This window comes from Exiguobacterium sp. s5 (genome assembly GCF_018618075.1).
GTDB classification, from domain to species: Bacteria; Bacillota; Bacilli; order Exiguobacteriales; family Exiguobacteriaceae; genus Exiguobacterium; species Exiguobacterium mexicanum_A.
Map to the genome: position 1 here is coordinate 1 of NZ_JACSLK010000003.1, position 57,249 is coordinate 57,249.

Genomic DNA, 57,249 nt, shown 5'->3' on the forward strand with positions numbered 1-57,249 from the left:
CTTCGTCTGCAGTTCAATCTTACGCGTGAAGCGTGACATTCAATTCTTCGGCGACCGCCTTGAAGGCAGCGAGCGCACGTTCGAGGTCGTCACGGGTATGTTCCGCCGTCACGATCGTCCGAATCCGGGCCTTACCTTTCTCGACCGTCGGGAAGGCGATGCTCTGTGCGAACACGCCGTGGTCTTTCAGCTTGTCCGAGAACGTGTGTGCGAGTGTCTCTTCACCGAGCATGACCGGCGTGATCGGTGTCGTCGCATGCCCGATATCGAAGCCGAGATCGCGAAGTCCTGTCTTAAAGAACTCGGTGTTCGCCCATAACTTATCGAACAGTTCCTCTTCTTCCTTCATGACACGAATCGCTTCACGGTTCGCCGCAACGACCGCTGGCGGGTGTGACGTCGAGAACAAGAACGGGCGTCCTTTTTGAATCAAGAAGTCACGCACGTCGTTCGAGCAGGCGACGTATCCGCCGAGGACGCCGATCGCTTTCGATAGCGTCCCGACTTGGAGCGCGACCCGTCCGTCGAGACCGAAGTGGTTGACCGTACCGCGACCATTCTTCCCGAGCACGCCCGAAGCGTGGGCGTCGTCGACCATGACCGCCGCGTCATACTTCTCGGCGAGCTCGACGATTTCCGGGAGAGGCGCGATATTGCCGTCCATCGAGAAGACGCCGTCCGTAACGATGAGACGTGTCCGGTAATCTTGAGTCTCTTTCAAGGCCGCTTCTAAGTCCTCGAGATCGACGTGTTTATAGATGCGGCGGGCCGCTTTCGTCAACCGGATGCCGTCGATGATCGAAGCGTGGTTGAGCGCGTCGCTGATGACGACGTCCTCTGGGCCGAGTAGCGCCGACAAGACGCCGAGGTTCGTCGCGAAGCCCGACTGGAACACGAGCGCCGCTTCCGTATGCTTGAACTCGGCGAGCTCGCGTTCGAACGCCTCATGCATCTCGAACGTCCCGGCGATCGTCCGCACCGACCCAGTGCCGGCACCGAACTGTTCGACCGCTTCGATTGCCGCTTGCTTCAAGCGCGGATGGTTGGCGAGACCGAGATAGTTGTTCGACGATAGCTGGACGAGCGACTTGCCACCGATCGTGACCTCGTTCCCTTGTGCTGATTCGAGCGGCACGAGCGAACGGAACGTGCCCGCTTGTTTCATTTCATTGACTGCTTCTGTAATATGTTCAAATGCCATATTGATTCCCCCTGTTTATGGTAATAAGACGACCTTTCCACATTTCCCGGCCCGCATGAGCTCGAAACCTTGCTCGAACTCCTCGAGCTTGAACACGTGCGTGATAATCGGTTCGACGTTCAGCTGACCCGTCGCGAGAAGCGTCGACACTTGGCCCCACGTCTCATACATCTTGCGTCCGGTGATGCCTTGGACACGTACCCCTTTAAAGACGACGTCACGCGTCAGGTCGATCGCGACCGGTTTTGCCGGGAGTGACAACACGTTGACATCGCCGCCGGCCGTGACCATCTTGAACGCCTGGTCGATGGCGACCGGATGCCCGCTCATCTCACAGACGACATCGATGCCGTCCCCCTCCGTCTGATCCATGATCAGCTCGAGCGGATTTTGCTCAAGGCTATTGATGACGACGTCCGCCCCCATGTCTTCGGCGAGCTTCAACCGATACGGGTTGACATCGATTGCATAGACCCGGCTCGCGCCCGCTGCTTTGGCGACACCGACGGCCATGAGCCCGATCGGTCCACAACCGACGATGGCGACCGACTTGGCCGACACGTCACTGGCGAGCACCGTATGGACAGCGTTACCGAGCGGTTCTTGAATCGAGGCGAGCTTCGACGGCATCGACTCGGGATTGACCCACAAGTTCTCTTCCGGCATGACGACGTACTCGGCGAAACAGCCTTGCGTGTCGACACCGATGATTTTCGTGTTCTTACAGATGTGATATTGCCCGCGCAAACATTGTTTGCATTGATGACAAACGATATGCGTCTCGGCCGATACGGTCTGTCCGATTTGGATGCGTTTCGTACCTTCCCCGAGCGCCACGACTTCCCCCGCGAACTCGTGACCGAACACGTATGGCGGTTTGACTCGGCTCTTCGCCCAGTCGTCCCACTCATAGATGTGGACATCGGTCCCGCAAATCGATGTCGCCTTCACTTTGATCAACACTTGCCCGGCTCCTGGTGTCGGGATTGGCACTTCGACCAACTTCGCCCCGAATCCGGCCGTATGTTTTTGAATCGCTTTCATCACAGGTGTCGTTGCTTCCTTCTCTGTCATAGACACGAGCTGTTCCATTGAAAACGTCCCCCTCTTCATCTCTTGATCGAACTTCACGTTCCCTTTCATCTTGTCATAAAATGACGAACCTGAGAAGATAGAACGTCATATTTTCAGACAAAAAAGAGAAGCCATCCGCGCCGATGGCTTCTCTTACAAGAATAGGACCTATGTCCCGACCGCAAGCTCATCGTGGTTCGATGATGAGCTTGATTGCCGTTCGTTCTTCTCCGTCAATCATAATATCGGTGAACGCAGGGATGCAAATCAAATCCAATCCGCTCGGCGCGACGAAACCACGCGCGATCGCGACCGCTTTAATGGATTGATTGAGCGCCCCGGCGCCGATTGCTTGAATCTCACACGTTCCTTTTTCACGAAGTACGCCAGCGAGTGCACCCGCCACGGAGTTAGGATTCGATTTTGCCGAAACTTTGAGTACGTCCATTCTTGTTTCCCCCTCGGGTAGGTTGTTCAATCAAACCAAACGGTCTGATCATCTAGGTGTATGCGTTCGATTTTTGTGGCTCGTTTCGATTGGTCATCGATAGTGATTAAAACTCCATTAAGTTGTTCCCGTCCCTCGGCAACTTCAAACCGGACCGGGAGTTGTGTCATGAATTTTCTCAAGACGACCTCGGCATCCATGCCGAGCACCCCATCGAGCGGTCCCGTCATCCCGACGTCGGTGATGTATGCCGTGCCGTTGTTCAATACGCGGTTGTCAGCGGTCTGGACGTGCGTATGGGTCCCGACGACGGCTTGAACGCGTCCATCGAGATGATAGCCCATCGCAATCTTCTCACTCGTCGCTTCAGCGTGCATATCGACGAAGATGGCATCGACCTCACCACGGATTTCTTCGACGAGGGCATCGACCGTGCGGAACGGACAGTCGAGCGATGGCAGGAACACCGTCCCCATCGCATTGATGACGGCGAGCTTCTTCCCACCTTGTTTCAACACCATCATGCCGACACCAGGTGTGCCTTCCGGATAGTTGGCCGGACGGACGATACGGTCGGCATCATCGATCCAGTCGAAGATGTCACGGTTGTCCCAAGTATGATTCCCCATCGTCACGCCATGGAACCCAAGCTCAAGGAACTGTTGGTAGATTTTTTTTGTGATACCGCGTCCGTTGGCTGCGTTTTCACCGTTGACGAGCATGAACGTCGGGCTATACTTGCTTTTCAAGCGTCCGATTTGGGCACTCAGGATGTCGCGACCCGGTTTTCCGACCACGTCGCCGATAAATAAGATTTTCATAGTTTTGTCCTCCTCCAATAGAAAAAGCGGAGAATGTCTCCGCTCTTGTTACTTCGCATAATCGACGGCACGCGTTTCGCGAATGACCGTCACTTTGATTTGGCCTGGATAATCAAGCTCATCTTCGATCCGTTTACAGATGTCGCGGGCCATCTTGTTCGCCACGACGTCGTCGACGACGTCTGGGCGGACGATGATCCGGACTTCACGTCCCGCTTGGATGGCATATGATTTCTCGACTCCTTCGAACGACTCACAAATCGCTTCGAGGCGCTCAAGGCGTCGGATATAGCTTTCGAGCGTCTCTTGACGGGCTCCTGGACGCGCCGCTGACAAGGCGTCAGCCGCTGCGACGAGAACCGCGATCGTCGAGGTCGCTTCGACGTCCCCGTGGTGCGAGGCGATCGAGTTGATGACGACCGGATGCTCTTTGTACTTCGTGGCGAGCTCGACACCGATCTCGACGTGGCTGCCTTCGACTTCATGGTCGATGGCTTTCCCGATATCGTGGAGGAGACCCGCTCGTTTGGCGAGCGTGACGTCTTCCCCGAGCTCGGCGGCCATCATGCCGGCGAGATGGGCCACTTCGACCGAGTGAGCGAGCACGTTTTGACCGTAACTCGTCCGGTAACGCATTCGACCGAGCGTCTTGACGAGGTCCGGGTGGACACCGTGGATGCCGGCTGAGAATGTCGCTTCTTCTCCGTATTCACGGATGCGCTCATCGACTTCTCGACGCGACTTCTCGACCATCTCTTCGATGCGGGCCGGGTGAATCCGACCGTCTTGAACGAGTTTCTCGAGCGTCATCTTGGCGATTTCACGACGGACCGGGTCGAATCCAGACAGGATGACCGCTTCCGGCGTGTCATCGATGATGAGGTCGATGCCGGTGAGCGTCTCGAGCGTGCGGATGTTACGTCCTTCACGTCCGATGATGCGTCCTTTCATCTCATCACTCGGCAAGTTGACGACTGATACGGTCGTCTCGGCGACGTGTTCGGCCGCGTAACGTTGCATCGTGAGAGACAAGAGGTGTTTCGCTTTTTTATCAGCTTCTAATTTTGCTTTTTGCTCGATTTCTTTTTGAAGGAGAGCAGCATCGTGAAGCGCTTCCTGCTTCGCTTCGTCCATGATGATGGTCCGTGCTTCTTCTTTCGACAAGGCTGCCACGCGTACTAGTTCTTGGCGTGCCTCCTCATATAATTCCTCCACTTTGCTCTCGAGCGTTTCCGCTTCACGCTTCCGTTTCGCGAGTGCAGCCTCACGTTCATCCAAGGCGTCTTCTTTCCGTTCAAGCATGTCTGCTTTCCGGTCGAGAAGCTCTTCCTTTTGGACGAAACGATTTTCTTTCACTTTCTGCTCTTCACGTCGTTCGCGCAATTCTTGTTCGGTTTCATTGCGAAGTTGAATCATCTCTTCTTTTACTTCAAGCCGTGCTTCTTTTTGCATCGCTTCCGATTGTTGGCGCGCTTGCTCCACAATCTTGGTCGCTTCCGTCTCGGCACCTTGAATCTTCGCTTCGGCGATCGATTTACGCACAAAAAAACCTGCAACAAAAGCTATCGGCAAAAGGAGGATCAGAATAAGCTCTAATAGCCATTCCATCATGTTCACCTCCCTTTCGCAAGGTTATTTTATTTTTTCATGAATGAAAACGCGAGCGAGCCCGCGTATAGCTTTATTGTACTTATTTACCTGTTAGAATGCAATGCACGGACAGGATAGAACTACCAATTCATCAAAAAAATTATACTAAAAAAATCTCGCCTGAACCGTGTCAGGCGAGAAACGTTGCTTATTCTTCGTCTAGAAGCGAGAGGACGTCATCGTTGTCAGCTTCGACTGTGACCGTCTTTTCACCGTTGAGACCGTAGTGGTCGCGGATTCGTTCTTCGACCGATGCGGCCACCGACGGGTTCTCTTTCATATACTGCTTCGCGTTCTCACGGCCTTGACCGAGACGCTCTTCGTTGTACGAGTACCACGCGCCGCTCTTTTGAACGATATCGAGGTCGGCCCCGATGTCGATGAGCTCTCCTTCACGCGAGATGCCTTCGCCGTACATGATATCGACTTCCGCCGTCTTGAACGGAGGCGCAATCTTGTTTTTGACGACTTTGATTTTCGTCCGGTTCCCGACCATGTCTTGGCCTTGTTTGAGCGTTTCAGCACGACGGACTTCGAGACGGACCGACGAGTAGAACTTGAGGGCACGACCACCAGGTGTCGTTTCCGGGTTACCGAACATGATTCCGATTTTCTCACGGATTTGGTTGATGAAGATGACGATCGTCTTCGACTTGTTCGTCGCACCAGACAATTTACGGAGCGCTTGGCTCATGAGACGGGCTTGAAGACCGACGTGTGAGTCTCCCATCTCCCCTTCAATCTCGGCTTTCGGAACGAGTGCCGCAACCGAGTCGACGACGAGGATATCGACCGCACCAGAGCGGACGAGGGCTTCCGCGATCTCAAGGGCTTGTTCCCCTGTATCCGGTTGTGACAAGAGCAACTCATCGATGTTGACGCCAAGGTTTTGGGCGTATTTCGGGTCGAGCGCGTGCTCGGCGTCGACGAAGGCTGCTTGCCCGCCGCGCTTTTGAACTTCAGCGATGGCATGAAGCGCCACCGTCGTCTTACCTGACGATTCAGGTCCGTACACTTCGATGACACGACCACGTGGGTAGCCACCGGCACCGAGGGCGATGTCAAGGGCGATTGAGCCTGATGGGGTAACGGAAACTTGCTGATCTGTATTTTCACCAAGGCGCATGATTGAGCCTTTACCGAATTGTTTCTCAATTTGGCGTAATGCCATTTCTAACGCTTGTTTACGATCACTCATAGATTAATGAGCCTCCTTTGATTGATACTTTCATTATAAGCGAACCGAGAACGATACACAAGTTTTTTGCGAACGTTTATTCGCCTTTTTTCATTTGTTGAAGGAGCGCCCATATTCCGTCTTTTGTCGCTCGGGCTTGAATGACGTGCCGCTCTTGATGTGGATAGTTGCGTTCAATCACGTCAATCCCGGCCGGTGACCGGATACCGATAAACACTTTGCCGACCGGTTGACCCGAACTTGACGTGGGTCCGGCTTCTCCAGTGAACGCCAGTCCATAATCCGTCTCGGTCTGACGAATCAAACCGAGGATCATTTCAAAGGCGACTTCTGTTGAGACGACCGAGTGTGACTCAATTGTATCAAGGGACACCCCTAAAAACCTATTTTTTAGCTCGTCCGAATACGTGACGACTCCACCTTTGAACACCGAGGATGCCCCCGGCACGGCCGTGAGCATTGCTTGGGCCTGACCGCCGGTGAGCGACTCGGCAATCGACAGTGTGGCATTGCGCGCTTGCAACTCTCGAATCAAATGGGTAGCGAGCGTCTCCTCATCGGAACCAAAGTAATACCGGCCGACCCGATTTAAAATGTCCCGTTTGACCCGGTCGACCATTTGCCGCGCCTCGGATTCCGTTTCGGCCCGAGCACTGATTCGAAGCCGTGACTCGCCCGACTCGGCATATGGGGCGACCGTCGGATTGGCACTGGTCGTTAAATCGACGACCGCCTCATCTAACGCGGACTCGCCGATTTCATAAAACCGAAGCGACTCGGAATGAATCGTCGCACCCGTGAACTTGTTCGGGAACGTAGACTCGACAATCGCTTTCATTTCCCACGGTACGCCAGGCAGTAAGAGCCATGTCGTCTCCCCTTCAATCCACATGCCGGGCGCAAGACCGACCGGGTTGTCAAGTACTTCGGACCCGGATAAGACGTCGGCCTGACGAGCGTCTCCTTCATTCATCGTCCGTCCGCGCGAGGCGACAAAACGACGAATCGTCTCGAGCGAGGCCTCGTCGCGGACGAGTGGACGGTCGAGCACGTCGGCAAGCATCGTCTTCGTGATATCATCGGCCGTCGGGCCAAGTCCGCCAGTGACGATAACGAGTTCGCTCCGGGCTTTCGCTTCTTCGAGCGTTGCTTTCAGGCGCTCCCGGTTATCCCCGACGACTACATGATACAGGACGGACAGTCCGTATTTCGACAGCTGTTCTGACAAGTAACGGGCGTTCGTGTTGGTAATTTCCCCTAAGAGCAGTTCAGAGCCTACCGCAATGATTTCGGTCCGTTTCATCCGAATTCCTCCCCCCAAATAAAAAAACGAGCTGTTCGGCCAAGCTGAACAACTCGTCTGTGCCGACGGTTACATCGACTTTACAATGATCTTGTAATTTTGTGCAAAATATTCGGCCCCTGAGTAAATCGTCAAGACGAGCGCGAGCCACATCGCCCATTCACCGAACGGAATGCCGACATAGCTGAAAATCGGGTTGCCGAACAGTAGGAAGATGATGGCAAAGAGTTGGACCCATGTCTTCGCTTTGCCCGACTTTCCGGCCGCGACGACGATGCCTTCATCGGCAGCCACGAGACGCAGCCCCGTCACCGCGAATTCACGCGAGAGGATGACGACGACGACCCAAGCCGCGACGAGGTCCATCTCGACGAGCAGGACGAGTGCCGCCGTGACGAGTAGTTTGTCAGCGAGCGGATCCATGAACTTCCCGAAGTTGGTGACCAAGTTGTGCTTGCGGGCGAGATGTCCGTCAAGCCAGTCAGTGATAGCGGCAATCGTAAAGATGACCGCGGCGATGAATTGATGGAGCGGTACGTCCGCCCCGAGGAAAGCGATGTCTCCCCAATCAAAATCTACGGCGAGTAAGACGACGAACACGGGGATGAGCAACACCCGTAACATCGTCAAACGGTTAGGTAGGTTCATCGAGAACTCCTCCTCTAGAAGGAGAGTCAACTTATTCTGCGTCGACTCTCTTTACAAATATATTTTGTGTGACCGGCGAGTCGGCTAATTCAAGCTCCCGGCCATTGACAACAATTTTCTCGACCCCACCGATCAAGCCGATTCGGATGCGAAGCGTATCCGTCTCCGCGTCCTCGATGACAATCGGGTTTTGTTTCGATTGGTTCGGATATTCCGGAGCGAGGAACGGTCCTTCGAGTGATGTGTCTCGGACGCCGACATACGTCGCCGGCGATTCTTTCACATGGATCTCCGTCGTCAACTTATCGGCTGTCGCAATCTCGTACGTGAGATCAGCTCCGCTCGTCGACGCGACCGCAATCGGCCCCGTCTCTTCAGCAGGCTCTTCTTCGACCGGCTCTTCCTCGACCGGTTCTTCTTCAACCGGTTCCTCTTTCGGGACATCCTTATTTTGGTCAATCGTCACACCCGAGTTCGACGGCTCGGCCGGTGACGCGTTTTGATCACCAAAATCAAGGTTTCGGACGACGTAATAGACGGCCGTCATCAAGAGGAAGGCGACGAGCACGAGCATGACTTTCGGTACCCAACGCGACACACGGCTCGACGTTTCCGAGGCTTTCGAGTAGGTTTGTTTTCGCGACAATTGAACGGTCGGCTGCGGCTCGATTTTCGGCAAGTCTTTCGCATACGTCTCGTACAGTTCATCGACATCAAGCCCTAACGATTCCGCGTACGTTTTGATGAACGCCCGTGCATAGAACGAGCCAGGGAGATTTTTGTAATCACCTTCCTCGATCGCGATGATATAGCGTTTTTGAATCTTCGTCGTCTGCTGGATTTGGTCGAGCGTCAAACCGCTCGCCTCACGCCTTTGTTTCAAAAAAGTCCCTAGTTCTGTCACAGGGGTCCACACCTTCCATTCAAGTAGTTATTCAAACCATTCTGCCTCACGATGTGTCTCTTGAGGAATAATGATCTCCTCATCTTGTGAGTTCCGTAGTTCGATGATGTAATCAAAGTCCTCGAACACACAGTCGGTGTTGCGCACATAAAGATCTGGGTGCTCGATGACTTTGACAGACGGAAGTCGCATGACTTCGCGAATCAATTGCCGATGGCGTTCATCCATCGTCCGCGTCGAGACGGCACCGTCGATGATGTAGACGTGGTCTCCTTCGCGTTCTTCCTCGAACAGCGAAGTCCGCACCGTCTGCTTCATGAGCGTCGAGGACAGGAATAGCCAGCGCTTGTTCGCACAGACGCTCGCTGCCACAATCGACTCGGTCTTTCCGACACGCGGGTTGCCGCGCACGCCGATCAACAAATGCCGCTCTTCTTTCATCAGTTCGGCGACGAAATCGACGAGGACACCCAGGTCCTCACGCACGAAACGAAACGTCTTCTTGTCATCGTTATCGTGCTCGATGTAACGTCCGTGTCGAATTGCGATCCGGTCCCGGAGTTTCGGGCGCCGGAGCTTGATGACGACGATGGCTTCCATCTTGCGCAAAATATGTTCCAGACGATGGACGTGATCGGCCGCCGGTGCCTTTAACAGCATGCCGCGGCGCTGTAGATCGACGCCGTTGATCGTCACGATTGAGATTTGAAGCATCCCCATCAGTGAGGCGATATCCCCGAGGATACCGGGTCGATTTTGGCAAAGTTCATATTCGAGATACCATTCTTCGAACTTATGATCCATCTCGTCCACCCTTTCTGATGTGTGCTCGCTACCTTGTTCATTCTAAATTATTTTAGAAGAATTGAAAAGAACTCGTTTCAACCGAGCCAACAAAGTTTCACACCCAACCGCCGTCGATCCGAAGCACGGTGCCGGTCATGTATGCGGCTGCCGGCGAGCAGAGGAAGCGGATTGTCTCCGCTACTTCTCCTGGGCCTCCTAACCGGCCGAGCGGAATCTCATCCCGAACGTCTTGTTTCGTCTCTTCTACCGTATCATTCATCGGGGTGTCAATCCACCCCGGCGTGACCGCGTTGATGCGGACGTGAAACGGTCCGGCCTCACGTGCGAACGCCTTGACGAATCCAAGCTGGGCGGCCTTGACCGTTGAATAGAGGACTTCTCCGGCCGCACCGACCTCGCCCCAGACACTCGAGACGACGACGATGTCGAGCGGGCGGTCATACGGTTTCTGCCCGACGACGTGCTGGACGAGACGGACCATCGAGCGGACATGGATGCGATACAGCCGGTCGAGCTCGAAGAGTGACTGATCGACGAGCAGACCGTAGGCATGATTACCGGCGACATGGATGATGCGGTCGACCGGTCCGAGCGTCTCGAGCCAAGCTTCGAGTCCGGCTTCATCGTCGAGATCACACGTGACGACGTCGGCCGTCAACTGTTCGTGTGAAGCGAACGCACGAAGCGACTCCGTTTGCGAATGCGCCTGCAAAATGAGTGCATCGTCTCGAAACGCTAGCGCGACGGCACGGCCAATCGCTCCGCTCGCTCCCGTGATGAGCGTCGTCACGGTTTCTTGACGACACAGACCGTCCGATGATCGGCTTGGAACAGACGGTCGTACGCCGCATACAGGTCGTCAAGCGTGATCGCATCGAGCAAGTCGGGGATGTCGAACATGTTGCCGTCGCTGAGCGCGTAGCGTGAGAACTGGTTGGCGATAAACTCTGGTGAATTGAGCGCCTTCAAAAACTGTCCTTTCATCATGCGCTTCTTGCGATCGAGTGTCTCGCCGCCGAGTTCGAGCGGACGCTCGAGAGCGGACGTGATCCGGTCGACGAACGTCTCGACGTGTGGCGTCTCCATTGACAGGACGGCGAAGGCGAACGTCTCTTCTGACGTATAGTCGAACGAGAACGCGTCATCAATCAATCCTTCGGCGTACAGTTCCGCATAGAGCGGTGCCGTCGTGTCGAACAAGGCGTGCATGAGGAGCTCGACGATGAGCTCTTGCTTCATGCCCTCTTTGCCGGGGCGTGGCGTATCTTTATAGCCGATCATCACTTTCGGGACCGAGACGTCCATCTCGATGACCCGTTCCGTCATATGGACCTTCTCGGGCTCCTCGACCACCTCACGCGCCGTCAATAGCGGCGCATCAAACGTCTTCGCCGCCTGATTGGCGGTAATCTCGGCAAGGACAGCGTCAGGGTCGATATTGCCGACGACGAACAGCACCATATTGCTCGGATGGTAAAACGCCTCGTGACAGCGATATAAATCGTCGGCCGTGATGGCGCTAATCGATTCGATCGTGCCGGCGATATCGATTTTGACCGGATGTTCGGCATACATCGCCTCAATCAAACCGAAGTAGAGGCGCCAGCCCGGATTGTCCTGATACATTTGAATCTCTTGGCCGATGATCCCTTTCTCTTTCTCGACCGAGGCCTCCGTGAAGTACGGCGCTTGGACAAAGTCGATCAACGTCTTCAAGTTCTCACTGACGTTCGACGTCGCACCGAACAAGTATGCCGTCCGGGTGAACGACGTGAACGCGTTCGCCGACGCGCCGAGGCGTCCGAACTGTTGGAACACGTCGCCGTCTTCTTTCTCGAACATCTTATGCTCAAGGAAATGGGCGATCCCGTCCGGCACGTCGACCCAATCTTCCGTTTTAAAGCGACGGTCGATCGAACCATATTTCGTCGTGAACGTGGCATACGTCTTCTCATAACCGGTCTTCTTCAATAAATAGACCGTCAATCCGTTCTCGAGGACGGTGTGATGGAGCGTTTCTCCGACGTTTGGAAAATCGAGTTTCATACAGTTCCCCCCTTTAAACAATAGACAGCCTGTAAATCCAGGCCCTTGGCGAGCGCGGCCACATCATCCCGCGAGGTCCGCTCGATGATGGCCATCTCTTCCTCGAGCGAGAACGGACGGATGTCCGAGCCGCTCATCCAAGCGATCAATTGGCGCGGGTTATCCCCGAGTTGACGACGTTGATGGTACAGCATCGCTTTCGTCTGTTCGAGTGTCTCGTCCTCGAACGTCCCGGCCTGGAGGTCGGCGAGTTGGTCGGCGATGATCGCCTCGGTCTTCGCCTGGTTCGAGGCATCGATCCCGGCATAGACGAATAACATCCGGCTGAGTGAGCTGTACTGCGAGGCGGCATAGTAGGCCAAACTCTCTTTCTCCCGGACGTTCATGAACAGTTTCGAGTGCGGGAAGCCGCCGAACAGTCCATTGACGACTTGCATCCGGACAGCGTCTTCACTGCGCGGGTCGACGTCGACTTGATAGGCGAGGTGCAATTTGCTCTGATTGATCGTTTGATGTTCCTCGAGACGCTGAAACTCACGGTCGACCGGCTGTGGATACTCACGGACGAGTCGTTCCCCGAGCCCTTCGAGCGGCGCGAACGCGGCAGTCACTTGCTCACGACTCACGTCGCCGACGACGTAGACGTCGACACGATCGTGACGGATCATCGAGGTATAGGCATCAAAGAGCGTCTTAGGCGTCACGTGCTCCAACTGTTCGAGTGTACCGAGCGACTGGATGGCGAGTTCGCCGCCGAGCAGTTCTTGAAGACGTTGCTGGGCGAAGCGCATCTTGTCATCGTATACCGATTCGATGCGCTGACGCTGGAGACGGGCCTCCTGTTCGACGATGAGCGGTTGGAACGCCCCGTCATAGGCGTTCGGACGTAGGAGTACTTCTTCGAGCAGCTTGATCGCCTCACTGAGCACCGGTTCGCCGACGAGCGCATCGCTCACGACTTCGAGCTGGAACTGGATGACATGTTCTTTGCCGACTTTCGACGCTCCGGCGTAAAGGCTCGCGTCATATAATTGTTCGAGCGGCGTATGAAACAATTCGATCGACGGATAGGCTTCTGTCGCTTTCTCCATCACATACGGCAGTAAAGCCCGGTCGGCAATCGTCTCAGCCGACAGTGGGGCCGCAAATGAGACGAGGCATGTCGTCGTTTTAAATTTTTGGGTCGGGTAGACCGAATAATGCAGTCGTTGTTGGAATTGTTCGATTCCTTTCATAAGTTGATCTACTCCTTTTTCTTTTTCGTTTTGAACACGTCCGCACCGCGGGCGTATTCTTGATCGGGAACTCCGGCCACGACATTGGCGTAACGGGCCGCGGTGAACAAATAGTCGCTCAGCCGGTTATAGTACGGGAGCTGACGAGCGGCGGCGTCGACGTTGACGAGCTCTCGTTCGACACGGCGACAGACGGTACGTGCCACGTGCAGGCTCGCCGCACCGACACTGCCACCCGGCAAGATGAAGCGGACGAGCTCCGGACATTTCGGTTCAAGTTCGTCAATCCACGTCTCGAGCTCGGTGACGATTGTCAAATCGACTTGTTGTGGCGGCGTCTCAGTATACATGAGCTCGGAACCGAGATCGAATAGATCATGTTGAATCTTCGTCAGCTGGGACCGGAGCGTCTCGTCTGTCTGATGGGCGAGCGCGAGACCGATCTGACTGTTCAATTCATCTAACAGCCCCATCGCCTGGATGTGCGGATGAATCTTTAAGACACGTCCGCCGATGAGTGATGTTTCCCCTTTGTCCCCGCCTCGTGTGTACAGTTTCATGTCATTTCCTCCTTGATGCCACAAATGGTGACCCATAGGAGTCACCATTGTCGTTATGCGTGCGGTTGTGTGTACGGAAGATGAATCGTGAACGTTGTCCCTTCCCCGTGCGTGCTCGAGACGTCGACCGTGCCTTGATGGGCATCGATGACGTTTTTGACGATGGCGAGACCGATGCCGGTACCCGTCTTGCCGCCGCTCGTCCGCGCTTTATCCGCTTTGTAGAACCGTTCGAACACGAACGGCAAATCTTCTTTCGGGATGCCGCTGCCCGTATCCGACAAACGGATCACGAAGCCGGCCTCCTCTTCACTCGCCTCGAGCCGGATTGATCCCGACTCGGTATGGGCGATGGCATTGCCGATCAAGTTCGTGAACACTTGTTCCAATCGGTCCCCGTCCGCCTCGATGGCATGACGCGGGGCCTCCGTTGACAGCGTGATGCCTTTTTCGTTCGCCATTTGGTTGAATTTGCGCATGACGCGCGGAAGAAATTCACCGAGGTCGAACGTCGTGAACTGCATCGTCTCTTTGCCTGACTCGATTCGTGCCAGGTCGAGCAAATCGTTGACGAGACGGGCCAATCGAAGCGATTCATCGTAGATGATGGAAGCGAACTCTTTCGTCGCGTCATCACTTTCGGTCATGCCGTCGATAATCGCCTCGGAATACCCTTGAAGCGTCACGAGCGGTGTCCGTAGCTCGTGGCTGACGTTGGCAACAAAATCGGTTCGCATCTTGTCAAGACGATGGCTCTCGGTCGTGTCACGGATGACGACGACCGCGCCTTCAAAATCATCCTCGCCGAGAAGCGGTGTCACCGTCAACGTATAATAATGTTCGTCTTGTTTCACTTCGATCGTCTTCTCCGGTGCCCCGGCAACGACGTCCTCATAGAGAGACAGGACGACTTCATGCGGCTGTTCGTCGATGAGGAGCGGTTGGGCTTGCGGGTTCGTGACAATGACGTTCGCATGACGATCGAGCGTGATGACCCCATCGGCCATCGACCGTAAAATCGAGGCGAGTTGGAGCCGTTCTCGATCGAGCGCATTCACGTATGTCGACAGTTGGCTACTCATCGCATTGAACGACCCGGCCAACTCCCCGATCTCATCGTTCGACTTCTGGACGAGACGGAGGTCGAATTGCCCTTCTCCCGTCTTATTGACCGCGTCACGCATCTCGCGGAGCGGTGCCGTGATCCGGGTCGATAAAAAGAAGGCAAATACGGTCGTGACGATGATCGCCGACGCGACCGTCCAAAAGATGATCGTCCGAGCCCCTTCGTTCGCACTCGAGATCGCGTCGAGCGGTTCGATCAAATAGAGCGTATATTCGCCTGTCTCGAGTGAGAATGTCGTCCGATACGCGAGTGCCGCCTGATCGTCAAATGACGAAAAGTTTCCAATCGCCGTCTCCCCGACCGCCTGATACGTTTCCCAATCCTGACGGCCGAGCTCCGTCATGAGACCGTCGACTTCCGTTCCAAAGTTCGAACGGACCGTCCCGTTCTCTAATATATAGTTCGCACCGTACACTTCAATGATTTGGTCGACCGTCCGTGACGCGTCCCCTTCTTGAAGCAACACCGACTGGACCTGCCCGCCGAGCTTGGCCAAGTGGCCGCGTTCCTGGTCGATATGGAACGAGTTGAAAAACTCGAGCATCAACACAGAGACGATGAACAAGATGAGACTGACCAATACGAGAATCGTCAACCATAGTTTTGTGACGATGCTATTCCGGCGAATCATCACTCACTGATGACTTCGAACTTGTACCCGACACCCCATACCGTCGTGATCATTTGCGCGGCTTCTGGAGAGACACGGTTCAACTTCTCCCGGAGTCGTTTCACGTGTGTGTCGACCGTTCGAAGGTCTCCAAAGAATTCATAGTTCCAAACTTCTTTCAAGAGCTGCTCTCGTGAAAACACTTTGTCGACTTGTTTGGCCAAGAAGAACAAGAGCTCATACTCTTTCGGCGTGAGCGCGATTTCTTCTCCGTCGACCGTGACGCGGTGCGCATCGTTGTCGATCGTCAAATGCGCGAAGACGATCAAGTCTTTTGATTTTTCGGCCGTACGCAAATATTTCGTCGAGCCCGAGCGGCGAAGGAGTGCCTTGACGCGCAAGACGACCTCACGCGGACTGAACGGTTTGACGATATAATCGTCCGCTCCGACTTCGAAACCTTGGACACGATCGACTTCTTCGCCTTTCGCCGTCAGCATGATGACCGGTGTCGCCTTCGATTTCCGAAGCTCGGTACATACTTCGACCCCGTCCATTTTCGGCATCATCAAATCAAGCAGGATGACATCAAAATTGTGCTCAAGGGCGAGCTGAAGCGCCTCTTCCCCGTTCGTCGCTTCGACGATCACATATTGTTCCCGTTCCAAATACATTTTTAATAGGCGGCGAATTCTTTCCTCGTCGTCGACCACTAAAATTTTAGTTTTATTAGCCATCCACTAAACCTCCTAAAGAACCATTACAAGATGTAGCGAATGTTGCACAATTGTGAACATTTCGCTCTCTTTCATAACTATACCACTCTATTATTTGGCTTCACAACGGTCAGTTGACAGCGGCGTAAAAAAAGAAGCCACCGAAGTGACTTCTTTTTTTACGCATATGAGTGCAAACCTGCGATGACGAGGTTGACGAACACCAAGTTGAACATGATGACGGCGAAGCCGCCGACACATAACCAAGCGGCTTTTGTTCCCGTCCAACCACGTTGGATGCGCATATGCAAATAGTAGATATAGATGAGCATCGTGATGAGCGCCCACACTTCTTTCGGGTCCCAGCCCCAGAAACGGTTCCAGGCGATTTGTGCCCAAATCATCGCGAAGATGAGTCCACCGAGGATGAACACCGGCAAGCCGATGGCGATCGACCGGTAACTGATCTCGTCGGCGAGATCGAGATCGACTTTTTTCGCGAGCGGTTGAAGCGCCTCGGCAATCCGTTTTCGCAAGATGACGAAACGAAGCAGTACATAAATCACGACGCCGGCGATGACCGACCAAATGAGCGTGTTCAACTTCAATGTATTGATGAACGTCGGTAACTCAAGTGACAGTCCGCCCGAACCAGAGAGAAGCTGAGCCCCTTCCGGCACGAACAACATCGGCATGAAGTATTCATACGACTCTTGTGTCCCGCGGTCGTTCGTGAACTCGACCACGCCACCGGCACCGATCGCCTTGAAGAGCATCGAGACGAGAATGAAGCCGAGCGTGCACATGAGGACGAACATCGTAATCTCAAGCCACGTTCGTGACTTCGACTGTTCCCGCATCGACGTCTCATTCAATAAGAAAATGAGACCTGAGGCGAAGCTGATGGCGAGAATTCCTTGGCCGAGCGCGGCCGTCGTGACGTGAATTTTCAACCAGACACTGTTCAAGGCCGGGATAAGCGGTGCCACTTCGCTCGAGAACATCGAAGCGAAAGCGATGACGAGAAGCGCCACCGGCATGGCGAACAAGCCAAGCACGTCATTTTTATAAATCCCGTACACGACGAGGAACCCGAACACCATCATCATGCCGAAGAACGTCGTGTATTCGTACAGGTTCGATACCGGTGCATAACCGACCCCGACCCAACGTAAAATAAAATATGTCATTTGAGCGATGAAGCCGATGACGGCCAAAATGAACGCATATTTGCCGTAGGCGATACGGTTGACGTTTCGGCCTTTGCGCATCCCGCTGACCGCGATCGTGAATAACACGGTCGCGACAGCGTAAAGGATGAACGCGATAAAGAGCAAACGACTGCTCCACTGAATCCACTCCATTATGATTCCCCTCTTTCATTGGTTGAGTTGTCGTCCGTCTTTTTTTCAAACCGTGCCTGATCTTCCCAGATCGGCAGGCCATTTTTCTCTAGGAGCGGTGTGATTTCGCGATTGAGCGAGGACGGGTTCTTGTTGGTGAAACCAGCGACGAGCACGTCCGTCTCATTGTGTCGGCGAATCCAGATACGACGGTGCGGCCAATACATCCCCATGACAATTCCAATCATGAAGATGACTCCACCGACAATCAAAATCGGATACGTCGAGTCACTCTTGACGCGTAGACCACTCGTACTTGCCATCTCCGTACCAGCGAACTGGAACACATAGCGATTATCTTCATCGGCCACGTTTAAACGAATTCCAATCAAATTCGATTCCGTCGTGCCGTCTGGTGTGTCAATCGCCATGAAGAAGGCCGGGTTGAGTGCCCGTGGCGATTTCGTGTTCGGTTGGCCGTCCTTGACCTCAAAGTCAGGATACAGGTCGTTCAGTTTGACCGTGACGTCTCCGAGGTCATACGTCGTCTCCGGGTTCGTCAAATCGACCGTGAACGGTCCATACACATCACCTGTCTCTTTATCGGCAACGTTAAAGGACATCGACAAGAATTCCAGGCGACTCGAATACTGTTCTTGATACACTTCGTACTTTTCAAACTTGAACGGGTGGTTCACTTTCGTCGAACCGGTATCGACTTCCTCGAGTTGCGGCGATCCGTCCTCGTTCGTCCCGGTCTTCTTGAACAGCGTCAATTCCGTCTCATAGTTTTTCGGGACTGCGCCCGCTTTCTCGATCGCCTTGGCAAATTTCGCATCTTCCGCGTTATTTTCCGGATCATACATCTCTAAGATGAACTGATCGTTGCGAAGATAATATTCATCATCCGTCGCTTCGAGCGGAACCGTATCGCCTTCGCGCACCCATTCGAGCGTATCCGTATGGAATGCCGGGAAAACGCGAAGCATCGCCCCGATGAAGAAGATGACGAGCCCAATGTGATTGACGTATGGACCCCAGCGACCGAATCGATATTTCTCGGCGAGTAAGGCATCCCCATCACGCTTCACTTGATAACGCTTGGCTTTTAAAGCCTCTCCGAACGCATCGATTTGCTCGTCCGTCCCTTTTCCCTCACCAATCAAACGTTGTCCGCGCATGAAGCGATCGGTACGTCGGACCGGTTGAAATTTCAACGCTTTATACAGCGGGAAAAATCGATCAATCGATACAACGATGAGCGATAACGTCAGCATCACGATCAACGTGATGTACCACCACGATGTATAGAGGTTGTGGAATCCTAGCGTGTAGTAAATCGTACCCGGTGTCCCGTACTCGTCCGTGTAATACTGGTTCGCCGGCAACTGTTGCGGAATATACATCTCTTGCGGGAAAATCGTTCCGATCGCCGACCCGACGATGATAAGCCCGATGAGCCATAGACCGACCTTGACCGATGCAAAAAAGCTCCACACCCGGTCAATCCATGACCGTGGACGACGCTTCGATCGTAAATCGGCGCCGTCGTATTTCATATCTAGCATTTGTGCGCCCCCCGTTCGCTTACAATGACTTCTCGGCCAACTCCATCAGTTTCTCTTTCGTGAGTTCACCTTCGTACTTTTCAATCACTTTGCCGTCGGCATCGATGACGAACGTGACCGGCAAGTTATAAATCCCGTACGCCTTCTCGACTTCGCTGCGCGTGTCCATCAAAATCGGATAGTCGAGCTTGACGCCGAGGCCGTTCACGAAATTATCGACCCGAAGCGGTGTCTCGCCGACGTTGACCGCCCAAAAATCGACGCCCATGTCTTGGAGTGCGGCATAGTTATCCTGGACGACCGGCATCTCTTTCTCACACGGTTCACAGAATGTGCCCCAGAAGTTCAAGAGCAACCCTTTACCGTCGTATGTGTCACGCTCGACCATCGTCGTCCCGTCAAGACTGACGAGCTTGAAGTTCGGCGCATCGTCACCGGCCTCGATACGTCCGTCGTTGCCGGCTTGTTCAAACAATTGCATGATAACGACCGCTCCTGCGAACAGGACCATCGTCATAATCATGAGCCGCCAAAATGACCGTTTTTTCTTATGGGCCATCGCCTGGTTCATGCGATCACCCGACTTTGTTTCTTTCGTCATGAGTTCACACCATCCTTTAGTTGTTATTGTACTGAAAAAACACCAAAAACGCACATTAACAGACTTTTTTCATCTTTTTGTCACACAATCTCCACAAAATAAAAAATCATCCTATCTCAGGACGATTTTTTAGTTGTTATTTTTTCTTTTTCTTGCCCCGTTGTACGGGTGGTACGGTCGGGTTGGCAAGCTCACGTAGCTTCGATACTTCCTTGCGTGACAGTTCACGCCATTCGCCCGTCGTGAGACCGTCGAGCGTCAAGAAACCGAACTGTTCGCGTTTCAGTTTGATGACTTCTGAACCGACTGCTTCGAGCATGCGACGGATTTGACGGTTATGGCCTTCCGAGATGACGATTTCTAAGATGGCCGAGTTTTTCTTATGGTCGACCGTCTTCATCTTCACTTGGGCGCTACCCGTCTTGTAGCCGTCATCGAGTTCGACACCCGACTCGAGTTGTTTAATCGCGATATACGAAGGAATGTTCTTCACTTTCGCGACATAACGTTTTGGGATCTTGAACTTCGGATGGGTCATCATGTTCGAGAACTCACCGTCATTCGTTAAAATGATGAGTCCCGTCGTGTTATAGTCGAGACGTCCGACCGGGAAGACACGCGATCCAGGTGGTACGAGATCGGTGATGACTTTCCGTCCTTTATCATCTTCGACCGTCGAGACGTAACCGCTCGGCTTATAGAGCACATAATAAACATGCTCTTCTTGTTCGATTTTCACACCGTCGACCTCGACTTCAGACTTTGGACCGACTTTCGTACCGAGTTCGCGCACGACTTTCCCGTTGACGCGCACCCGTCCATCTAAAATCATTTCTTCGGCTTTACGCCGTGAGGCGACACCTGCTTGGGCAATCACTTTTTGTAAACGTTCCATTTATTCATTCTCCAATCTATCTTGCGTAATCGCAGACGGCTGGCCGAAGAACAAATCGCCTTCGTCCGAGAGCTCGTCTTCAAACGTTAATGGGGGCAATTCATCGAGTGAATTGAATCCAAAATGGTCCAGGAAATGTTCGGTCGTCCGGTATAACTTGGCCCGGCCAATCGTCTTGGCCCGGCCGGCCGCTTCAATCAATCCTTTAGACAACAGCGTATGGATGACACGCTCGACTTTGACGCCCCGGACTTCCTCGATATCGGCCCGGGTGACCGGTTGCTTGTACGCGATGATGACGAGCGTCTCCATCGCGGCACGTGATAACGCCTGTTCGGCCATCGTGCCGACGTAACGTTGAATGTACTCCGACACTTCAGGAATCGTCACGAGCTTATACACGCCCGCGGATTCAATCAGTTGGAACGGACGACCCGAATCTTTGAACGATGCTTCTAGTTTGCTCAACTGTTCGCGTGCAGCGGCTTCCGAAATGTCGAGCGTGTCCGCGAGGGCCCGCACTTCCATTCCTTCTTCGCCGACGACGAACAATAGACTCTCAATAATCGTTTCATAAGACAGCAACGGCTTCATCCCTTTCCTTTGACGATTCGACGAACGAGATTTGAATGTCTCGCTCTTCCTGTTTGGTCGTAACGACGCGCAACTTGATCAATTCGAGTAGCGCCATGAACGTGACGACAAGGTCCGACACATCGGGACGTTCCTCAAAAAACGAGAAGAACGATGTTGTCCGCTTTGCCGAGACGTGATCGTGCAACCGTGTCATCTGTTCTTCAAGCGTCCGTTCTTCACGTTTGATCGTCTTTTTGCGACGCTCTTTCCACCGCTTGCGTTCGACCATTTTCGAATAGGCGTGTAATAAGTCCGCAAAGTTGAGTGGACCGTCATACGGCTGGACGAGGTCGGACATGTAGCGCGTCAAATCCTCACCGGGACGGCTATACAGTTCGAGGCGAGACTCTTCTTGCTCGCGCATGAATACGACCGCTTCTTTATACGCCTTATATTCAATCAACTGTCGAATCAACCCTTCTCGGGTCGGTTCTTCCCCAAAGTCGGGAATGTCATCTTCTTCAACTGGAACCGGTGGCAACAGTTGCTTGCTCTTCAATTGGAGCAACGTCGCCGCCATGACCAAATATTCACTGGCCACATCGAGTTCAAATTTTTGCATCGTCCGGATATAGGCGACATACTGATCCGTGACCTCGGAGACAGAGATGTCTGCGATGTCGAGCTCCATTTTTCCAATCAAGTGGAGCAACAGGTCAAGCGGGCCTTCGAACGTATCGATTTTGACGTTGTACGCTTCCATAGAGACACCTGCCATTTACATTTTTGCGCTTTAGTATAACATGTTTTGTAGTACCGTGACCACGAAAGGAGAAATTTGATGTCGACGCCTTTTATCCAGTATACGCTCTTATTTGAATGTCATGCCGATTATTTCGAGTGCCACGAAGTGCTTGAAGAAGCATGGCAGGACGGGGGGCGAGAGGATCTCGGTTACGCTGCCTTGATTCAATACGCCGTTGCCCACTACCATGCCCGTCGCGGTAACACGCCCGGTGCAAAAAAGAGTATCGCAGCGTTACAGCAGAAGCTCACGTTGGCCGTGACCGAACTCGAAGCCCTCGGAATCGATACCGCGACGTTTGCCCGTGACTTGGAGCGTTGGCCGCTCCCGGAGGCGCTTCCGCTCAATGAAGCGACACGACAACGCATCGAGCGTTTGAAGCCCGCCTTCGAACCGACCACTTTGACGTTTGACGAGCTCGTCCATAAACATATGTATCGAGACCGGACACCCGTCGTCACCGAACGGCTCCGGGCGCTTGAGGCACGTAAAAAAGCTAGGCGCTGAGCCTAGCTTTTTTTAAATGACGACTTGGTTCCATTTATCGAGCAAGTCACCGGTTTTGCCTTGACCGACAAGCGTCAAGTCGAGCGGCAATAAGTTCCGGGTCTCATCGAGCAATTCGTAAGAACGCTTCTCGCCGCGGAACGACGGAGACAGCGCGATATGATGGATGAACATCGTCGTCTCTTGTTGCTCCATCCCGATGATCCCGACGAAGTCTTCCCCGACTCTCCACAGATAGAGGAATTTGGCAGGGTCTTCTTCGTAGGACCGGACGAGTTCGAGCAAGGCGAGCGGAGATTTGTCGCTACATGAGAACGCGAGCAAGCCCATCGCCGTCTTTTCGTACGATTGTTTGTATTTCACCAGCATTGCTGGTTTCACCACCTTTAGTCATTCATGTTTCACTAAGTGAACACGTGAGAGACATGGCTCATTGTGCCATAACGTTCAGGCAGAAATCAATTCTCGTCCCAAACTTTAACTTCGGCCATCTTCGTGCCTTGACGAAGTTTGACCGCGTGCTCAAGGCCAGACGTCACTTTTCCGAAGACCGTGTGGACACCGTCGAGATGTGGTTGTGGCTCATGGACGATGAAGAACTGTGACGAGCCCGTGTTGCGTCCGGCGTGTGCCATTGAAAGCGAACCCGCTTCATGTTTGTATGGGAACGATGTCGATGTCTCACATGGGATCGTCTTGCCTGAACCACCCATGCCTGTCCCGTCTGGGCAGCCGCCTTGGCTGACGAAACCTGGGATGACCCGGTGGAACGTCAAACCGTTATAGAAGCCGCTGTTCGCGAGCTCCTCGAAGTTGTCGACCGTGATCGGTGCCGCATCGTGGAACAAGTCGAATTCGATCATTTCGCCGTTTTCTAATTTCATAGATCCTTTTTTCATGAAAAGTTACCCCTTTATGTTCATATTGTCATTCTCACTCACACATTGCCCATTCTATCAAAAAAAACCGTCTGTCTCCACTATTTTGTGGAAACAGACGTTCTGACTTACCGCTTACTGGATGACGGCGTGGACGAGTGGACGCGCCGTCGGCTCTGTCGCACCGATCGTGTACGCGTGGTCCATCCGCTCGAGCGCAGATGTCATGTCTTCTTTGTTCGAACGGAGCACGGCGATCACGTCACCGGCCTCGACCTTGTCACCGACTTTCTTCTCGAGCGTGATACCGGCCGCGAAGTCGAGCTGATCATCTTTTGTCGCCCGACCTGCGCCGAGGAGCATCGCTGCCACACCGACTTCGTCAGCGATAATCGACTCGACGTAACCCGCTTGTTTCGCGACGAACGTTGTCTCATACTTCGCTTGCGGAAGTTTCGACAAGTCATCGACGAGCGACGCGTCGCCACCTTGTGCCGCTACGAACTGACGGAACACTTCGAGGGCATGACCGTCGGCCATCCGTTTCTCAAGGTCAGCATACGCTTCCTCGAACGTCTGATAGAACTCGCCGAGTACTGCCATATGGCCGGCAATCGTGAGGGCAATCGTCTTCAAGTCGGTCACGTCTTTGCCCGAGAGGACTTCAATCGCTTCTTTCACTTCATTGGCGTTCCCGATTTCGAAACCGAGCGGCTGGTCCATATCCGTGATGACGGCGACCGTCTTACGGCCGACGTTCTTACCGATGGCGACCATCTCTTCAGCGAGCGCTTTCGCGTCGTCGAACGACTTCATGAACGCGCCTGAACCCGTCTTGACGTCAAGGACGATGCTGTCGGCACCGGCCGCGATCTTCTTCGACATGATTGAGCTCGCGATGAGCGGGATTGAATCGACCGTCGCCGTCACGTCACGGAGTGCGTAAAGACGTTTGTCGGCAGGCGTCAAGTTGCCCGTCTGACCGATGATTGACATCTTGATATCGTTTACTTGCTTCGTGAACTGTTCTTCCGTCAACTCGACGTTGAAGCCAGGGAACGATTCGAGCTTATCGATCGTCCCGCCCGTGTGGCCGAGACCACGACCACTCATCTTCGCGACCGGAATACCGATTGACGCGACGAGCGGAGCGACGATTAAGCTGATTTTGTCACCGACGCCGCCAGTCGAGTGTTTATCGACTTTTTTACCTTGGATGTTCGACAAATCGATGACGTCACCAGACTTGACCATCTCCATCGTTAAGGCCGCCGTCTCTTTCTCTGTCATGCCGTTAAAGTAAATCGCCATCGAAAGGGCCGACATCTGATAATCAGGAATCGTCTCGTTCGTGAAGCCTTCGATGATGAAGCGAATCTCCTCTTCGTTCAATTCGCCACCGTTACGTTTTTTCAAAATCAAATCGACCATGCGCATAAGTTTCGTCCTCCTAGTTGGGTAGTGGTTACATGCTTTGAATCGTGCCGCGTACGAGTGAAAGGAAGTCTTGGCGGACGCGTTCTGTCGTCTCGATGACTTCTTCATGGTTGAGCGGTTGATCTAAAATCCCGGCTGCCATGTTCGACACGCACGAGATGCCGAGCACTCGCATATCTGAGTGACGGGCCACGATGACTTCAGGCACCGTCGACATGCCGACAACGTCGCCTCCGAGCAGGCGAGCCATCTTCACTTCGGCCGGTGTCTCATACGTCGGACCCGTGTTCCCGAAGTAGACGCCTTTTTGAACAGAAAGTCCAAGTTTTGTGGCGACGCCTTCCGTCAATGTGACGAGCTCCTTATCGTACGCTTCTGACATGTCCGGGAAACGTGTTCCGAAGTCGCTCGCGTTCTTGCCGATGAGCGGGCTCGTGCCGAAGAAGTTGATGTGATCCGTGATGATCATCAAGTCACCCGGGTTGAACGACTCGTTGCAAGCACCGGCCGCGTTCGTGACGATGAGTGTCTCGACACCGATCAATTTGAGGACGCGGACCGGGAACGTGACTTGTTCCATCGAGTAGCCTTCATAGAAATGGAATCGTCCTTGCATCGCGACGACGCGCTTCCCTTCGAGGTCACCGAAGACGAGTTGGCCGGCGTGTCCTTCGACGGTCGATACCGGGAAGTGCGGGATGTCTTCGTAAGGGATTTTGACCGCGTTCTCAATCTCATCGGCGAGGACGCCGAGTCCTGAGCCGAGGATGAGTCCGATTTCTGGTGTTCCGTTCATGCGTTCCTGTAAAAATGCCTTTGTTTCGTTCCAATTTACCATGAGTGGTGCCTCCTCAAATTTCGTTTAAGAAACTCTTTCCGTGTGCTGGTGCATCGACATCGAAGTTATCCGCGACCGTGGCGCCGATGTCGGCAAACGTTCCCCGAATCCCGAGGTCGACTGCTGTCGCGCCGTGATGATGGACGATGAGCGGTACGTACTCACGCGTGTGGTCCGTACCTGGTGCCGTCGGGTCGTTCCCGTGATCGGCCGTGATGATGAGCAAGTCGTCTTCACGCAACTTCTCCATCACTTCTGGTAGACGGGCGTCATACTCTTCGAGCGCGATTGCATAGCCTTCCGGGTCACGGCGGTGACCGAAGAGCGCGTCAAAGTCGACGAGGTTCAAGAAGCAGAGTCCTTCGAAGTCTTCATCGAGCGATGCGACAAGTTTGTCCATCCCGTCCATGTTCGACTTCGTCCGAATCGCTTTCGTGACGCCTTCGCCATCGTAAATGTCGCTGATTTTCCCGAGGGCGATCACGTCTTTGCCGGCCGTCTCGAGCGTGTTCATGACCGTCTTGCCGAACGGTTTGAGCGCGTAGTCGTGACGGTTTGACGTCCGGACCCAAGCACCAGGCGTTCCGAGGAACGGACGGGCGATGATGCGACCGAGCATGTACGGGTCTTCACGTGTGATATCACGGGCGTATTCGCAGATGCGATACAACTCGTCGAGCGGGACGACTTCTTCGTGCGCCGCGATTTGAAGCACCGAGTCAGCCGACGTGTAGACGATCAACGCGCCGGTGTTGACGTGCTCTTCACCGAGCTCATCCAAAATCTCTGTCCCTGAAGCCGGCTTGTTGCCGATGATGTCGCGTCCGCTGAACTCTTTGAGACGATTGATCAAGTCATCCGGGAACTTTTCGAAGACGCGGAACGGCGTATCGATATGAAGACCCATGATCTCCCAATGGCCGGTCATCGTGTCTTTCCCCGCTGAAATCTCTTCCATGCGTCCGTAGGCGCTAGGCGTCTCCGACGGTTCGATTCCTTCGATCGGTTTAATGTTCGACAAGCCGAGACGGCCCATGTGCGGCATGTTCAAGCCGCCATGTTCACGGGCGATATGTCCAAGCGTGTCTGAACCGACGTCACCGAACTGATCGGCATCTGGGGACTCCCCGATTCCGACCGAGTCCATGACGACCAAGAAAATACGTTTAAATTTCTTCACAAAAAGTTCCTCCTTTAGTGTCGTTACGCACGCGGGTGATGTTTTCGATAGACATCATGGAGTCGTGCCTTATTGACATGTGTGTAAATTTGAGTCGTGGAGAGGTCTGCATGCCCGAGCATCTGTTGGATGGCCCGAAGGTCGGCGCCGTTCTCGAGCAAGTGCGTCGCGAACGAGTGCCTGAGCACGTGCGGCGTGATCTCTTTTTGGATGCCGGCCTCTTTGGCCCGTCGTTTAATCATCTTCCAGAATCCTTGACGACTGAGCCGGCCGCCACGTCCGTTCAAGAACAACGCCTCGGTCTCCCGACCACCGAGCCCGTTACGAGCCTGCTGGATATAGCGTTCGACAAAGTTTTGGGCGACCGATGACACCGGGATGATTCGGGCGCTCTCGCCTTTGCCTTCACACTGTAGATACCCCAATTCGAACTGTAAATCATCCAAATCGAGCCCAAGAAGTTCGCTGACGCGCATACCCGTGCCGTAGAGCAGTTCGAGCATGGCCCGATCGCGCAGCGCAAGCGGGTCTGACGTCGGTACGCTGTCGAGCAACCGCTCGACTTCGTCTTGCGACCACGTGTCCGGTAGATGGCGCTCTGCTTTCGGCGTCTCTAAATAGAGCGCCGGATCAGTCGTCGTCCCACCCGTCATCTTTAAATGATGATGGAACGTCCGAATCGAGCTGACGGCCCGCCGTAATGATGAGGCGGCCCGACCGGCTTGCGACAACTCTTCCATATGCTTGACGATATGTGCCCGCGTGACTTCATTCCATTCGGTCACCCCGAGCTGGGTCAGTGTCGATAAGTACTGGGTCAAATCGCTCGCATAGGCTTGTCTCGTATTCGTCGACATTCGTTTTTCTACCGTCATGTACTGCAAAAATGACTCGACTTGCGAACGCATGACATCCCCCTCCTTCCTCGTTACACCTGAATACGCTTACATCATATCACTTATGTAAACCGTTGTGAAGACGTCTGACCTCATTTTTTCAAAAGCTTTTTTGTGACAAATTTCAGTGAGGTTTTCACGCCATCTTTTCGATTGGGGCTTACGAATCCTGTCACGATTTGGTACACTCAAGACGACTTATTAAACTGATTTAAAAAGTTAGGAAGGAGTCGTCCATGGACCAGAACACTACCAATCTGACAGTCGCCGTCCGGCGGCAGCTCGTCTTATCCGGTCACTCGACCATCGCCGCCATCTCGGAAGCGACCCGGCTCAGCTTCCCGACCGTCAAGAAGCAGTTGGAGCAATTGATCGCGGCCGGTGAGGTGTTCGAACACGGTTTTGAAGATTCACGTGGCGGACGCCCGGCCAAACGGTACGTCTATAACGAGCGGTTCACCCATGGGTTGACGCTCTACGTCGAGAAGTCGGTCGTCCGCTATCGACGCATCGATTGCATGGGTGTGTCGCTCGATGACGGGACACAAGCGATTCGAGACGGGGACCACCTCGGTGCGCTCGGTGCGGTGCTCGATCGACAGCTGGACCAGACCCCCGACGTGAGCGCGATTTCCATCGGTGTCGCGGCGGCCGTCGCGGACGGGACGGTCATCTTCGCGCCGGACTATCCGACGTTCGCACATCTTGACTTGAAACGTTGGGTCGAGTCACGCACCGCTCGTCCTGCCGTCATCGAGAACGATATGAACGCGGCCGTCTATGGATACGGACACACGCACGAACTCGCCGGCGACCAGTCGATCGTATACGTTTATTTAGGAAAGAACGGACCGGGTGCCGGGATTCTCATCAACGGACAGCTCATCCGGGGCAAGACCGGATTCAGCGGGGAAATCTCGTTTTTACCGCTCTATGACGACGCGACGTTTCATGACCGGATGGCGAGTGAGCGGTCGACCCCGGCCCCGTTATCGGACACGGCGCTCGATGCGCTCGGCCGGCTCGTCGCGACGTTCACCGCGACGCTCAATCCGCACGCCATCATTTTTTCGGACGTCGATCTCGTCGATACCGAGTTGGAGGGGATTCGGAACGCCTGCCAGCGTCATATTCCGGCGGCTCACACCCCAGATTTATTGATCGGCATATGGGAGGAAGATTATTTCGCAGGCTTAGCTCGACGTTGCGTCGGGTTGATCCTTGAATCGATTTGAAGAGGTGAATTATGACAGGATTTTTATTATTGACCGTGATTTACATTGCCTTTATCAGTCTTGGCCTGCCCGACGCCTTGCTCGGGGTCGCTTGGCCGTTGATGCACACCGAGTTCAACGCCCCGATCTCGATGGCCGGTTGGATTTTTATGACCATCGCCGCGGGTACGATTTTATCGAGTCTGCTCAGCGGGAGATTGCTCGAACGGTTCGATACGAAGCAAGTCACGTTCGGCTCCGGGCTCGTGACGGCCTTCTGTCTGCTCGGCTTTTACGCGGCCCCGTCCTTGATTTGGCTGTTCGTCCTAGCGATTCCGCTCGGGCTTGGCGCCGGGGCGGTCGATGCCGCCCTCAACCATTACGTGGCGGACAACTATAAGGCGCACCATATGAACTGGCTCCATTGTTTCTGGGGCGTCGGGGCGACGGGCGGACCGCTCGTCATGGCCGGTGTCTTGACGGAGAACGGATGGCGCGACGGCTATTTGATCGTCGCATTGATCCAGTTCGCACTCGCCTTCATCCTGCTCCTGTCGTTCCCGCTCTGGAAGCGCGAAGTCAACGTGGGACCGACTGCACTCGAACGACAAGAGACGGCCGTGACCGCGCTCGAACGAAAACTGCCGAAAGGCATCTCCTATGCGTTGGCCACGTTCCTACTCTATTGCGGGATCGAGGCGCTCATCGGGCTGTGGGCGAGCAGCTATCTCGTCCAGATGAAACAGTTCTCCGTCGCGACGGCCGCGACGTGTGTGTCGATTTATTACGGCAGCATCACGCTCGGGCGTTTCCTAAGCGGGTTCCTGTCGTTCCGCTTCACGAACCGACAGATGATTCGGCTCGGGCAAACACTCGCCCTCATCGGCAGCCTCGTGTTTCTCATTCCGGCGACCGAAGCGATGGTGGTCGGCTTGATCTGCATCGGGCTCGGCTTGGCCCCGATTTACCCGAGCATGCTCCATGAGACGCCGCAACGGTTCGGACCAGCGCGGGCGAAACGGTTGATGGGCTTCCAGATGGCGTTCGCCTACACGGGCAGCACGTTCCTGCCACCGCTATTCGGTCTCGTCGTGTCCAAGACATCGCTCGGTCTATTCCCGCTCGTGACCGTCTTGATCATGGTCGGGATGCTCTTGAACACGGAACGCTTGAATGTCATCATGCAGCAACAATCAAAGGAGGAACCCACATGAAGATCGAACACGTCGCCCTCTGGGTGAACGAGCTTGAACAGATGCGCCGTTTTTATGAGACGTATCTCGGGGCAACGGCGAACGACAAGTATACGAACGAACAGAAACAGTTCGAATCGTATTTCCTGACGTTCCCTGATTCGACGTGCCGACTCGAGTTGATGCGCCGCCCGGACATCCAAGGCACACCTCGTGAAACGGTTGGCTACGCACATATCGCGTTCGCGCTTGGCAGCAAAGCAGCGGTCGACACATTGACGCGACGGCTCGAGGCCGACGGCTATCCGCTTGTCGATGGTCCGCGGACGACCGGGGACGGCTATTACGAGAGCGTCTTCCTCGATCCGGAACAAAACAAACTCGAATTGACCATATAAGGAGACGACACCATGATCAAAGCCATCTTATTAGATCTCGACGGAACGCTATTGAACGATCAAAAACTCATCTCACCCCAAACGAAACAGACGCTCCTCGATTTGCAGGCCGAGGGTGTCAAAGTCGTCCTCGCCTCGGGCCGACCGAAACGGGGCATCGAACCGTTCGCCGACGAGCTCCGGCTCCACGAGTATGGCGGTCTCCTCGTGTCCTCGAACGGGGCATGTGTGACCGATGCCAGAACGAACGAGACGCTGTTCGAACAGGCCATCGATCAGGACGACGCGATTGCCATCTTGGATCATTTGACCGACTTTGACGTCATCCCGATGATCAATGACGAGACGTATATGTACGTCAATGACGTCTTCAGCGGCATGCTCGAGTTAAATGGTAAGCCGTTCAACATCATCGAATATGAGTCGCGCGGCGGACGGTTCCAATTGCGGGAAGAGCCGCGACTCGCCGACGCCATCACCTTCCCTGTCTATAAAATCCTCGTCGCCGGACAGCCGGACTATCTACAGGCCCATGCCGACTTGCTCGCCGGACCGTTAACGGACCGCGTGACGGGCATGTTCACGGCCGCCATGTACTATGAGTTCACAGACCTCGGCATCGACAAGGCCCGGGCGCTCGACCACGTGTTCCAAAACATCGGCATCAGCCGCGACCGTGTCATCGCCTTCGGTGACGGGCATAACGACCGGTCGATTATCGAGTATGCCGGCATCGGCGTCGCCATGGGCAACGCCGTCGAGGACATCTTGGCCATCGCCACGGAAGTGACGACCTCGAACAATGAAGACGGCATCGCCACCGTCTTGTCCCGTTACTTGACGACGTGACGCTATACAAAAGACAGGCAACCCTTAAAGAGGCTGCCTGTCTTGGTTTATCCGTTGATGACTGCTTTATGACCCTCGAGCGTGACGCCTTTGGCTTGGCAGACTTTACAGATGCCGTGAAACGTCAAGCGATGGTCTTTGATTAAAAATTCGTATTTGCTTTCGACTTTCTTCTCGACGTCGACGAGCAAGTCTTCCATGATCTCCTCGACCGAACCGCACTCGACACAGACGAGATGGTGGTGCGAATGGTTCGCGCCTTCCGGTCTGAGGTCGAAACGTGCGACGCCGTCACCGAAGTTGACCTTGTCGACGACACCGAGCTCCGTCAATAGCTCGAGCGTCCGATAGACGGTCGCGAGCCCGATTTCCGGTGCGATGCTTTTGACGAGCATGAACACGTTCTCCGCGCTCAAATGGTCCGTCTCATTCTCAAGTAGAATCCGGACTGTCGATTCTCGTTGCGGTGTCAATTTATATCCTTTGGCGCTCAATTGCTGTTTGATCCGTTCAATTCGCGTTTCCATAAGGCGCCCCCTCTTAGCATAATTCACTATTCAAAGCATACCGAAGTTCGTCCGGTTTTTCAAATTAAAATGATTCCTATGTAAGTGTACCATAACTCACTCTAGATTAGAATCATTTCAATTTAGATAATTGCCACCATTGAATCGCCATAATCGTCTTGGCGTCAGTGATGCGCCCACTCGCCAACAAGTCGACCGCCTCGTCGAACGTGAAGCGTTGGACTTGTAAAAACTCGTCCTCATCGAGGTTCATCGTACCGGCCGTCAAGCCGTGGGCGACATACACATCGACCCGTTCGCTACAAAAGCCGGGTGCTCCATAAAACGAGAAGATTTTCTCAAGCGACTCGGCCGTATACCCCGTCTCTTCTTCGAGCTCGCGCTTCGCGCTCGCAAGCGGCTCCTCACCGACTTCTAATTTTCCGGCCGGAATTTCGAGCGACATCGATTCGAACGCTTTCCGGTACTGCTCGACGAGGACGATGCGGTCGTCTTCATCGACGACGAGGACGGCGACGGCCCCGTTGTGATAGACGAGCTCGCGGACCGACGTCCCTCCGTTCGGGAGTGACACGACGTGCTTCTCCACGTTAAAGATCTTTCCTTCGTAAATGACTTCCCGTTCAATCGTTTTCTCTTCCATTGTATGTACCCCTCACCTTTTCCTATATACTGTAATTATGATTCATATTGACAGACGGAACAAGGAGGAATTATCAATGGCAGAGTTAGGATTAGGAACTATGTCGATTTTGAAACATGGCGAGGCGGAAGCGCGACAGATTTTAGAGGCCGCCTATGCGGCTGGCATCCGCCACTTTGATACGGCCGACGTCTATGACCACTTCGAAGTCGAGAAACTCGTCGGCTCGACGTTCGCCGGACGTCGGAACGAACTGTTTTTGACCAGTAAAGGCGGGAATCAATGGACAGGGGACGGAATGCGTTGGAATCCAGCCCCCTCCTATTTAGAACAGGCCCTACACGATTCTCTCGAACGCTTACAGACGGATTACTTGGACTTATATTACGTTCATGGCGGCACGATGGAAGACGACCTGGACGCGACAATCGATTTCATGCGTCGACAGAAACAAGCTGGCGCCATCCGCCAAATCGGACTGTCCTCGATTCGCCCGAACGTCATCCGCTACTGGCTCGAACACGGAGAACTCGATGTCTTGATGACCCCGTACTCCCTGCTCGACCGCCGCATCGAAACGCTCGAACTCGACATCCCGATCGTCGGGCGCGGTCCGCTCGCCAAAGGCATACTGACCGACGAATGGTCTGCCCGCTTGTCGGAGAAGGGCTTTGAATCGTGGACTGAAGCGGAGTTGCGCGACTTGATGCCGACGATTCCCGAACCGATTCAAGCGTACGCCCTCGCAGCCGCGGAGCGGACATGTGCCGTCGTCCTACCGGGCGCGTCCTCGGTCGACCAATTGAACGATTTGATCGCCGCTCATCAATGCGGCGTCGATTCGCGCAAACTCGACGATCTGTTGGCCCGGCTGCCGGTCCAACCCTACACAAAACATGCGACCTGAACGTCAGGTCGCATGTTTGTCTCGCTGTTTCATCTGTTCGATGGCCCAATCAGCCCAACCGGCGTAATTTTCCATCATCCGGATGGCGTACTCGCTCGTCAGTAAATAACCGAGCGTGTCAGCCTCGGACTGGTGCGCCGCTTGAAACGCCCGAATCTGATGAGCGACTTGTTCATGATGCGCTTTCGTCTCCTCGACGTAACGGATCGCCTCGTCGAGCGGGAGTAGTTGCAGGAGGCTGACCCGCAGCAAGTTCTCATCTTTCATCTTCGGTTGGTACGAGGTCGGTTGCCGGAGCCAGTCGATTAGCTCTTGACGTCCCGCCTCGGTGATTGAATAAATCTTTTTATCCGGTAAGTCATGTTGAGCGACGTGCTCAGAGGAGACGAGTGATTCGTCTTCCATCTTTAACAGTTCGCGATAAATCTGTGTATGATGGGCGTGCCAAAAATGAATCATTTGTGCTTTGAACGTCGCGTTCAAGGCATAGCCGGTAGCGGGTTGATGGGTCAATAACCCGAGTAGTGCATGACGTAACGCCATAACCATCACCTATCCCTTGCGGTTCTATTTTTATAAGTGTATCACATATTGCCATGCGACCGAGAATGCCAATCGGTTGACGCCCGTTGCGAATACACAGACAATATATGTGAAGGGAGAGATTTTATGAAACCGATCCAATCTGATCAACAATTCCAAGAGGCCATCCAAGATAAAGGTATGGTCATCTTTACGACATCATGGTGTCCCGACTGCCGTCGTCTTGATATGTACGTCGACGAACTCGTCAAAGATTATCCGCAGTTCAACTGGTACGTCGTCGACCGCGACGAGTTGCCTGAACTGTCGGACGCGCAAGAAGTCCGAGGCATCCCCTCACTTCTTTTCTATCAAGAAGGCGTCAAACAAGAACACCTCCACTCGGCGAACGCCAAGACGGAGATGCAAATCCGCTCGTTCCTCGATACGTTGAACGCGTGAATCAAGAGTCGACAGTGGTTAGCTGATGGCACTGAAAAATTTCAACTGGTTTTGAACAGAGGAGCGTCGTCCTGGAAGGGATTACGCTCCTCTGTTTTCATCGCTCTTCAGCCACCCTATCCGGTACGTCGCTTTCTTAGGTGCGAGCACATGTTCAACCGGTCCATCGCAAGACGTCTCGGACGCTAGCCCTCTACGCACAAACGTAACCCAGTCTCCAATACAGAACGCGTATGGGAATATTATCTAGAAATATAATTCAACTGCACACCAAGATGAAGCTCGACTAGGTGACTCGTTTGACAATCACTGAGAAGCCGTGCATGCCTGATGACTGTAACAGATTATGATATGCATTTTTAACAGGAAGATTGTATCCTCGAAGGTCTTTCAATGAATCTATGCGTGAATCATCAACATACCTACAATCACGTACCGTCATAAAGGAAAGTATCGAAAGTCGGTGAAGGAGGGAAATAATATGACGAACACCGCCTTACTGGAGTAAGCATTTAAGCCAGCGACGATAAATTGAAACAGAGAGCTCAGTTGAAACGATCGCATCTTGGTGTTACTTGGCGCGCCGCTGCATATAATTAACTCATTCTCGTCATGCCAAAATAGTAGCAACAGCAGCGCACTTGCCAAGGTCAACGGGCCACACGGAAATTCCTGGGCTACAGGACCGCACACGACTCATTCGCTAAAGAAGTATTATTCCAAATCCCAACTAAATAATTGTTTAAAGAATTGAAAAAACGTTATAACCACTATCATTACTGATGGATGTCATTTGATGTCTAAGTTTTCATAACCTGAGTTTTTCAAACTACGATATAATGTAAATATAATGAATAATTAGGAGTGGTACTAACAAATGCAGAATTACATATTTAATAGAAAATATCTATCAGAACAACTTAACCATTTAGCAAAAGTGGATATTCCAGAGTTTGAGAACAGACAAAAAATACTAAAGAAATGGCATTATTCTTTAACAAAAAGCAATCTTAATAAGACCAAAGAAGTATCTATACAAGGTGATTTCCTTCACCAAATCTTCACCTTAGTTTTAGGTTTTAAAGGACGTATTGGGGAAAGTATTTGGAATCTTCAAGTTGAAAAAACAACTGAGGTCGATGCAACTGTAGCTGATGGTTCTTTAGGTTTCTATTCGGATTCAATTAGTGATACGCGTGTAGTTATTGAACTTAAGGATGCTCGTACCGATCTCGATAGAAAACAAAAACGCGAAAATAATCAATCACCTGTTGAGCAAGCTTTTTCGTATCAATATAAACATCGAAACTGTAATTGGGTTATAGTTTCAAATTTTAAGGAAATACGATTATACAATGCAAAAACCATGACTGAATACGAGCAATTTTTTATGGAAGATTTAGCTACTGATGAAGAAGTTTTTAAAAAGTTTTTCTTCCTCCTGAATCGCCAAAACTTGATAGACCATGTAGAGTTTTCTAACACTGATAAACTTTACATTCGGAATGAAGCTGAAGAGGAAGTAATATCTCAAAAATTTTACGATGATTATAAAGATGTGCGGCGACGGCTTTATCAACATTTGATAGAGTTTAATCCAGAAATTGATGAAATTACAATTTTTGAAAAAACACAAAAGATTTTAGACCGTTTCATCTTTATCTGTTTCTGCGAAGACTCAAAACTTCTCCCTGAAAATGTATTTAGAAAGGTTGTTCAGGCGGCAAAGCAAAACTTCACCTTTAGTGAAACAAAGATTTGGACACAGCTAAAAGGTTTATTTGCTTCAATTGATAAAGGAAACCCGCCAATGAATATTAACCGTTTTAATGGAGGGTTATTTAAGTCAGATGAAGTTTTAGACTCTCTTTCTATCAACGATGATTTCTTTCCGTTTTTCGAGAAAATAGCTGAATATGATTTTGATTCAGAGTTGGATGTAAATTTACTTGGACATATTTTTGAGCAATCGATTTCTGATATAGAAGAATTTAAATCAGAAATTCGCGGAGAAGAATTTGATAAGAATAAAAGTAAAAGAAAAAAGGACGGGGTGTTCTATACGCCAACTTTCGTCACACAATTTATCGTACGTAAAACTGTAGGCGAGTGGATCGAACAAAAGCGAATCGATCTTGGGGAAGCAAATCTTCCAGAACTCACTGAGAAGGACTTTGAAGAATACAATAAAAAATCTAATAAACGCAGAAAAAAGATGACCAATGTAGAGTTGCATATCGACTTTTACAAAAGACTACAAGATACAATTAGGGAGATAAAAATTCTCGATCCTGCCTGTGGTTCTGGTGCTTTCTTAAATGCAGCGTTCGATTATTTAAGACAAGTGGGAACAGAAGTTAATAGCAAACTCGAAGAGCTAGTTGGCGTTCCTAGTTTATTTGATTTAGATAAAGGCATTTTGAAGAATAACTTATACGGAGTTGATTTAAACAAAGAGAGTGTTGAAATCACGAAATTGTCTTTGTGGTTAAAAACAGCTAATAAACGCGATCCCCTCACCTCATTAGACGAAAATATTCTATGTGGTAACTCGGTAGTAAGTGATCCAACATTTTCCGAAAATCCGTTCCATTGGGAATCTTCTTTTCCTGCAGTTTTCGAACATGGCGGATTTGACGTTGTAATAGGTAATCCACCCTATGTAAGGCAGGAGCTCATTGTGTCTATAAAACCTCATTTACGTAAACACTACGAAACTTTTCACGGCAGAGCGGACTTGTACATTTATTTCTTTGAAAAAGCTTTCCAAGTACTTAAGCCAGGTGGAAAAATGGGGTATATTTGTTCGTCTAAATACACTACGACCACTTATGGACAATCGTTAAGGGCGTACTTATTGAACAAGTCACGAATTCGTTATTTTATGGATTTTGATGATTTAGATGTGTTTAAAGGGATTATTGCCTATCCTTCCATTTTTATTGCGGATAAAGAAGAAAATGTAGAAGAGCAAGAAATTCACTATTGTCACTTTAATGAATTAGACCAAGCGTTAGACTCCTATTTTGAGAGTAAATGGCGTCCTTATTTACAGTCAAAAGTAAAGCCTGATGTATGGAATTTCCTTGAAGACCATATTAATGAGTTAAATGAAAAACTTTTAAACAACTATAATACGTTGGAAGAAGTGCTGGGGAAACCAAAGGCTGGAGTCAAAACAGGAAGAAATCCTGCTTATATTTTGACTAAGAGTCAGGCAGAGCAACTGATTGAAGCAGACATTAAAAACGCCAAAATTATTAAACCATATTTAAATGGCAAAGATGTAAAACCATATTCCACAATTTCTAAGTACTCAATAATTTTCCCCTATCTCGAAAACAAAACTAAATGTGAATTGGAATTGGTTGATATAAATGACTATCCAGTGGTAAAATCACATCTTGAACAATATAAGGCAGAATTGGAAGCGCGAGCAATTATCAAAGACGGTCTTAGTAACGGTACAAAGCAATGGTACGAATACCAGCAAATTAATAAGTCATTTTCATTTGAAAAGATTTATATTACTTATCCCGATATTGCTAATAGGAGCTGTTTTGCTCTAACAAAAGGTAATGTACTAGACATGACATTGTTTTGGACGGAAGCCCCTAATCCATACAGGGAGTTAGCTATCTTAAATTCATCAGTTTTTAATTTCTTATTTAATTTGATTTCTACTGATGCTAGAGGTGGATATAAGCGATTTAAAACGGTATTTATGTCGAAGATTCCATACGTTAATGAGTCGAAAGATAGTGAACTTAGCGATTTGGTTAAGGAGAGCATGGCACTCTCTAAAGAAGAAACAGCACTCGAGCAACAAGTATCTCATTTTATGGAAGGAAAATTTGGCTTAGACAAAATCACTAACAACATAGATAAGTGGCCATATATTTCATTTGAAGATCTTCTTAAAGAATTTAAGAAACAAAAAGTGACCCTCTCTCAAAATGATGAATTTGAATTATACAAATTTATCGAAATGAAAAAAAATGAATTGAAAAAATACCAAGAAAAGAGCTCTGTTCTTCATACTCAACTTAATGATAAAGTCGTTGAGTTGTATGGACTTACTCGAGAAGAGAAACAAATCATTTTCAGTGAATTTTAAAATTTTTGATAACTTATTTTGTGAGAAACTAAAACAAATTTAAAAGATTATTAAAAACGGGCGATTTTTTCGACATCAGTCGAGAAATCGCCCGTTATCTTTCTATCATGTAAATCGTTCGACGTAGCGTCGGTCGATTGTCCGTTTCAACCAAAACGGCAGACGACCGTGCCATGTCAGCTTCCCGAACGTCAAGAGTGCCCGTCCTGGGGTCGTCAACAAAATATTGAGCGACGTCCGCGATTTGAACCGGCGTGGCGTACCGAGCAGTTGACGGGCGACATGCCGACCCGAACGGACGGCATCGACACCACCGTTCAATCGGGCCGCCATATCCCCGGTGATATAAATCTCGCGGTAGACCGGGTGTCGCAAATCGTCTTCCGTGTCGATGAACGCCCCATCGTCCGCAAGTCCAGCCTCAGACCAAAACTCATCAGGAACGACACCGGTCGCGTCTAAGACGAGTCCCTCTGTCTGGGTCCCTGGTTGGAACGACGTCAGAATGAGCATCACGCCGCTGCGGACGAGACGCCGCGCCATCTGTCGCCCGACATGACGGGGAAGCTCGGGTAAGATGTCACGAGCATAGAGCGTCACGCGTTGCTTCTGTCTGATGCAAGCGAAGGCGAGTTCGACTCCGGCTTTGCCCCCGCCGACGATCGTGATCGCGTCACTCTGTAAAATCTCGTCCAGCATGTTTGTCGTCATCGGTTTTAACCGGTTCCCGATCCCACGACTCTTCGCACCGGTCGCGAGCACGAGGATGTCATATGCGACGTGGCCGCGATCGGTCTCGACGAGGCGCGCATCCGGATCGAGACCGATCAGGCGCTCGGCGACGGGAGAGACGTCACGACGCAACCGCGTCGTCGCCGATTCCATCTCGCCAGCGATCACTTGAGGAAACGCACCCGTATAAATCGCCTCTCGTCCACCGATATACGACACTTCGTAGTTTTCGTTAAGCGCATCGAGGTGTTCGAGAATCTCGAGCTGCCCATGACCGAGCCCGACCAAAACAAGGCGCGGCTTCATCTTAGAATCCGCCTTGCTTCAAACAAACGTTGAAGGATCGTGAACACTTCAAGGACGAGGAAAATCGTCGCGATGACGCCGATCCATGTCGGGAAAAGAATCATGAGCGTGAACAAGATGAAACATTCCGTCCGCTCCAAAATACCAGGCTGATAATAAAAAGATTTCTCTGAACGGCGTGAGCTGCTCGCCCCGACGGCGAGGAACAACGTCATCGCCACGACGAACGACCCGAGCAAGAGCAGGAAGATCGGCATATGTTCAGGATGTCGTAGCGCGAGCGCGATGACGACGGCAATCTCGACGATACGGTCGAAGACGAGGTCGAGCACCGTGCCGAACCCCGTCTTTTGGGAGCGCCGGGCCATCGTCCCATCGAGGACGTCGAAGAGACCCGACACCCATAACAGCAACACGGCCGTCCACAACATATCGTTATAAATGAACAGACCGACCGAGACACCGATGATGCCTCCGAGGATCGTCACCTCGTTCGGGGTAAAGTTCCATTTCAAAAGCCGATCGGCCCCGCGCTCGATGACGGGACGGACGAAGCGGCTACCGTATGTGTCTAACATCAAATTCCTCCTTGTTTCTGTCGCAAATAATACGTCTCGCCGACTTTGAACGATTCGCTCCGCGGTAAGATGACATATTCCCCGGTCGGGCGTCGATACTCGCCGAAATGATGCCCGAAGCGAATGAACGTCCGGACGAGCACGATCGAATCGGACGTCGGCTCCGTCGATACGTCGATATCGGTCGACGGAAGCAGCGTACCGCTCACTTCGACAAAGTCACCGAACGTCGACTCCGTCTCGGATAAACGTCCCGGCGTACCGGTCACTAGAACCTGGCCCGTCGCGAGCAATGTCACCCGGTCGGCGACGAGCATCGCTTCTTCCCGGTCGTGGGTCACAAGGAGCGCCGTCAACTCGAGTTCACGGACGAGGTCACGAATCAGTCGTTGCAACTCGGATTTGAGACCGGGGTCGAGGTTCGTGAACGGCTCATCGAGCAGAATGAGTCGAGGCGCGGCCGCGAGCGCCCGGGCGAAGCTCGCGCGTTGCTGTTCCCCTCCAGACAATTCATGAATTTCAGCGTCGTAGCGGCCGGGAAGCTTGACCCGGGTGAGCCACGCTTCCGCTTCTTCCCGTGACCGGTTCGGCGTGGCGAGCGTCACGTTCTCGCCGACTGTCAGATGCGGAAACAAGAGCGGGGATTGGGACAACATCGTAATCCGGCGCAAGTGAGGCGGTACCCCATCGAGCGGCATCTCCTCCCACGTCACCGACCCGGCATCAAGCGTCTCAAGTCCGGCGACGATGCGGAGCAGTGTCGACTTCCCGGAACCGCTCACACCCACGAGGGCATGGATTTCTCCGTTCGGGATAGTGAGATCGATGCCGCGTAACACGTCGCGGTCTTTAAAACGTTTTCGTATTCCTGACAATACCAAGCTCATTGCAAACGCCCCTTCACCAATCTAATCCAGATGCCGAACATCGCACCGAGCCCGATATAAAATAAGACCGGCAACGAGACGAGCACCCATGTATTTTGTAACGCCAATGAGACGTCATTGCCTGCGTAGGCCTGATACAGCCGCGTTGTGACCGTCGGGACGAGTCCGGCCCCGATCAATTGGACGAGCACGAATTGACTCAACACGATGACGGTCGAAAACAATACGATCGTCCGCACCGACTCTTTCATGAGCGGGAATAGGACGAACCCGATCCGGGTGAGCGGCGCGAGCGTCAGTGACTGTTCGAGGAGCGGTCTCCCGATCACGTACATGGCGTTGTATGCCAATCGAATCGAATACGGCAACGTCGTGACGAGTAGGACGAGCCCGACCCCCGTGTACGTCCCGATGAGTCCGACTTGGGCGAGGGCGATATACATGCCGAACATGCTCGCCAAGACGGGGATAAACAATGGCAGAAACGTGAGCCATTCGACCCACGCCTTCCATTTTGACTCGGTGAACAAGAGCCACCAGGCCGTCCCGATGCCGAGCCAAACGTTGATGAGCGCCACGGCGACCACGTAGGCGACCGTATTCAAAATCGCCTCGTCCCACGTGAGCGACCTCGGAAACGTCAAAAACAACCCGACGAACGGAAAGACGACGAAACAAGCGACGAGAAGTCGACTCATCGTCTCACCCCCCGTTCGATTCGGCGTCTCCGCTTGGCCGTCAAAGCGTAGGATGCGATGACGCCGCTGAAGATGAACAATGTCCAAGCGAGCGCGACCGCATACGACTCGAATGCATTTAAAAATAGACCAGTCGTCAATCGCTCGTAGGCGAGTACCCCGAGCAGCTCGGGGTACGTGACACCTAGCAAAGCCGGCACTTCATAAGCGAACGAGATGAACGCCACGAGCACCCAGAACGAGTCGAGGAGCGGTTTGATGAGAAATGGCCATTCGGCCACTCTGAACTGTTCGAGCGGTTTGAGCTGGAGCGTCTTGGCCATATCCAAGTACCCTGGATTCAGTTGGCCGTATGTGCCGACCACCATCAAAAAAACGAACGGTACTTCTTTCCAGACGTACGTCAAGATGACGACGAGATGATGGCGCTCATTTGCCTCAATGAGGCCATATACCGGAAAGCCACCTGAGAACAACAGATAAAACAAATAGGCTGCCGCGACGTGCGGCACGAACATCGGCCATTTGAGGAATGATGCGAGCCACATCGAACGCCTCATATAGATCGTCCGGGCAAGCCACGTCCCAATCACGAGTGAGAGGAACGTCGATGTAAGCGTCACGTACAACGTCACCGCCAGGCTCGCACGCCACGCCGCCTCGTTCAACTCAGACCAGTCAAATCCGACGGTCTCGTAGAGCAGGAAGGCAACGCCGGTGAATGGCAATGCCAAAACGATTAAACTAAGCCATAGACTACTTCGCGACACGATCCCACTCCTCACGAATCGCATCAATCACGGCGGGCCCATAGTCGGGAATCGATCGTTCGGCGAGACGTTCCGGATCAGGATAGGTGACACCGTCATCGAGCTTCAAGAAGGCGTCACGGTCGGCCGCATCGAGTTTCGTCAAATCGAGCGATGTCCCGTCCCCCCAATACGTCGCGTCTTGTTTGGCGAGCTGGGCTTCCGGTGACAGTAACTCATTGATGACGACGAGCGCACCGTTCGGATTTTTGGCGTTAAACGGAACGGCGAGAAAATGCGTCGAGGCAATCGAATGCTCGAGCACGAGTGCCCGTGTCCCCTTCGGGAACACGCCGTCGTTGCGTTCCGCCTCGGCGCGTCGTTCATTGAAGCCCATCGTCATCCAGACGTCACCCGCGGCGTACAACTGGTCGAGTTGGGCGAGTGACTTCGGATATGTTGACCCTTGTTTCCAAAGGGTCGGCGACCACGTCGCAAGCTTCTCCCAGAACGCGTCTGGAATCTCTCCGTCACCGGCCGCAGCCCCATACTCGGCGTAGAGCAGATGGCGGACGAACGCGTTGCCCGTGAAGTCTGTCACTTCAGGATACGTGAAACGGCCCGGATTTTCTTCGGTCCAACGATGTAATTCGTCGAACGTCGTCGGCGGATTTTTGACTTTGTCCGCATCATAGTGCATGACGAACTGCACGTTCCCCCAGGCGACCTCGAGCCCGTCGGTCGGGGTGCCCGCATCAGTTGCCTGGGCTTCTTCGTTCAACAGCGCGGCGTTCGGGATTTTGTCGAGCAGGTCGCCTTGGAGCAACTCCGCCTCGGCGGCGTTACGGAAATTGTCTCCGTTGATCCACATGAGGTCGATTGTCCCTTCTTCTCGATTTGCCCGCTTGTCGAGCGACAATTGGCGCACGAACTCGGCCGTGTCCATCGGGACGCGGTTCAACTCCACGTCATACGTCTGTTTCAGGCGGGGCGCGACATACTCATCGATGTAGCGATTGATGCCGTCATCGCCTCCCCACATATAAAAATTGACCGTCGACTGTTTCGCTTCTTCGGCTGCCTGTTCGAACGTCGGTGTGATCTCGGCGCGCGTCGTCCCGCAGGCAGCGAGGAAGATGAGTGACAGCATCAAGCCAAATTGTTTCAATCGGCGCATCGTGTCTCCCCCTTTTTTCTCTATGTTGGCGCATTTACTTTCTGTCAAATCCCCGTTTTGCGAGCCGTTCGAACATGACCGGGCACATTGCGTACAGTTTCGCGCCAAGTTCCATCCACCACGGGGCATTCACTTCACGTTTCGACGCCTCACACGCCGCGACGACACGTTTCGCGAGACGATCGGGATTGAGCATAATCGATTTCACGCTCGCCTCGTAACGTCCGCTCTTGTCGGCCCGGAGAAAAAACGGTGTCGCGATCGGACCCGGATTGACCGTCAACACATGAATCCCTTCCGGCTTCAGTTCCAACCGAAGCGCGTTCGAGAACTGAAGTAACGCCGCCTTTGAACCGGCATAGACGGCCGACTTCGGCGTCGGTACTTTCGCCGCTTGCGAGCAGACGTTGATGATCGTGCTGCCGCGGCGCATCGACCGGGCACAGTCACGTGCGAGCACCATCGGGGCGATCGCGTTCAAGCGTATCGTCTCCTCGATGACGTCGGTCGATTGATCGACGACCCGGTCGAACTCACCGATACCGGCATTGTTCACCCAGACGTCGATTGGCCCGTATGTTCGTTCGACGTTTGCCACGAGCGTCTCATATTCGGTACAGACGTCGGCGACGAGCCAATCGGCCGATAGTTTCGTGCCGAGTTCACGCAATCGGTCCTCACTTCGTGCAATCAATGTCAAGCGGGCACCCGCCTCATAAAAAGAATGCGCCAGCGCGGCCCCAAAGCCGCTCGACGCACCCGTGATCACAATATGTCTCATTCCACAAATTCCTCCGCTCTCATATAGATCCATTTCCCGTCCGTCAACCGTTTGACGACGCGGCCACGTTCCTCGAGCAACGTCAAGCGCGCGAACACCTCACTGAAGACGAGCGGCATCGCCCGACGCATCTTGCGGCCATAGAGGCGCATCGACCAATCGAACACGCTCAACCCGTCGACCCAATCGGCGAGCAGCAACTCACTCCGTTCATAACGCTGGGCGATGCGCGCCTCGATCAACGGTCGCGGTTTTTGAATCGGTTCCCCGTGCCCGCTCACGACGAGCTTCAAATCGACGTCTTGAAGTTTTCGGAGCGAATCGAGATACAGGACGACCGGTGAGGCAAACCCTTCCTCCTCGTACGGTTGTTCAATGAGCGGGTTCGGTTCGACCGTATCAATCAAATGATCACCCGCGATCAAAACACCGCCAGGACCAAGGAGACCGAGCTGGTCACTCGCATGACCAGGCAGATGGATCGTCTTCCATGCCCCGTCACTCGTCACATCTTGACCGTCCTCGAACGTCATCGTGACGGTCGTCGGACCGATCCAACGCAACGCTTCCCGATAATCAGGCAGTTTGTTCACAATCGACTCGGGTGTACCAAACCAGTGCGCCAGGTCGTGTAAGAACTGATTGCCCCGTTTGATGAAGTTCGGTGTCTGTTCCAAATAGCGAACGAGCTTCTCGTGTCCATATACAGGAATCGAGGCGTCACGCAAACGCCAGGCTTGCCCCGCATGGTCGGCATGATGGTGCGTCAAAAATAAAAAATCAATATCCGCGAGATTCAGTTCGAGCTCGGCCAATTGTGTCGTCAATGAAGTCCACGCCTCTTCCGTGTCTGGTCCGCAATCGACCATGAAGAAACGGTTCATATGTTCGACGACATAGACGTTCACGTTGCCGACCTCGAACGGCGTCGGTATATCGAGTCTTGCCAGTTGGCTTGAAATCCAGTTCGCCACGTCCCCACAACCCCTTCCACCTATCTTCACTCATTATACCTGTCGATTAGAACGGATTTCAATCACACAAAAAAAGGAGAGGATTTCTCCTCTCCAATCACTTATAAGTTGATGACGGTAACTTTATCGCGTGTCATCGTCTCGAGGCTGCGTCCAATCCCTTGGACCCCGAGGCCTGATTGCTTCACGCCGATGAACGGGAAGTGGTCAGGGCCGCGTTCTGTGCGACCGTTCACTTGGACTGTACCGACTTCGAGCTTGTCGGCGACCGTGAAGGCGTTGTTCACGTTTTGTGTGAACACGCTCGCTTGAAGACCGAACTCTGATTCGTTCGTAAGTTCAATCATCTCGTCGAGCGACTTGACGCGGATGACCGGCAACACCGGTCCGAACGGCTCTTCCCAAGCGACGCGCATCTCACGCGTGACGTGGTCGAGGAGTGTCGGATGAAGGAGGTTGCCGTCGCGTTCGTTTCCGTGGACGACCGTCGCTTGTTTGTTGACGGCGTCGTCAATCAAACCTTGGACGTAATCTGCCGACTTCTTGTCGATGAGTGGGACGATAAAGCTGTTATCGACCGGTGAGCCGACCGTGAGCTTCTCGACACGTTCTTTCAACATACCGACGAGTTCGTCTGCTTGGTGCTCGAGCACGAATACGCGCTTGATCGCCGTACAGCGTTGTCCTGAATACGAGAACGCCCCGCTGATGATTTGATCAGCCGCCAGGGTGAGGTCCGCGTCTTCAAGGACGAGGGCCGGATCTTTCCCGCCGAGTTCGAGCACGACAGGTACCATCGATGCCTGTTGCGACAAGTGTTGACCTGTCCCGGTACCACCTGTGAATGTGATCATGTCGATGCCAGGGTGTGACGTCAAGTAGTCACCGATAACGGACCCGCGTCCTGTGACGAGGTTCAATAGACCGCTCGGAAGACCTGCATCTTGAAGCGCCTCGACCATTTTCACACCGCTGATAGCGCCTTGTGTCGCTGGTTTAAATACGACCGCGTTACCAGTGATAAGCGCCGGTGCGATTTTGGCTGCTGCCAAGTTGACCGGATAGTTGAACGGCGAGATTGCGAGGACGACACCGAGTGCTTCTTTCTTGATGATCGCCATCTTGTTCTTCGAACCGCCCGGGAATGAGTCGCCTTGCATGAATCCGCCTGTGAAGCGAAGTCCTTCTTCCGCCGTATAGCGAATGATTTCTGCTGTCCGGACGACTTCTTTCTTCGCATCGCTCAAGTTTTTCCCGACTTCGCGCATGATGATTTGACCGATCTCATCTACGCGCTCTTCGAGTTTGTCCGCCCAAGCGTACAACAGTTCGGCACGCTTGTTGACCGGAAGCGCCGCCCATTCCTGTTGTGCGCTTTTCGCGCCGTGAATTGCCTCATCGACTTCATCACGAGACATCGCCTGGACATGTCCGACGACTTCTTCTGTATAAGGTGAAACGAGTTCGATTGTTTCGTTCGTTGTTGATTCCTGCCATTGTCCATTAATTAAATATGGATACGTGTTCATACTCATAATCTCTATCTGCCTCCTGAGTAAGCTTTGATATCTCGTTGCCACCCCCATTGTATGCAAAATCAAATCGGTAGAACAACTATAAAGATTCAGTTTATGTAATGTAAACGGTTACTCGTCAATTTTTTGTCAATTCCGCCTCGACTTTGCCACTTTCAACTGTAGATGTTCATCAAATCGACCGATAGAAAGGAAGAGAGTACGTGAACTAGGAGGGACCACCAGTGAGCATGGATCATAATATTTTACTTGAGGCAGGCACGAACGAATTAGAAATCGTCATTTTCCAATCTGGCCCGTTCATTTTCGGGATCAACGTCATGAAAGTACGTGAAATCATCACGATGCTTCCCCTCACCCCGCTACCGGGTACCCCGGAAGCGATCATGGGGCTCATCGAGCTTCGCGGCGAGGTCATGACCGTCATCGATTTACCAATGGTCATCGGTCACCCGCGTGACGTTGGAGAGAACGACCGCTTGATCGTCTGTGAGTTCAACGGAGAAAAGTCGGTGCTCCGCGTCGACCAAGTGACCGAAATTAAACGAATCTCATGGGAACAGATCGACACGCCGTCCGATCTCGCGCGCGGCATGCAAGGCATCACGAACGGGGTCGTCAAAACGGGAGACCAGATGATTATCCTTCTCGATTACGAGCGGATTGCGCTCGAATTGTCACGAAAGGATATCATGGCCCGCGAATCGGTCAAACGACTCGGTGCCCGGGAACGGTCGAACAAACAAGTGTGGATCGCGGAAGATTCAGAGATGTTACGGACGCTCATCATCGACACGCTCGACGATGCCGGCTACTTCAACACGACGATCTTCAACAACGGAAAGGAAGCGCTCGATGCGTTCGAACAGAGCGACGTTCATTGCGACCTGCTCATCACCGACATCGAGATGCCGCAAATGGACGGTTTGCATTTGACGAAACGACTCCGTGAGATGGACCAATTCGCCGACCTGCCAATCGTCATCTTCTCTTCACTCATCTCGGATGATTTGAAGCATAAAGGCGACGCGGTCGGGGCGAACGCCCAGATCACAAAACCAGAGATTGGCATGCTGATCGCCACACTCGACGAATTTTTAGCTTGATTTGAAAAACGGGATTTCGCCTCGCGGCGGAATCCCGTTTTTCCTATGGCAACTCGTTCAAGTGGGCGTCCCATTCTTGATCGAAGCGATGCATATCGGCTTCAATCTCATCGAGAATCGGTTCGAGGTTCGACGTCTCGTTCGTCTCCCCAGCCATTTCAAGCTGATGGAATCGAGCGGCCGTCTCGTCGAGCCCGACAGAATAAGAGGCCCCTTTCAACAAGTGGGCAAGTTGTTCGATTTGTTCGTGATTTTGTTCACGCACCATCTGTTTCAATTCAGGGAACTTCGCCTCGAATTGACGTACGTACGTATCGGCAATCTTTTTCAAGAATTCTTTATTTCCGCTAGCGATTTGATGGAGCTCCGCCAACTTTTCTTCGTTAAACAGAGCATTTTGGGGCGTTTGTGACAACTCCATCCCTCCTTTGACTCAATCCTACTGCCATTCTTTCCCACTGTAGCATGTTTTCGAGAAAAAACAAAAAAACTCCTCCTTTTCCGATTGCACTCTCTCAATCGCCTACCTATAATTAGGTTGAGCTAAGGTAGGAGGAACATTATGCTAACGATTTACCGTACCGACGCATCTGGGCGTGTCGACGAAATCGACGACTTTGATAAAGGAAGCTGGATCCAACTCGTCAATCCGACGAAAGACGAGGCTGATCAAGTCATCGCCGCCTCCGGCATTCCTGAAGACTTCGTCTACGACCCGCTTGATATTGAAGAAAAACCACGATTTGAAAAAGATGATGAGGGGCTCCTCATGATCATCGACGTCCCGTACGTGGAAGAAGATGATACGGGACGCGCCTACAACACGATTCCACTCGGTATCATCGTCACCGGCCGACATTTCATCACCGTCTGCTCACGAGACCTCGACGTGCTCAACCTGTTCGCCAACGGAAAAGCCCGGCTGTTCCGAACGAACTATCGGAGCCGGTTCGTCTTCCAGATTTTGCACCGAGTCAGCATGACGTACTTGCGTTTCCTTCGCCAAATCGACCGGCGCATGGACGAGCTCGAGCAAGAGTTGCAACGTTCGATGCGAAATCAGGAAATCTTTCAATTGATGAACTTACAGAAGTCGCTCGTCTATTTCATGACCTCACTTAAAGCGAACGACAGCGTCCTCGACCGCATCGTCAAGACACCGAGCCTCGAGAAGCACGAGGAAGACGAGGAATTGCTCGAAGACGTGTTCGTCGAGCACCGCCAGGCGATGGAGATGGCGTCGATCTATAACGACATCATCAGCATTAAAATGGACGCCTTCGGTTCAATCATCTCGAACAACGTCAACTTCGTCATGAAATTCTTGGCCTCGATCACAATCGTGCTGAGCATCCCGACGATGATTTCTGGGATATTCGGGATGAACGTTCAAGTCCCATGGGAAGGCCAATCGATCGGTTTCGTGTTCGCGCTCGCGATGATGGTCGGCTTCTCAAGCCTCGCCTTTTATATTTTGTGGCGTAAGCGTTATTTCTAAAGAAAAGGAGGGTGTCGCCGGCTACGGTGACACCCTCTTATTTACATCAATTTGACCGTGACGAGACAAAGGTCATCGTCGATCTCGATTTTAGGAACGAGCTGTTCGGCGACATGGCGTGCGTAGTCGAGCCCGTAGGACGCGATGTCCTTCTCGAGCCAACGGATGCCGTCATCGATGTCTTTGCTGTAACATTCCATCAGCCCATCCGTATACATATGCATCGTCATACCCGGCTCGATGTCAATCACATTTGACTCATAGTTCGGCTCCTCGAACATACCGACCGGCACTCCGGTCGTCTCGAGGCGAGTTACGCCTGTATCAGACGTCACGATGACCGGCGGATGTCCGGCGTTGACGTACTCGATTTGACGCTTCGTCGTATCGATATAGCAGTATACGGCCGTGAAGTAGCTCTGCATGTCCTCTCCCGAGAACAAGAACGTCATCTGGCGGTTCAACTCGCTCATCACATCGACCGGATATTGGACGTTGCCGACGAGGCCCGGTAAAATCGAACGAATGCCCATCGTAATCAACGCAGACGACACGCCATGCCCCATCACATCAAAGATGATGACGCCGTAGCGATCAGGTGCGACCTGGAACCAGGCATACATGTCACCGGCCAGTTTTTTAGACGGCAAATACAAGGCCCGGACGTCAATCTCATCGTTACTGATCGGTGGGGTCAAGGCACTCTGTTGAATCTTTTGCGCGAGATCGAGGTCATATTGAAGACGTGCCTCATATTTCTTCCGTTCATCCACGGCTGCTTTATAGCGAAGCGCCGAACGGATCCGTGCGAGCAGTTCCGTGATTTTAATCGGTTTCGTCGTATAATCGGACGCCTCAGCGTCAAGTCCTTCCGCAATCTGCTTTTCTTCGGTGCGGCCCGAGACCATGATCACGGGCAATTCCTCGTAACCGGTCATCTGTCGAATCCGTTTGCATGTCTCAATCCCAGAAATCCCTGGCATCTCGACATCGAGCAGGACAAGGTCGTATAGCGACGGGGCTTGCGGATCCATCAGGAGCGCGAGCGCATCTTCACCACTTGAGACCGAAATCGTCTCATAATCATGTTGATGCAATAATTGTTCGAGAACCATCGTATTGACCGGTTCGTCGTCCACAATCAAAATCGCCATAGTCATCCCTACTTTCTCTGTCAGTGTTCTTCTGCATATTATTGTATCATATCTAATCGCCTCATTAGGTATTTCAATGCTGTGACAGTTCGAAGTACCCGAAAGATGGAGAATCTCTTTCGTTTTTGGCATACTAGAAGTACGAAAGCGAGGAATGGCCCATGGGATGGATTTTTGCAGTGAGCGGTTTGATTATCTTGCTCGTCTTGATTGCCTCGATCGTCGTCATTCAAAAAGGATACGCCTACAAGGACAACAAAGACGACATCGTGCTCGATTACGAGGAAATTAACCGCCGCATCACCGAAGATGAGCAGCAGAAAAAATAAGAGCCATCCACGACGGATGGCTCTTATTTTTTATTTAAATTCGAATCGGAGCGCCCCTTTTTCAAGATAGAGCGCAGCGTCGAACGTCTTGTCCCCTTTTTTGAACGTATGCACGTTCGACTGGCCGCCGTTGATCATCTGTTTCAGCTCATCCTTGGCAATCCCGACGCCGAGCACTTGTTTCGACATCGTGAACTTGCATCCTTCGCGATAACCGCTGCAGCCGATAAACTTCGGATGCTCGACGAGCCCTTTGCCGCAGCTCGGACAGACGCCGAACGACGCTTTTGGCCGTGCCGCAGATTTTTTCCCGAAACGTCTTGCTTCGATCGTGTAGCCTTCCGGGTTCGCCGACTCGACACGCGCCTTCGCCTCCTCGACGAGATGAATCGACATCTTTTTCGCCTGTTCGATAAACTCGGCGGCGGATGCCGATGCCTGTCCAATCTCATGGAGCCGCTTCTCCCACTTCGCCGTCATGGCCGGCGAGGCGAGGATGCTGTCGCCGAGCACATCGATTAAGAGACGGCCCTTGTCGGTCGGGACGAGCTCTTTCTTTTGCAGGTCGACATAACCCCGTTTTTTCAATCCGTCGATAATATTGGCCCGCGTGGCCTCAGTGCCGAGCCCTTCGACTTCTTTCATGATGTGAATCAGTTCCTCATCATCGAGTTGCTTGCCGGCCACTTTCATCGCCATGATGAGTGCCCCTTCCGTATACCGTTTCGGTGGCTCCGTCTGTTTCGATAATACTTCGACTTTTTTTTCGGTCAACGGTTCACCGACCGTAAGTGCCGGGAGCTCGACGTCTTTGGACTTCATCTCGACGACTTGCCGGTACCCGGGGCTGACGACGACCGTCCCTTTCGCCCGGTATAGGTCGTCCCCGTCCATGAGGTCGACCGTCGTCTTCTCAAGCTTCGCCGGAGGGGCGAACGCCGCAAGAAAGCGACGGTTAATCAAATCGTATAGTTTTGCCTCGTCCCCGCTGAGCCGAGCCACATCGCCACACGCCTCGGTCGGGATGATCGCATAGTGATCACTGACTTTTTTCGCATTGACGTAGCGACTGTTTCGCGACGGATTCTCGGTCAACACGTCCTGAAGTCCGGCATAGGCCGCGGACTTCAACAGCCGGGCTTTCGTCTGCGGGAACAGTGTCGCTTCGTCCGGTGTGACGAAGCTCGAGTCGGTCCGTGGATAACTGATCCATCCTTTCGTATACAACTTTTGGGCGATATCGAGCGTCTTCTTCGCCCCAAAGCCGAACCGCTTGCCGGCCTCGGCCTGCAAACCCGATAAACTGAACCAAAACGGCGGGTATTCCGTCTTGTCCTCTTTGTCAATCGAACGGACAATCGCCGTCCCGGTCGCCCGGTTGACGACGGCGTCGGCTTGATCGCGTGTCTTCAGTTTCGTCGTCTTCCCGAGCATGTATTTCGCTTTGAACGTGCCACGTCCTTTTTGAAGTGTCGCCTCGACCTCGAAATACGGCTCTGGGACGAACTGTTTAATCTCTCGTTCGCGATTGACGATCAAAGCGAGCGTCGGCGTCTGGACACGACCGAGCGAAAACACGTCCTCGATGCCGATCGTCTTCAACAGCGTCGTATACGCCCTTGAGGCGTTCATGCCGACGAGCCAGTCGGCACAAGCACGACTCATCGCCTCATGATAATAAGGGACGGTCTGGTCGCCGGGCAGCAGTTCGGCGAAACCACGGTCGACCGCCTGTTCGGTCAAACTTGAGATCCAAAGGCGTGACAGCGGTTTTTTATTGCCAGCGAGTCGTAAAATGAGCCGGACAATCGCTTCTCCTTCTCGCTCGGCATCGGACGCGATGATGATATCGGTGATGGAGCGATCGTGCAGCCATTTTTTGATCGTCTGAAACGGTTTCGATTTACCTTTCGAGATGCGATAGTCGAATCGGTCCGGCACAATCGGGAGCGACTCATATTTCCACGACTTCCATTCCGGTTTATAGTGGGACGGTTCTTGAAGCTCGCATAAGTGACCGACCGCCCAAACGACGATGGCACCTTCTGGGAAACGGGCGCAAGAAGCGATCTCAATCTCGTCTTTTTTCTTTTTTGATGGATACGGCGCAGCCAGTTTTTGAGCCTGCGACGGTTTCTCCGCGATGATTAGTCTCATAGGATCCCTACTTTCAAAGTCATCCGAAATATCTCGTCGGAACGACACTTTCGAGAAAGAATGTATTTTCTTATCTATTCTATAATATCATTAGAAGAGTATGTACAACATAAAGGGGGATGTCGATTGTCTTATCTCATTTTATTCGCCGCTGTATTTTTCTTGTCGACGAGCGTATTATTCGTCAAATGGACGTCCGCGCCGGCCGAAACGGCCGCGTTTTACCGAATGCTGATCACGTGTCTGATGTTGTTGCCGTTTGTCGACTTCAAGTCACTCATCGGGACGCGTCTCATGACGAGATATGCCTTGTTGCTCAGCGGGACGTTGCTGGCGTTCCACTTTTGGCTCTGGTTTTTGTCACTCGATTATACGACCGTCGCGAGTTCAACGTTATTCGTGACGTCGAGTCCGATTTTCGTTTTAATCGGGAACGCCTTGATCTTTAAAAAGAATCCGACCCGAAAAGGTTTAGCCTTCGCACTCATCGCCGTCCTTGGGGGCATGCTTGTCGCGGCGGGTGACATCCAACTTGGACGCGAAGCGCTCTTCGGGGACCTGCTCGCCTTAATCGCCGCCCTTCTTATCGCCGGCTATTGGCTCGTCGGTCAACACGTCCGAACCGAGATGAACACGAATACTTACTCGTTCAGCGTCTATCTCGTCGCGACGGTCGTCCTCTGCTTCATGCTCCTCGTGCGGGGGACGACGTTCACCGCGTTCGAATCGGTCAACTGGTGGTATTTCCTCGCCCTCGCCTTCTTCCCGACGATTTTAGGGCATAACTTGTTCAACTATGCGCTCGCCCGGGTCAGTGCCACCGTCGTCAGCATCACCATCCTTGGCGAGGCACTGTGGGGCATGCTGTTCGGGTTCGTCTTCTTCGACGAACGTCTCGGCGTAATGCAATGGATCGGCGCGGCCGTCCTGCTCGGCGGAATCTATTTGTTCCTAAAAGAAGACGCCCGTTCCACCAGAACGGACGTCGCTTCATAAATTGGTCGCTTTCGCTTCGACTTCTTCCTCAGACGGGCGGAACAATAACTTGCGGTCCCACACCGCCATGCCGACCGCCGTCAAGAAGGTCATGGCATCGGCGATTGGAAACGCGAGCCATACCCCAAACACGCCGAAGAAGTTCGGCAAGATGAAGACGAGCGGAATCGTATAGAGCGTTTGTCGCGACAGTGACAAGAACATCGCGACACGGGCCTTTCCGAGTGATTGATAAATGCCGTTGATGAGCATTTGCACGCTCGGGAGAAACGAGACGGCGAACAACACATGGATGGCCGTCACCCCGCCGGCAATCAAGTTCGCGTCGGTCGTGAACATGCGCATGAGCTGTTCCGGAATCAACTGGAGCGTCAGCCAGATGATGACCGCGATGGCAATCCCGACCCGCAACGCCGTCCAGATCGTCTCGCGCATCCGGTCGAATTGTCTGGCCCCGAAATTATACCCGACGATCGGCTGCATGCCTTGAACGATGCCCATGATTGGCATCCCGACGAGCGCCATGAATTTATTGATGATCGCAAAGATGGCAAGTTCCTCGGTCCCGCCGTACGTTCCGAGCATGACGTTGACCCCGACGAATAAAATCGACTGGGAGACCATCATGATGAACGAAGATGAGCCGATCGCCATAATCTCCTTCAATTCGCCGAACCGTAGTCGAAACTTCCGCCATTGGAAATCGAGCTCGGTGCGGCGATTTTTTGAGAAGAAGAAACGGAGCATGAGCACAGACCCGACGACTTGAGCGAGCGCCGTCGACCAAGCGGCCCCGTAAATGCCCCAGCCGAACGTGAAAATGAATAGCGGCGTCGTCACCAAGTTGACGACAACGGTCGTGAGCATCACTTTCATCTGATATGGCGCCTGTCCTTCAGCCCGTACCATCGCGCTCGCCGCGAGTGTGAACATGAAGAACGGAGAGCTGATCAGCACGACGGATAAGTATTGACGGCTCAGTTCCATGATGGCCGACGTCGCTCCAAACACTGTCAAAATGTCATCTAACATGAAAAAGGCGGAACTGACTGCGAAGGCCGCGAACACCCCGACGAGGACGAGCACGTTCAAAAACGTGACGGCGGCGCCGGCATCGTCGCCTTTGCCTAGTTTCCGTGAACTAATCGAGGCGCCGCCTAACCCGACCGCGCTCGAGACGGCCATGAGAATCATCTGGATCGGGAAAGCGATCCCGATGGCGGCCACGGCGGTCGCCCCGATGCCGCGGGCGACGAAGATCGTATCGATGATATTGTAGAGCGCCGTCACCAGCATGCCGATCATCGCAGGTAGCGACAGCTTGAATAGCAGGCGTCCGATCGGGTCGGTCCGGAGCTGCTCCGTATTTTGATTCATGCTTCCATCCCCTTTTTCGTCTATGTTAATAGGGTAGCAAGATTGGATGGAACGGTCGACTATGTTGTCTTACCGGATGTGTCAGACCGGGCTCGGCACTGGAGGGCTCACGACGCCGGCTTTTCGTTTGCGCATGATGAAATCGGTCACGACCGGCTGCTCGACTTTGACGCGTACCGTCATCATCGCCTGGTTCGCCGTCTCAAGTCTTTCTCCCGACTCATCGTACAGTTCCTCGATTCGCTGGGAGAAACGGACGAAGCGGGGACCGAAGAACTCGACTTCTTCTCCGCGCCGGAAATGGTTCCGCTGCTCGAGTGTTGCCATTTGTGTCGTTGGATCATACGAGATGACGCGTGCCGCGAATGCATATTGCGGGATGGCGCGCGGCTTGCCGAACAGTTGCTCGTTCTCGGTCGGGACGCCGTAATAGAATCCGGTCGCGAGTTCTCGTTGTGCCGCTTTCCAAATTTCTTCTTCCCACGCCGGGTCGAACTCGAACCCTTCAGGATCGGCGCAGTAGGCGTCGATGACTTGACGGTAGACGTTACAGACGGTCGCCACATAGTGAATCGATTTCATCCGTCCCTCAATTTTCAAGCTGTCGACGCCAGCATCGACCAAGTCCGGGATGTGGCGTACCATCGCCAAATCGACCGAGCTCATCGAGAACGGTTCCTCGTCGCGTGCCGCCATCTCGTCGGTCAACAGCTCGTCCGCCTCGAAGAAACCATATTTCCAACGACAAGATTGGGCACAGCCACCCCGGTTCGCATCGCGGAGCGCCATATGATTCGATAACGTGCAACGGCCCGAGTACGAGATGCACATCGCCCCATGGACGAACGTCTCGATTTCGACATCGACTTGCCGTTTCATTTCTTTGATTTCCTCCATCGAAACTTCGCGGGCGAGGACGATTCGCTCCAACCCTTCCTCTTGCCAGAAACGGAGTGTCTCATAGTTTGTTGCTGACGCTTGCGTCGACAAATGGACCGGAAGTCCCGGTGCATCCGTGAGGCATACCTCGATCATGGCCGGGTCGGACACGATGACGGCATCGATGCCGATATCGCGAAGCTTGCAAAAGAACTCGCCCGCGCCGTCGATATCCCCTTCATGCGTCACCATGTTGGCCGCGACATACACTTTTGCGCCACGCGCATGGGCGAACGCGACTCCTTCGGCCATCTCTTCGTAGCCGAAGTTACCCGCCCGGGAACGGAGCCCGAACTGTTGCCCCCCGATAAAGACCGCATCGGCCCCGTACAAAATCGCCATCTTCAATTTTTCTAAGTTCCCAGCTGGTGCTAATAGTTCTGGACGTTTTTTCATCTCGGTTCCCTCACTTGATCTCTTCTGGATTTCGTAACAACAGTCCGGTCCCGAGCCGGAATTGTTCAGGTTGGAGTTCGGCGAGACGCCGTTCCATGCCATGACGGTCGAACCGCCCGTTCAATAGATCCGACCGGGCTTTATCGAACAGACGGACGATGTCGACGAACGCATCGC

The 57,249-nt window shown here is 52.9% G+C and carries 58 protein-coding genes (1 of these 58 only partly in view); 12 read left to right on the plus strand and 46 right to left on the minus strand.

What is annotated here, in order from left to right:
• Positions 1–19: 19 nt before the first annotated feature.
• The 22 genes from KNP60_RS07310 to KNP60_RS07415 form a co-directional block, all read right to left on the minus strand.
• Positions 20–1,201 (minus strand): glycine C-acetyltransferase, encoded by a 1,182-nt coding sequence (locus tag KNP60_RS07310; protein ID WP_214707601.1) that lies wholly within the window; start codon positions 1,199–1,201, stop codon positions 20–22.
• 15 nt (positions 1,202–1,216) lie between these two features.
• The gene (tdh, locus tag KNP60_RS07315; RefSeq protein ID WP_138859327.1) at positions 1,217–2,293 is read right to left on the minus strand and encodes an L-threonine 3-dehydrogenase; all 1,077 of its coding nucleotides are present in this window, start codon (positions 2,291–2,293) and stop codon (positions 1,217–1,219) included.
• A gap of 169 nt (positions 2,294–2,462) precedes the next feature.
• On the minus strand, positions 2,463–2,723 hold the full coding sequence (locus KNP60_RS07320) for a stage V sporulation protein S (RefSeq protein ID WP_012726477.1): 261 nt from the start codon (positions 2,721–2,723) through the stop codon (positions 2,463–2,465).
• A 26-nt stretch (positions 2,724–2,749) separates the two neighbouring features.
• Positions 2,750–3,544 (minus strand): TIGR00282 family metallophosphoesterase, encoded by a 795-nt coding sequence (locus KNP60_RS07325; protein ID WP_034777819.1) that lies wholly within the window; start codon positions 3,542–3,544, stop codon positions 2,750–2,752.
• Between the two features lie 48 nt (positions 3,545–3,592).
• Positions 3,593–5,155: a ribonuclease Y gene (gene rny, locus KNP60_RS07330; RefSeq protein WP_029595337.1), complete on the minus strand. Its 1,563-nt coding sequence runs from the start codon at positions 5,153–5,155 to the stop codon at positions 3,593–3,595.
• Between the two features lie 187 nt (positions 5,156–5,342).
• Positions 5,343–6,392 carry a recombinase RecA gene (gene recA / locus KNP60_RS07335; protein ID WP_021067612.1) on the minus strand — a complete coding sequence of 350 codons (1,050 nt, stop codon included), beginning with the start codon at positions 6,390–6,392 and terminating at the stop codon, positions 5,343–5,345.
• Between the two features lie 76 nt (positions 6,393–6,468).
• Entirely contained in the window at positions 6,469–7,695 is a 1,227-nt protein-coding gene (locus KNP60_RS07340; RefSeq protein WP_214797214.1) for a competence/damage-inducible protein A, read from the minus strand.
• Between the two features lie 69 nt (positions 7,696–7,764).
• A complete protein-coding gene (pgsA, locus tag KNP60_RS07345) occupies positions 7,765–8,343 on the minus strand; it encodes a CDP-diacylglycerol--glycerol-3-phosphate 3-phosphatidyltransferase (protein ID WP_021067614.1) in 579 nt (192 codons plus the stop codon).
• Between the two features lie 31 nt (positions 8,344–8,374).
• Complete coding sequence (locus tag KNP60_RS07350; protein ID WP_034777825.1) at positions 8,375–9,247, minus strand: helix-turn-helix domain-containing protein; 873 nt, start codon at positions 9,245–9,247, stop codon at positions 8,375–8,377.
• A gap of 27 nt (positions 9,248–9,274) precedes the next feature.
• Positions 9,275–10,051 carry a YmfK family protein gene (locus KNP60_RS07355; protein WP_034777827.1) on the minus strand — a complete coding sequence of 259 codons (777 nt, stop codon included), beginning with the start codon at positions 10,049–10,051 and terminating at the stop codon, positions 9,275–9,277.
• A 97-nt stretch (positions 10,052–10,148) separates the two neighbouring features.
• Positions 10,149–10,844, minus strand: coding sequence for an elongation factor P 5-aminopentanone reductase (gene ymfI, locus KNP60_RS07360; RefSeq protein ID WP_214797215.1), 696 nt, complete (start codon positions 10,842–10,844; stop codon positions 10,149–10,151).
• On the minus strand, positions 10,841–12,100 hold the full coding sequence (yfmH, locus tag KNP60_RS07365; RefSeq protein WP_214797216.1) for an EF-P 5-aminopentanol modification-associated protein YfmH: 1,260 nt from the start codon (positions 12,098–12,100) through the stop codon (positions 10,841–10,843). The genes ymfI and yfmH overlap by 4 nt, the downstream gene beginning before the upstream one ends.
• The gene (gene yfmF, locus KNP60_RS07370) at positions 12,097–13,335 is read right to left on the minus strand and encodes an EF-P 5-aminopentanol modification-associated protein YfmF (protein WP_138859321.1); all 1,239 of its coding nucleotides are present in this window, start codon (positions 13,333–13,335) and stop codon (positions 12,097–12,099) included. Before yfmF ends, yfmH begins: the two co-directional genes overlap by 4 nt.
• Before the next feature lie 8 nt (positions 13,336–13,343).
• Entirely contained in the window at positions 13,344–13,895 is a 552-nt protein-coding gene (locus KNP60_RS07375; RefSeq protein WP_034777834.1) for a cob(I)yrinic acid a,c-diamide adenosyltransferase, read from the minus strand.
• Between the two features lie 53 nt (positions 13,896–13,948).
• The gene (locus KNP60_RS07380; RefSeq protein WP_214753190.1) at positions 13,949–15,652 is read right to left on the minus strand and encodes a sensor histidine kinase; all 1,704 of its coding nucleotides are present in this window, start codon (positions 15,650–15,652) and stop codon (positions 13,949–13,951) included.
• A complete protein-coding gene (locus KNP60_RS07385; protein ID WP_214753188.1) occupies positions 15,652–16,368 on the minus strand; it encodes a response regulator transcription factor in 717 nt (238 codons plus the stop codon). The genes KNP60_RS07380 and KNP60_RS07385 overlap by 1 nt, the downstream gene beginning before the upstream one ends.
• 158 nt (positions 16,369–16,526) lie before the next feature.
• Positions 16,527–17,711: a c-type cytochrome biogenesis protein CcsB gene (ccsB, locus tag KNP60_RS07390; protein WP_029595329.1), complete on the minus strand. Its 1,185-nt coding sequence runs from the start codon at positions 17,709–17,711 to the stop codon at positions 16,527–16,529.
• The gene (gene resB, locus KNP60_RS07395; RefSeq protein WP_029595328.1) at positions 17,711–19,258 is read right to left on the minus strand and encodes a cytochrome c biogenesis protein ResB; all 1,548 of its coding nucleotides are present in this window, start codon (positions 19,256–19,258) and stop codon (positions 17,711–17,713) included. The genes ccsB and resB overlap by 1 nt, the downstream gene beginning before the upstream one ends.
• A gap of 19 nt (positions 19,259–19,277) precedes the next feature.
• Entirely contained in the window at positions 19,278–19,859 is a 582-nt protein-coding gene (locus tag KNP60_RS07400; RefSeq protein WP_029595327.1) for a redoxin domain-containing protein, read from the minus strand.
• 136 nt (positions 19,860–19,995) lie between these two features.
• Entirely contained in the window at positions 19,996–20,754 is a 759-nt protein-coding gene (locus KNP60_RS07405; protein WP_029595326.1) for a pseudouridine synthase, read from the minus strand.
• Entirely contained in the window at positions 20,755–21,348 is a 594-nt protein-coding gene (gene scpB, locus KNP60_RS07410; protein ID WP_029595325.1) for an SMC-Scp complex subunit ScpB, read from the minus strand.
• Positions 21,326–22,093: a segregation and condensation protein A gene (locus tag KNP60_RS07415; RefSeq protein ID WP_029595324.1), complete on the minus strand. Its 768-nt coding sequence runs from the start codon at positions 22,091–22,093 to the stop codon at positions 21,326–21,328. The genes scpB and KNP60_RS07415 overlap by 23 nt, the downstream gene beginning before the upstream one ends.
• A gap of 78 nt (positions 22,094–22,171) precedes the next feature.
• Here KNP60_RS07415 and KNP60_RS07420 point away from each other — a divergent pair, with 78 nt between their 5' ends.
• Positions 22,172–22,642, plus strand: a complete 471-nt coding sequence (locus KNP60_RS07420) for a DUF309 domain-containing protein (protein WP_029595323.1) — start codon at positions 22,172–22,174, stop codon at positions 22,640–22,642.
• Between the two features lie 12 nt (positions 22,643–22,654).
• Here the strand turns inward: KNP60_RS07420 and KNP60_RS07425 are convergent, their stop codons facing one another.
• From KNP60_RS07425 to xerD, 6 genes are all read right to left on the minus strand, one after another.
• A complete protein-coding gene (locus KNP60_RS07425) occupies positions 22,655–23,011 on the minus strand; it encodes a GNAT family N-acetyltransferase (RefSeq protein WP_034777852.1) in 357 nt (118 codons plus the stop codon).
• Between the two features lie 89 nt (positions 23,012–23,100).
• Positions 23,101–23,541 (minus strand): peptidylprolyl isomerase, encoded by a 441-nt coding sequence (locus KNP60_RS07430; RefSeq protein ID WP_029334855.1) that lies wholly within the window; start codon positions 23,539–23,541, stop codon positions 23,101–23,103.
• A gap of 114 nt (positions 23,542–23,655) precedes the next feature.
• Complete coding sequence (locus tag KNP60_RS07435) at positions 23,656–24,957, minus strand: pyrimidine-nucleoside phosphorylase (RefSeq protein WP_131471226.1); 1,302 nt, start codon at positions 24,955–24,957, stop codon at positions 23,656–23,658.
• Positions 24,958–24,985: 28 nt separating this feature from the next.
• Positions 24,986–25,795, minus strand: coding sequence for a purine-nucleoside phosphorylase (locus tag KNP60_RS07440; RefSeq protein WP_034777854.1), 810 nt, complete (start codon positions 25,793–25,795; stop codon positions 24,986–24,988).
• A 13-nt stretch (positions 25,796–25,808) separates the two neighbouring features.
• Complete coding sequence (deoB, locus tag KNP60_RS07445; RefSeq protein ID WP_214797217.1) at positions 25,809–26,975, minus strand: phosphopentomutase; 1,167 nt, start codon at positions 26,973–26,975, stop codon at positions 25,809–25,811.
• Between the two features lie 23 nt (positions 26,976–26,998).
• On the minus strand, positions 26,999–27,883 hold the full coding sequence (gene xerD, locus KNP60_RS07450) for a site-specific tyrosine recombinase XerD (RefSeq protein ID WP_214797218.1): 885 nt from the start codon (positions 27,881–27,883) through the stop codon (positions 26,999–27,001).
• Positions 27,884–28,107: 224 nt separating this feature from the next.
• Here xerD and KNP60_RS07455 point away from each other — a divergent pair, with 224 nt between their 5' ends.
• The 4 genes from KNP60_RS07455 to KNP60_RS07470 are packed head-to-tail and all read left to right on the plus strand — an operon-like array spanning position 28,108 to position 31,525.
• Positions 28,108–29,106 (plus strand): ROK family transcriptional regulator, encoded by a 999-nt coding sequence (locus KNP60_RS07455; RefSeq protein WP_214797219.1) that lies wholly within the window; start codon positions 28,108–28,110, stop codon positions 29,104–29,106.
• Positions 29,107–29,117: 11 nt separating this feature from the next.
• The gene (locus KNP60_RS07460; RefSeq protein ID WP_214797220.1) at positions 29,118–30,299 is read left to right on the plus strand and encodes an MFS transporter; all 1,182 of its coding nucleotides are present in this window, start codon (positions 29,118–29,120) and stop codon (positions 30,297–30,299) included.
• Positions 30,296–30,676, plus strand: coding sequence for a VOC family protein (locus KNP60_RS07465; protein WP_214797221.1), 381 nt, complete (start codon positions 30,296–30,298; stop codon positions 30,674–30,676). The genes KNP60_RS07460 and KNP60_RS07465 overlap by 4 nt, the downstream gene beginning before the upstream one ends.
• Before the next feature lie 12 nt (positions 30,677–30,688).
• Positions 30,689–31,525 carry a Cof-type HAD-IIB family hydrolase gene (locus tag KNP60_RS07470; RefSeq protein WP_214797222.1) on the plus strand — a complete coding sequence of 279 codons (837 nt, stop codon included), beginning with the start codon at positions 30,689–30,691 and terminating at the stop codon, positions 31,523–31,525.
• A gap of 47 nt (positions 31,526–31,572) precedes the next feature.
• On the opposite strand, the gene fur is transcribed toward KNP60_RS07470, so the two are convergent.
• Together fur and KNP60_RS07480 are read right to left on the minus strand one after the other, a co-directional pair.
• Positions 31,573–32,052: a ferric iron uptake transcriptional regulator gene (gene fur / locus KNP60_RS07475; RefSeq protein ID WP_016509373.1), complete on the minus strand. Its 480-nt coding sequence runs from the start codon at positions 32,050–32,052 to the stop codon at positions 31,573–31,575.
• A gap of 112 nt (positions 32,053–32,164) precedes the next feature.
• Positions 32,165–32,695 carry an NUDIX domain-containing protein gene (locus tag KNP60_RS07480; protein WP_214797223.1) on the minus strand — a complete coding sequence of 177 codons (531 nt, stop codon included), beginning with the start codon at positions 32,693–32,695 and terminating at the stop codon, positions 32,165–32,167.
• Between the two features lie 76 nt (positions 32,696–32,771).
• On the opposite strand from KNP60_RS07480, the gene KNP60_RS07485 reads away from it, so the two are divergent.
• Positions 32,772–33,602 carry an aldo/keto reductase gene (locus KNP60_RS07485; protein ID WP_251131360.1) on the plus strand — a complete coding sequence of 277 codons (831 nt, stop codon included), beginning with the start codon at positions 32,772–32,774 and terminating at the stop codon, positions 33,600–33,602.
• Positions 33,603–33,605: 3 nt separating this feature from the next.
• On the opposite strand, the gene KNP60_RS07490 is transcribed toward KNP60_RS07485, so the two are convergent.
• Positions 33,606–34,145 (minus strand): PadR family transcriptional regulator, encoded by a 540-nt coding sequence (locus tag KNP60_RS07490; RefSeq protein ID WP_034777872.1) that lies wholly within the window; start codon positions 34,143–34,145, stop codon positions 33,606–33,608.
• A gap of 126 nt (positions 34,146–34,271) precedes the next feature.
• Between KNP60_RS07490 and KNP60_RS07495 the strand changes: the two genes are divergently transcribed.
• Entirely contained in the window at positions 34,272–34,586 is a 315-nt protein-coding gene (locus tag KNP60_RS07495) for a thioredoxin family protein (protein WP_214707562.1), read from the plus strand.
• Positions 34,587–35,463: 877 nt separating this feature from the next.
• Positions 35,464–38,703 carry an Eco57I restriction-modification methylase domain-containing protein gene (locus tag KNP60_RS07500; RefSeq protein WP_214797225.1) on the plus strand — a complete coding sequence of 1,080 codons (3,240 nt, stop codon included), beginning with the start codon at positions 35,464–35,466 and terminating at the stop codon, positions 38,701–38,703.
• Between the two features lie 105 nt (positions 38,704–38,808).
• On the opposite strand, the gene KNP60_RS07505 is transcribed toward KNP60_RS07500, so the two are convergent.
• From KNP60_RS07505 to KNP60_RS07545, 9 genes are all read right to left on the minus strand, one after another.
• Complete coding sequence (locus tag KNP60_RS07505) at positions 38,809–39,741, minus strand: NAD(P)/FAD-dependent oxidoreductase (RefSeq protein WP_214797226.1); 933 nt, start codon at positions 39,739–39,741, stop codon at positions 38,809–38,811.
• Positions 39,738–40,319 carry a CDP-alcohol phosphatidyltransferase family protein gene (locus KNP60_RS07510; protein ID WP_138859314.1) on the minus strand — a complete coding sequence of 194 codons (582 nt, stop codon included), beginning with the start codon at positions 40,317–40,319 and terminating at the stop codon, positions 39,738–39,740. Before KNP60_RS07510 ends, KNP60_RS07505 begins: the two co-directional genes overlap by 4 nt.
• Positions 40,319–41,206, minus strand: coding sequence for an ABC transporter ATP-binding protein (locus tag KNP60_RS07515; RefSeq protein WP_214797227.1), 888 nt, complete (start codon positions 41,204–41,206; stop codon positions 40,319–40,321). Before KNP60_RS07515 ends, KNP60_RS07510 begins: the two co-directional genes overlap by 1 nt.
• On the minus strand, positions 41,203–41,904 hold the full coding sequence (locus KNP60_RS07520) for an ABC transporter permease (protein WP_214797228.1): 702 nt from the start codon (positions 41,902–41,904) through the stop codon (positions 41,203–41,205). Before KNP60_RS07520 ends, KNP60_RS07515 begins: the two co-directional genes overlap by 4 nt.
• On the minus strand, positions 41,901–42,674 hold the full coding sequence (locus tag KNP60_RS07525) for an ABC transporter permease family protein (protein ID WP_214797229.1): 774 nt from the start codon (positions 42,672–42,674) through the stop codon (positions 41,901–41,903). Before KNP60_RS07525 ends, KNP60_RS07520 begins: the two co-directional genes overlap by 4 nt.
• The gene (locus KNP60_RS07530) at positions 42,661–43,830 is read right to left on the minus strand and encodes an ABC transporter substrate-binding protein (protein WP_214797230.1); all 1,170 of its coding nucleotides are present in this window, start codon (positions 43,828–43,830) and stop codon (positions 42,661–42,663) included. The genes KNP60_RS07525 and KNP60_RS07530 overlap by 14 nt, the downstream gene beginning before the upstream one ends.
• Positions 43,831–43,864: 34 nt before the next feature.
• The gene (locus KNP60_RS07535; RefSeq protein WP_214797231.1) at positions 43,865–44,611 is read right to left on the minus strand and encodes an SDR family NAD(P)-dependent oxidoreductase; all 747 of its coding nucleotides are present in this window, start codon (positions 44,609–44,611) and stop codon (positions 43,865–43,867) included.
• Positions 44,608–45,585: an MBL fold metallo-hydrolase gene (locus tag KNP60_RS07540; RefSeq protein ID WP_214791931.1), complete on the minus strand. Its 978-nt coding sequence runs from the start codon at positions 45,583–45,585 to the stop codon at positions 44,608–44,610. The genes KNP60_RS07535 and KNP60_RS07540 overlap by 4 nt, the downstream gene beginning before the upstream one ends.
• 101 nt (positions 45,586–45,686) lie before the next feature.
• On the minus strand, positions 45,687–47,123 hold the full coding sequence (locus KNP60_RS07545; RefSeq protein ID WP_138860294.1) for an NADP-dependent glyceraldehyde-3-phosphate dehydrogenase: 1,437 nt from the start codon (positions 47,121–47,123) through the stop codon (positions 45,687–45,689).
• A 227-nt stretch (positions 47,124–47,350) separates the two neighbouring features.
• Here KNP60_RS07545 and KNP60_RS07550 point away from each other — a divergent pair, with 227 nt between their 5' ends.
• Complete coding sequence (locus KNP60_RS07550; protein WP_034777893.1) at positions 47,351–48,226, plus strand: chemotaxis protein CheV; 876 nt, start codon at positions 47,351–47,353, stop codon at positions 48,224–48,226.
• 43 nt (positions 48,227–48,269) lie between these two features.
• On the opposite strand, the gene KNP60_RS07555 is transcribed toward KNP60_RS07550, so the two are convergent.
• Entirely contained in the window at positions 48,270–48,647 is a 378-nt protein-coding gene (locus tag KNP60_RS07555; protein WP_034777895.1) for an Hpt domain-containing protein, read from the minus strand.
• Positions 48,648–48,788: 141 nt separating this feature from the next.
• Between KNP60_RS07555 and KNP60_RS07560 the strand changes: the two genes are divergently transcribed.
• Complete coding sequence (locus KNP60_RS07560) at positions 48,789–49,724, plus strand: magnesium transporter CorA family protein (RefSeq protein WP_034777898.1); 936 nt, start codon at positions 48,789–48,791, stop codon at positions 49,722–49,724.
• A 41-nt stretch (positions 49,725–49,765) separates the two neighbouring features.
• Here KNP60_RS07560 and KNP60_RS07565 read toward each other — a convergent pair whose 3' ends face one another.
• Positions 49,766–50,878 carry a PP2C family protein-serine/threonine phosphatase gene (locus KNP60_RS07565; RefSeq protein WP_034777900.1) on the minus strand — a complete coding sequence of 371 codons (1,113 nt, stop codon included), beginning with the start codon at positions 50,876–50,878 and terminating at the stop codon, positions 49,766–49,768.
• A gap of 161 nt (positions 50,879–51,039) precedes the next feature.
• Between KNP60_RS07565 and ytzI the strand changes: the two genes are divergently transcribed.
• Entirely contained in the window at positions 51,040–51,207 is a 168-nt protein-coding gene (ytzI, locus tag KNP60_RS07570; RefSeq protein ID WP_131436521.1) for a YtzI protein, read from the plus strand.
• A 30-nt stretch (positions 51,208–51,237) separates the two neighbouring features.
• Here the strand turns inward: ytzI and KNP60_RS07575 are convergent, their stop codons facing one another.
• On the minus strand, positions 51,238–53,364 hold the full coding sequence (locus tag KNP60_RS07575; protein WP_214797232.1) for a DNA topoisomerase III: 2,127 nt from the start codon (positions 53,362–53,364) through the stop codon (positions 51,238–51,240).
• 126 nt (positions 53,365–53,490) lie between these two features.
• On the opposite strand from KNP60_RS07575, the gene KNP60_RS07580 reads away from it, so the two are divergent.
• The gene (locus tag KNP60_RS07580; protein WP_214712636.1) at positions 53,491–54,360 is read left to right on the plus strand and encodes a DMT family transporter; all 870 of its coding nucleotides are present in this window, start codon (positions 53,491–53,493) and stop codon (positions 54,358–54,360) included.
• Here the strand turns inward: KNP60_RS07580 and KNP60_RS07585 are convergent.
• The 3 genes from KNP60_RS07585 to KNP60_RS07595 form a co-directional block, all read right to left on the minus strand.
• Positions 54,355–55,737 carry an MATE family efflux transporter gene (locus tag KNP60_RS07585; protein ID WP_214797233.1) on the minus strand — a complete coding sequence of 461 codons (1,383 nt, stop codon included), beginning with the start codon at positions 55,735–55,737 and terminating at the stop codon, positions 54,355–54,357. The genes KNP60_RS07580 and KNP60_RS07585 overlap by 6 nt on opposite strands.
• An 81-nt stretch (positions 55,738–55,818) precedes the next feature.
• Entirely contained in the window at positions 55,819–57,072 is a 1,254-nt protein-coding gene (locus KNP60_RS07590) for a peptidase U32 family protein (protein WP_214797234.1), read from the minus strand.
• A 10-nt stretch (positions 57,073–57,082) separates the two neighbouring features.
• Positions 57,083–57,249, minus strand: partial view of a peptidase U32 family protein gene (locus KNP60_RS07595; RefSeq protein WP_084592826.1) — the final stretch only. Its footprint extends 736 nt past the window's final position; the window shows 167 of its 903 coding nt (coding positions 737–903); its start codon lies off the right edge, out of view; it ends in the stop codon at positions 57,083–57,085.

Excerpts from the sequence above, each read along its gene's own strand:
- KNP60_RS07310 (WP_214707601.1), bottom strand. The coding sequence starts at position 1,201 with ATGGCATTTGAACATATTACAGAAGCAGTCAATGAAATGAAACAAGCG.
- tdh (WP_138859327.1), bottom strand. The coding sequence starts at position 2,293 with ATGGAACAGCTCGTGTCTATGACAGAGAAGGAAGCAACGACACCTGTG.
- KNP60_RS07320 (WP_012726477.1), bottom strand. The coding sequence starts at position 2,723 with ATGGACGTACTCAAAGTTTCGGCAAAATCGAATCCTAACTCCGTGGCG.
- KNP60_RS07325 (WP_034777819.1), bottom strand. The coding sequence starts at position 3,544 with ATGAAAATCTTATTTATCGGCGACGTGGTCGGAAAACCGGGTCGCGAC.
- rny (WP_029595337.1), bottom strand. The coding sequence starts at position 5,155 with ATGATGGAATGGCTATTAGAGCTTATTCTGATCCTCCTTTTGCCGATA.
- recA (WP_021067612.1), bottom strand. The coding sequence starts at position 6,392 with ATGAGTGATCGTAAACAAGCGTTAGAAATGGCATTACGCCAAATTGAG.
- KNP60_RS07340 (WP_214797214.1), bottom strand. The coding sequence starts at position 7,695 with ATGAAACGGACCGAAATCATTGCGGTAGGCTCTGAACTGCTCTTAGGG.
- pgsA (WP_021067614.1), bottom strand. The coding sequence starts at position 8,343 with ATGAACCTACCTAACCGTTTGACGATGTTACGGGTGTTGCTCATCCCC.
- KNP60_RS07355 (WP_034777827.1), bottom strand. The coding sequence starts at position 10,051 with ATGGATCATAAGTTCGAAGAATGGTATCTCGAATATGAACTTTGCCAA.
- yfmH (WP_214797216.1), bottom strand. The coding sequence starts at position 12,100 with ATGAAACTCGATTTTCCAAACGTCGGAGAAACGCTCCATCACACCGTC.
- yfmF (WP_138859321.1), bottom strand. The coding sequence starts at position 13,335 with ATGAAAGGAATCGAACAATTCCAACAACGACTGCATTATTCGGTCTAC.
- KNP60_RS07375 (WP_034777834.1), bottom strand. The coding sequence starts at position 13,895 with ATGAAACTGTACACACGAGGCGGGGACAAAGGGGAAACATCACTCATC.
- KNP60_RS07380 (WP_214753190.1), bottom strand. The coding sequence starts at position 15,652 with ATGATTCGCCGGAATAGCATCGTCACAAAACTATGGTTGACGATTCTC.
- KNP60_RS07385 (WP_214753188.1), bottom strand. The coding sequence starts at position 16,368 with ATGGCTAATAAAACTAAAATTTTAGTGGTCGACGACGAGGAAAGAATT.
- ccsB (WP_029595329.1), bottom strand. The coding sequence starts at position 17,711 with ATGGAGTGGATTCAGTGGAGCAGTCGTTTGCTCTTTATCGCGTTCATC.
- resB (WP_029595328.1), bottom strand. The coding sequence starts at position 19,258 with ATGCTAGATATGAAATACGACGGCGCCGATTTACGATCGAAGCGTCGT.
- KNP60_RS07400 (WP_029595327.1), bottom strand. The coding sequence starts at position 19,859 with ATGACGAAAGAAACAAAGTCGGGTGATCGCATGAACCAGGCGATGGCC.
- KNP60_RS07405 (WP_029595326.1), bottom strand. The coding sequence starts at position 20,754 with ATGGAACGTTTACAAAAAGTGATTGCCCAAGCAGGTGTCGCCTCACGG.
- scpB (WP_029595325.1), bottom strand. The coding sequence starts at position 21,348 with ATGAAGCCGTTGCTGTCTTATGAAACGATTATTGAGAGTCTATTGTTC.
- KNP60_RS07415 (WP_029595324.1), bottom strand. The coding sequence starts at position 22,093 with ATGGAAGCGTACAACGTCAAAATCGATACGTTCGAAGGCCCGCTTGAC.
- KNP60_RS07420 (WP_029595323.1), top strand. The coding sequence starts at position 22,172 with ATGTCGACGCCTTTTATCCAGTATACGCTCTTATTTGAATGTCATGCC.
- KNP60_RS07425 (WP_034777852.1), bottom strand. The coding sequence starts at position 23,011 with ATGCTGGTGAAATACAAACAATCGTACGAAAAGACGGCGATGGGCTTG.
- KNP60_RS07430 (WP_029334855.1), bottom strand. The coding sequence starts at position 23,541 with ATGAAAAAAGGATCTATGAAATTAGAAAACGGCGAAATGATCGAATTC.
- KNP60_RS07435 (WP_131471226.1), bottom strand. The coding sequence starts at position 24,957 with ATGCGCATGGTCGATTTGATTTTGAAAAAACGTAACGGTGGCGAATTG.
- KNP60_RS07440 (WP_034777854.1), bottom strand. The coding sequence starts at position 25,795 with ATGGTAAATTGGAACGAAACAAAGGCATTTTTACAGGAACGCATGAAC.
- xerD (WP_214797218.1), bottom strand. The coding sequence starts at position 27,883 with ATGCGTTCGCAAGTCGAGTCATTTTTGCAGTACATGACGGTAGAAAAA.
- KNP60_RS07455 (WP_214797219.1), top strand. The coding sequence starts at position 28,108 with ATGGACCAGAACACTACCAATCTGACAGTCGCCGTCCGGCGGCAGCTC.
- KNP60_RS07460 (WP_214797220.1), top strand. The coding sequence starts at position 29,118 with ATGACAGGATTTTTATTATTGACCGTGATTTACATTGCCTTTATCAGT.
- KNP60_RS07465 (WP_214797221.1), top strand. The coding sequence starts at position 30,296 with ATGAAGATCGAACACGTCGCCCTCTGGGTGAACGAGCTTGAACAGATG.
- KNP60_RS07470 (WP_214797222.1), top strand. The coding sequence starts at position 30,689 with ATGATCAAAGCCATCTTATTAGATCTCGACGGAACGCTATTGAACGAT.
- fur (WP_016509373.1), bottom strand. The coding sequence starts at position 32,052 with ATGGAAACGCGAATTGAACGGATCAAACAGCAATTGAGCGCCAAAGGA.
- KNP60_RS07480 (WP_214797223.1), bottom strand. The coding sequence starts at position 32,695 with ATGGAAGAGAAAACGATTGAACGGGAAGTCATTTACGAAGGAAAGATC.
- KNP60_RS07485 (WP_251131360.1), top strand. The coding sequence starts at position 32,772 with ATGGCAGAGTTAGGATTAGGAACTATGTCGATTTTGAAACATGGCGAG.
- KNP60_RS07490 (WP_034777872.1), bottom strand. The coding sequence starts at position 34,145 with ATGGCGTTACGTCATGCACTACTCGGGTTATTGACCCATCAACCCGCT.
- KNP60_RS07495 (WP_214707562.1), top strand. The coding sequence starts at position 34,272 with ATGAAACCGATCCAATCTGATCAACAATTCCAAGAGGCCATCCAAGAT.
- KNP60_RS07500 (WP_214797225.1), top strand. The coding sequence starts at position 35,464 with ATGCAGAATTACATATTTAATAGAAAATATCTATCAGAACAACTTAAC.
- KNP60_RS07505 (WP_214797226.1), bottom strand. The coding sequence starts at position 39,741 with ATGAAGCCGCGCCTTGTTTTGGTCGGGCTCGGTCATGGGCAGCTCGAG.
- KNP60_RS07510 (WP_138859314.1), bottom strand. The coding sequence starts at position 40,319 with ATGTTAGACACATACGGTAGCCGCTTCGTCCGTCCCGTCATCGAGCGC.
- KNP60_RS07515 (WP_214797227.1), bottom strand. The coding sequence starts at position 41,206 with ATGAGCTTGGTATTGTCAGGAATACGAAAACGTTTTAAAGACCGCGAC.
- KNP60_RS07520 (WP_214797228.1), bottom strand. The coding sequence starts at position 41,904 with ATGAGTCGACTTCTCGTCGCTTGTTTCGTCGTCTTTCCGTTCGTCGGG.
- KNP60_RS07530 (WP_214797230.1), bottom strand. The coding sequence starts at position 43,830 with ATGCGCCGATTGAAACAATTTGGCTTGATGCTGTCACTCATCTTCCTC.
- KNP60_RS07535 (WP_214797231.1), bottom strand. The coding sequence starts at position 44,611 with ATGAGACATATTGTGATCACGGGTGCGTCGAGCGGCTTTGGGGCCGCG.
- KNP60_RS07550 (WP_034777893.1), top strand. The coding sequence starts at position 47,351 with ATGGATCATAATATTTTACTTGAGGCAGGCACGAACGAATTAGAAATC.
- KNP60_RS07555 (WP_034777895.1), bottom strand. The coding sequence starts at position 48,647 with ATGGAGTTGTCACAAACGCCCCAAAATGCTCTGTTTAACGAAGAAAAG.
- KNP60_RS07560 (WP_034777898.1), top strand. The coding sequence starts at position 48,789 with ATGCTAACGATTTACCGTACCGACGCATCTGGGCGTGTCGACGAAATC.
- KNP60_RS07565 (WP_034777900.1), bottom strand. The coding sequence starts at position 50,878 with ATGGCGATTTTGATTGTGGACGACGAACCGGTCAATACGATGGTTCTC.
- ytzI (WP_131436521.1), top strand. The coding sequence starts at position 51,040 with ATGGGATGGATTTTTGCAGTGAGCGGTTTGATTATCTTGCTCGTCTTG.
- KNP60_RS07575 (WP_214797232.1), bottom strand. The coding sequence starts at position 53,364 with ATGAGACTAATCATCGCGGAGAAACCGTCGCAGGCTCAAAAACTGGCT.
- KNP60_RS07585 (WP_214797233.1), bottom strand. The coding sequence starts at position 55,737 with ATGAATCAAAATACGGAGCAGCTCCGGACCGACCCGATCGGACGCCTG.
- KNP60_RS07590 (WP_214797234.1), bottom strand. The coding sequence starts at position 57,072 with ATGAAAAAACGTCCAGAACTATTAGCACCAGCTGGGAACTTAGAAAAA.